We start from the raw sequence: 56,511 nt of genomic DNA, 5'->3' as shown, positions 1-56,511 counted from the left end.
CGCCGCCCGAACTGACCCGCTCCTTCGCGGTCATCAGGGAGAACGCGGTCGCGGCACTGACCGAGCTGCGCCGGGTGCTCGGTGTCGTACGGGCCGAGGACTACGAGGCGCCGGACGCCCCGCAGCCGACCCTCGCCGAACTGGACGGGCTCGTCGCCAATGTGCGGGACGCCGGTCTGGGGGTGGAGAAGGCGGTCACCGGTGCGGTACGTGAACTGCCGCCCGGCGTCGAGCTGTCGGCGTACCGGATCGTCCAGGAAGCCCTGTCGAACGTGCTGCGGCACGCTCCGGGGGCGGCGGCCCGGGTCGAGGTGTCGTACGTGCTCGGAGGCCTCGGCCTGCGGGTGGTGAACGGTCCCGCGCGAGGTCTGGTGAAGCCGTCGCCCGGGGCGGGACACGGGATCACGGGGATGCGGGAGCGGGTGTCGATGCTGAACGGGGAGATGACGGCGGCGACGACGGACGACGGCGGCTACGAGATCGCGGTCTTCCTGCCGGTCGCCAAGGCCGAGGCCCCGGAGGGCCAGGCATGACGATCAGGGTCCTCATCGTCGACGACCAGATGATGGTCCGCGAAGGCTTCTCGGTGCTGCTGAACGCGATGCCGGACATCGAGGTGGTGGGCGAGGCGGTCGACGGACGGGGCGCGGTCGAGCAGGTCGCGGCGCTCAACCCGGATGTCGTCCTGATGGACATCCGGATGCCCGAACTGAACGGCATCGAGGCGACGCGGGAGATCGTGGCGGCCGACGCGGCGGCGAAGGTCCTGGTCCTGACCACCTTCGACCTCGACGAATACGTCTACCAGGCGCTGCGCGCCGGCGCCTCGGGCTTCCTCCTCAAGGACGCGTCGGCGCGCCAACTGGCCGAGGGCGTAAGGGTGGTGGCCTCGGGAGAGGCACTGCTCGCGCCGACGGTGACGCGGCGGCTGATCACGGAGTTCACAAAGCTCGTGGATGTGCCGAGGGCGCCGTCGCTGTCGCAGGTGGGGGACCTGACGGAGCGCGAGACGGAGGTGCTGGTGCTGATCGCGCAGGGCCTGTCGAACGCGGAGATCGCTTCGCGGCTGGTGGTGGCGGAGTCCACGATCAAGACGCATGTCTCGCGGGTGCTGGTGAAGCTGGGGCTCCGTGACCGGACGCAGGCGGCGGTCTTCGCGTACGAGACGGGGCTGGTGCGGCCGGGGTGACCGGGGGCTTGGCCCCCACCCCGCCCCTTCCCGGCTGTGACACTTTGCAGCTCCGCCGCGTGGGGGCTCCGCCCCGGACCCCAGGCTCGGTCTGTACGCGCGGGTGCGCTGTGGCTGGTCGCGCAGTTCCCCGCGCCCCTAGGTCTGCACAGGGAAGCCTCCGCCGGGGAAAATTCAGCCCCTGCGGCGATTGAGCAGCGGGGGTCCGGGGGCGGAGCCCCCGAAAAGCGGGGGCCGGGGTGCAACCCCGGTTCGGGAAGGGGCGGGGTGGGGGAAAGACCCCCTGGTCAGGGTCCGCCCCCGGCGGCTAGCGTCCGTGCATGGATGCCGCCTTCGACCCCTGGTCACCCGCCTTCGTCGCCGACCCGTACCCGGCCTACGACGACCTCCGCCGCCAAGGCACCGCGCACTGGTTCGAGCCCACCGGGCAGTGGCTCATCCCGCACCACGCCGACGTCAGCGCCCTCCTCCGCGACCGGCGCCTGGGCCGCACCTACCTCCACCGGTTCGGCCACGAGGAGTTCGGGCGGACGCCACCGCCCGCCTCCCACGAGCCGTTCCACACCCTCAACGACAACGGGCTCCTCGATCTCGAAGCCCCGCACCACACCCGCATCCGGCGCCTCGTCTCCAAGGCGTTCACCGCCCGTACCGTCGAGAACCTCACCCCCACCGTCCAACGCCTCGCCGCCGGACTCGTCGACGACCTCGTCAAGAACGGCGGCGGCGACCTCCTCACCGCCGTCGCCGAGCCGCTCCCCGTCGCGGTCATCGCCGAGATGCTGGGCATACCGGAAGGCGCGGACCGCGAGCTCCTTCGGCCGTGGTCGGCCGACATCTGCGGGATGTACGAGCTGAACCCGTCCGAGGAGACCGCCGCGCGCGCCGTCCGTGCGTCGCTTGAATTCTCCGCGTATCTGCGGGAGTTGATCGCCGCCCGCCGCGCCGAACCCACCGAGGACCTGATCTCCGCGCTCATCGCCGCCCATGACGAGGGCGACCGGCTCAGCGAGCAGGAGATGATCTCCACCTGTGTGCTGCTCCTCAACGCGGGCCACGAGGCGACCGTGAACACGACGGCCAATGGCTGGTGGACCCTTTTCCGGCATCCTGGGGAGCTCGCCCGGCTCCGTGCCGCACCGCAGGAAATGTTGTCCACAGCTGTGGAAGAACTCATGCGTTACGACACCCCGCTCCAGCTCTTCGAGCGCTGGGTCCTCGAAGACATCGAACTCGACGGCGTCCGCATCCCCCGGGGCTCCGAAGTGGCCCTGCTCTTCGGCTCGGCCAACCACGACCCGGCCGTCTTCGACGCCCCCGCCACCCTCGACCTGGCCCGCTCCGTCAACCCTCATGTCACCTTCGGTGCCGGTATCCACTATTGCCTGGGCGCCCCGCTCGCCCGCATCGAACTCGCCGCCTCCTTCGGTGAGTTGCTGCGCCGTGCGCCGGAACTCCGGCTGGTCTCCGAGCCGGAGTGGAAGCCGGGCTTCGTGATCCGGGGGCTCGAAGAGCTCCAGGTGGAGGTGTAGACGGCAGATCCACAGATCTACGTCGTCAGATCCCGGCGGCGCAGGCCCGCGAGCCCGCCCGCGACCAGCGCCGCCGCAATCGCCGTCAGCAGCAGGACCGGAGGCCAGGCCATTTCGCCGCCCGGCAGCTTCGGCAGATGCCCGAAGGGGGAGAGGTCGAGGACCGACCGGGGGAGGTCCAGTGCCGGGCCGATCCACCCCAGGGCGAGCACCAGACCTGCCACACCCCACCCCGCGACCGCCGCTTTGGGGAAGGCGCCGTAGAGCAGGAACGTCAGCCCGCCCATGACCCAGACCGCCGGGAGCTGGACCAGGGCGGCTCCGAGGATCGGACCGAGGTCGTGGCCGTACCCGACGGCAAGACCGACTCCGCCCAGCGCCATGATCAGCGCCGACCCGGCGAAGGCCACGACCAGATGTCCTGCCGCCCAGCGCAGCCGCCCCACCGCGCCGGCGAGCAGAGGTTCGGCGCGCTGCGAGGTCTCCTCGCCGTGCAGTCGCAGCACCGAGGCGACGATGAACAGTGCGGCGACCAGGCCGAGCATCCCGGCCATCGCGGCCAGGAAGGCGTCAGTGAGACCGGAGTGCCCGCCCATCCGCTCGAAGATCTCCCGGGCCTGTTCGTTGTCCCCGACCAGGTCGGCCGCGCCGCCCGTGATCCCGCCGAAGACGACCCCGGCGGCGAGGAAGCCGGCGGACCAGCCGTACACACTGCCGCGTTGCAGCCGCCAGGCGAGCGAACCGGCCGTTCCCAGCGCCCCCTGGGCGGGCCCCGGCCGGGTCGGCAGGAAGCTCATGCCCACATCGCGCCGTCCGGCCAGCCGGTACGCGAGGACCGCCTGGACGCCGATCGCGCCGGCCAGGATCAGCAGCACCCACCAGCGCTCCCCGCCGAACGCCCTGACGTTCTCGGCCCAGCCGATCGGGGAGAGCCAGGTCAGCACCGACGATCCGTCGTCCGTCGAGGCGTCACCGGCCGACTTCAGTACGAACGCGGCCCCGATGACCGCCGACGTCAGCCCCTTCGCCAGCCGCGCGCTCTCGGTGAGCTGGGCCGCGATGGCCGCCGTGCAGGCGAAGAGCATGCCGACCCCTGCCGTGGCCAGCCCCAGTGCCAGCGAACCGGCCCCGGGCTCACCGGACTTGGCCAGTCCTGTCGTGATCATCAGAGCCAGCGCCGCGTTGGCGATCAGTGCGGTCAGCAGGGCTGCCGTCAGGGGGGCGCGGCGCCCCACCATGGCGGAGGAGATCAGCTCCTGGCGTCCGGTCTCCTCTTCCTCCCGGGTGTGCCGCACCACGATGACCAGGCTCATCACCGCGGCGAGCGCGGCCCCGAAACCGACCATGCGCCAGGCGGTCAGACCGCCGAGCGAATCGCTGAACACCGGGCCGTACAGCGCCCGCATCGAGCCGTTCGTGCTCATCGAGTGCGCCACGTCCGCCCGCTTGGCGGCCGTGTCGTACAGCTTCGCGAAGGAGCCGGTGACCGAGGCGAAGGAACCGCCCACCACCAGCACCCACACCGGAATCATGATCCGGTCCCTGCGCAGGGCCAGCCTCGACAGGGCGCGCGTGCCCGTGAGGTGATCGGACCCGGACCTGGCCGGCGAGCGCACCGCCACCGCAGCCGTCGTCATCGCGCCATCGCCTCTTCGTCCGCAGCGGCGTGCACATCGTCCTGGTAGTGCCGAAGGAAGAGCTCCTCCAGGGTCGGTGGGGTACTCACCAGCGACCGCACGCCGGAAGCGGTCAGCGACCGCAGCACCGCGTCCAGTTGGTCCGTCTCCACCTGGAGCTTGACCCGGTGTCCCTGCACATCGAGGTCGTGCACCCCGGGGAGCTCAGCCAACGGGCCCGGCGCGCCGATCAGTTCGGCGGTCAGGCTCGTCCGGGTCAGATGCCGCAGCTCGGCCAGCGATCCCGTCTCGACGGTCCGGCCCTTTCTGATGATGCTCACCCGGTCGCAGAGCGACTCGACCTCGCTGAGGATGTGCGAGGAGAGCAGCACCGTCCTTCCGCGGTCCCGCGCCTCTTCCACGCAGCTCTGGAAGACCTCCTCCATCAGCGGGTCGAGGCCCGAGGTCGGCTCGTCGAGGATGAGCAGGTCGACGTCGGAGGCGAAGGCGGCGACCAGGGCGACCTTCTGGCGGTTGCCCTTCGAGTACGTCCTGCCCTTCTTCGTCGGGTCGAGCTCGAAGCGCTCCAGGAGATTCGCCCGACGCTTCGGGTCGAGCCCGTTGCCCCTCAACCGCCCGTACAGATCGATGACTTCGCCCCCGCTGAGATTCCGCCACAGCGACACGTCTCCCGGCACATAGGCCAGCCGCCGGTGCAGCTCCACCGCATCGCTCCAGGGGTCCCGTCCCAGCAGCTGTGCCGCGCCCGAGTCGGCGCGCAGCAGTCCGAGCAGCACCCGGATGGTGGTGGACTTCCCGGCGCCGTTCGGACCGAGGAAGCCGTGTACCTCACCGGTCTCGACGCTCAGGTCGAGGCCGTCCAGCGCGTGTGTCCGCCCGAACGACTTGTGCAGTCCGGAGACGGTGATTGCCTTCGTCATGTTTCCGAACGTACAGTACTTTCATGAATTTGTGAAGCATGTAAAGTTGGGAAACATGACGCCAGAGAAGCCCGCAGACAAGAGCGCAGACAAGAGCGCAGACAAAAGTGCAGACAAGAGCACAGCCGGCCCCGACCCGGACGCGGTCGGCCGCTTCGTCGAGCGCTTCGCGTCCGAGCTCACCGAGGCCGGCATGCAGCGCATGGCCTCCCGCGTCTTCGCGGCTCTCCTGGTGTCCAAGGACGGGGCGATGACCTCGGTCGAACTGGCCCTCGCGCTCCAGATCAGCCCGGCCGCGGTCTCCGGTGCCGTGCGCTATCTCTCCCAGGCGTCGATGGTCGCCCGTGAGCGCGAGCCCGGCTCCCGCCGCGACCGGTACGTACTGCACAACCAGCTCTGGTACGAGACCTTCACCAACCGGGACAAGCTCCTGACCCGCTGGGAGAAGCTGCTGACCGAGGGCGCGCAGACCCTCGGCCCGGAGACCGCCGCCGGAGCCCGGGTCGCCGAGACGGCGGCGTTCTTCGAGTTCATGCAGCAGGAGATGCACGCGATGATGGAGCGCTGGCAGACCCACCGCGCCACCCTCGGCCTGTCGTCCCCGGCCTGAGGTGTGAGACCGGGCGTCAGGAGGTCGGCAGCATCAGCCCCCAGGCTCCCGGCCGCACCGTCCAGGTCCGGGTCCTGACGGGCCCGCCCACCACCGTGTCCGCCCGGTAGCGGAAGTCCGCGCCCGAGACGGTCACGGCCACCGCGTCGGCGGTCAGCCGTTCGCCCTCGGCGGTACGGACCACGACCTCGGCCCGCCCGTCGTGCGACCGCACCGAGACCCCGGCCACCGGCCGGTCGAGATCGCTCACGACCACCCCGTCCGCCTCCACCCGCAGCCGCTGCGCGGGCACGTGCGCGGCGCCGGGCGCGGGCCGGACCAGGGTGCGTACGAGCGAACGGCAGGCGCTCCACACGGACGGCGAAGGCGCTTCCAGGGCGCCGCCCACCGTCCCGGGGATCGCCGGGATCCGCAGATCGCCGAGCACCACCCCGCCGCTGTCGTCCACCAGCAGGTCCAGACGGCGTACGGCACCGTCCAGAACGGCCCGCGCCGCAGCCACCGCACCCGTCGGCACCCCCAGAGAGCGCGCGAGCTCCACCGCCTGCACCGTGCCGACCGGCACCAGCGACAGGGCGTTCCCGCAGAGCCCGCGATCGGCCCCTCGCTCGCGGTGCAGCAGCCCGACCGCTCTCCTCAGGGCACGGTCGTCACCGACCACCACCAGCCGCCTACTACCCCTGCGGGCAAGTGCCCGCGCGAACTCCTCATTCCCGGCCGGCAGGCAAATCTTCGCCTCCGCGGCCGCACACAGCACATCCTTCGCGATCCGTACGGACTCGCCGTCCAAACGGCGGGCGACCGGGTCGATGACCACCAGCAGCTGGTCGTGATCCGACACCTCGGTCCTTCCTCGGGTAGCATCTTTGTGCAAGAGCCCCTTGCGCTATTGCGCCAGGGGCTTCGTCTATTCCGGGGCAGCCGGTTCGACGGTTGGGGTATCGGGCACACGGCACACGTGCGCCCCCTGACCTTGGACATGCCCCGCCCGGAAGGGGTGTACGCCTGTGCCCGCACTTGTGCTGCTCGGTGCTCAGTGGGGTGACGAGGGCAAGGGAAAGGCCACCGACTTGCTCGGTGGATCTGTGGATTATGTGGTGCGCTACCAAGGCGGCAACAATGCCGGCCACACGGTTGTCGTAGGCGACCAGAAGTACGCGCTCCACCTCCTCCCTTCCGGAATCCTGACGCCGGAGTGCACTCCGGTCATCGGGAACGGAGTCGTCGTCGACCCGGCGGTCCTGCTCTCCGAGCTGAGCGGACTGAACGCGCGTGGTATCGACACGTCCAAGCTCCTGATCAGCGGTAACGCGCACCTGATCACGCCGTACAACGTCACCATCGACAAGGTGACGGAACGCTTCCTCGGCTCGCGGAAGATCGGCACCACCGGCCGCGGTATCGGCCCGACGTACGCGGACAAGATCAACCGCGTCGGCATCCGCGTCCAGGACCTGTACGACGAGTCGATCCTGACGCAGAAGGTCGAGGCGGCGCTGGAGGCCAAGAACCAGCTCCTCGCCAAGGTCTTCAACCGCAGGGCCATCGAGGCCGAGAAGATCGTCGAGGAGATGCTCCAGTACGCGGAGCAGATCAAGCCGTTCGTCGCGGACACCACGCTGATCCTCAACAACGCCATCGACGCCGGAAAGGTCGTCCTCTTCGAGGGCGGTCAGGGCACGCTCCTCGACGTCGACCACGGCACCTACCCCTTCGTCACCTCGTCGAACCCGACCGCGGGCGGCGCCTGCACGGGTGCGGGCGTCGGTCCGACGAAGATCTCCCGGGTCATCGGCATCCTCAAGGCCTACACAACGCGTGTGGGTGCGGGTCCGTTCCCGACGGAGCTCCTCGACGAGGATGGCGAGGCGCTGCGCCGCATCGGTGGCGAGCGCGGTGTCACCACCGGCCGTGACCGTCGCTGCGGCTGGTTCGACGCTCCGATCGCGCGGTACGCGACGCGCGTCAACGGTCTGACGGACTTCTTCCTCACCAAGCTGGACGTGCTGACCGGCTGGGAGCAGATCCCGGTCTGCGTGGCGTACGAGATCGACGGCAAGCGCGTCGAGGAACTCCCGTACAACCAGACCGACTTCCACCACGCGAAGCCGATCTACGAATACCTGCCCGGCTGGTCGGAGGACATCACGAAGGCCAAGACCTTCGCCGACCTCCCGAAGAACGCGCAGGCGTACGTGAAGGCGCTCGAGGAGATGTCGGGCGCTCCGATCTCCGCGATCGGCGTGGGCCCCGGCCGCACCGAGACGATCGAGATCAACTCGTTCATCTAGGACGGCGGTTGTCGTGTGCGCGTCCCCCGTCGGCTCCGGCCGGCGGGGGACGCGTCGCGTTCAGCCCGATTTGGTGTACGTGAGCTGCTCGCCGCCCGCGGTGCTCTGGCGGCGCAGTGTGCCGTCGGGGAGCAGGGTCAGTTCGGTGGGGGCGCCCGGGTGGCAGGAGGAGATCGGATCGCCGCTGATCACCTTGGAGGGGCCGATCTGTACGGGGCCTTCGGGGGACGGCGGCGATGCGAGCTCCGCGCGGAAGACGCAGTGGTAGGTGTAGCTGCCGCCCGGTCCGTCCGCGGTGAGCGCGAGCACCGTGTCGCCGACCTTGCCCTGCCTGATGGTGAGTTCGCGGGGGTTGTGGCCCGTGTCGTTGTCGATGGCGCCCGACCAGGTGCCGATGAAGGCGGCGGGGATCTCGCCGCTCGCCGCGTCGACGGTGGGCGTCGGTGTCGGCGTGGGTGTCGGCGACGCGAGGGCGGACGTCGGTGTGGCGGCCGGGCCCGTGCTCCCCTGGGGCTCGGCGTCCGTGGTCGCGGACGAGGAGGCCGTGGGGTTCTGCGCCGCCGGGGTGCCGTCGTCGCCGGTGTTCATGATCGCGTACACCGAGCCGCCCGCGCCGAGCGCGACGACCAGGGCGACGGCGACCAGCACGGCGGTGGAGCGGCCGCTGCGGGGCGGGGGCTGGGGTGTGGGCGGCGGCGTGTAGTAGGCGTAACCCGGCTGCGGATAGCCGTACCCGGGCTGCGGATGGCCGTACGCCGGGGGAGGGGTGAGCGGTGGGGTCGGCGGCCCGGACGGAGGTCCGGCCGGCGGGGGCGTGGGGGCCACGATCGCCGTCGGGAGATGGTGCACGTCATGGGGCGCGGGCGGGATGCGGATCTCGCCGGTGGGGCCCCGGGGGTTCTCGATCTCCAGTAACTGCACCGCGTGGCTGCCCAGTCGGGCGATGAGCGCGCCCGGCAGCCATGGTTCGGTGGTGGCCGAGTCGACCTGCCGCAGGATCGCCGCGAGCGAGGGGCGGGCCGCCGGTTCCTTGCGCAAGCAGTCGGTGACCAGGTCGCGCAGCGACTCCGGGAGGCCTTCGAGGTCGGGCGGCTCCTGGGCGATACGGAACATCAGCGCGTGCACCCCGCTCTCGGAGGTGCCGAACGGCAGCTTCCCGGTGGCCGCGTACGCCAGGACCGTGCCGAGGCAGAAGATGTCGCAGGCGGGCGTCACCGGATCGCCGCGCACCTGCTCGGGGGCCATGAAGCCGGGCGAACCGACCAGGGCGCCCGTGCGCGTCAGTCCGGCGTCCGTCGCCGATTCGAGGGCGCGCGCTATGCCGAAGTCGATGACGCGCGGGCCGTCGATGGTGACCAGGACGTTGGACGGCTTGAGGTCGCGGTGGATGATGCCGGCCGCGTGGATGTCCTGCAGGGCGTGGGCCAGGCCGGCGGCGAGGGTGCGGACCGAGCGCTCGGGGAGGGGGCCGTGGTCGCCGGAGATCACGGACTGCAGGCTGGGGCCCGCGATGTAGCCCGTGGCGACCCAGGGGACGGGGGCTTCCGTGTCCGCGTCCAGGACCGGGGCCGTCCAGTGGCCGCCGACCTGGCGGGCGGCGTGCACCTCGCGGCGGAACCGGGTGCGGAACTCCTCCTGCTCGGCGAGCTCTTGGCGGACCAGCTTCACCGCCACGGTGCGGCCGCGCTCGGAGCGGGCCAGATAGACCTGGCCCATACCGCCTGCTCCCAGGCGGGCCAGGAGGCGGTAGGCGCCGATGCGTTGTGGGTCTTGCGGGCTCAACTTGTCCATGGCCGGACCGGCCTCCCCCGTACGAGTCCGTACATGCCTGATGTATAGGGAGGATAGTGGGCGGGTGCGACAGTGGGGTCCTGGTCTGTTCGCTGTTCCGTAACTGGGTGGTCGGCGTCGGCTGGTGTGCGGGCAGCTGGATTTGCCTGGCGTGCGTGGGGTCGTGCGGGCCGAACGCGACCTTCGGTCACGTGTCCTCAAGCGCCGGACGGGCTGGTTTTTGCTCGGCGTGGGCTGGATTGTGCGCGAGGGGCCGACACCTTGCCGATCCAATCCCCGTTCCCCATACAACCTGGCCATGTGCGGCCCCACCTGCGTCGATCTAACCTGGCGCGCATGACCCCTCAGATCGACCCGCAGGCCGGCGCGGCCGTGAAGGCCGCCGACCGCGCGCATGTTTTCCACTCCTGGTCCGCCCAGGGGCTGATCGACCCGCTCGCCATCGCCGGCGCCGAGGGGTCGTACTTCTGGGACTACGACGGCAACCGCTACCTCGACTTCACCAGCGGCCTCGTCTACACCAACATCGGCTACCAGCACCCCAAGGTCGTCGCCGCGATCCAGGAGCAGGCGGCGAAGATGACCACCTTCGCGCCCGCCTTCGCCATCGAGTCGCGCTCCGAGGCCGCACGCCTCATCGCCGAGCGGACCCCGGGCGACCTCGACAAGATCTTCTTCACCAATGCGGGCGCCGACGCCGTCGAGCACGCCGTCCGTATGGCCCGGCTGCACACGGGCCGGACCAAGGTCATGTCGGCCTACCGCTCGTACCACGGCGGCACCCAGCAGGCCGTCAATCTCACCGGCGACCCGCGCCGCTGGGCCTCCGACACCGGCTCGGCGGGCGTCGTGCGCTTCTGGGCGCCGTTCCTCTACCGCACTCCCTTCCACTCGGAGACCGAGCAGCAGGAGTGCGAGCGCGCGCTGCAGCACCTGGAGGACACCATCGTCTTCGAGGGGCCCGCCACCCTCGCCGCGATCATCCTGGAGACCATCCCGGGCACCGCCGGCATCATGACGCCGCCGCCCGGCTACCTCGCGGGCGTGCGGGCGCTCTGCGACCGGTACGGCATCGTCTTCATCCTCGATGAGGTCATGGCCGGGTTCGGGCGTACGGGGAAGTGGTTCGCCGCCGAGCACTTCGATGTCGTTCCCGATCTGATCACCTTCGCCAAGGGCGTCAACTCGGGGTACGTGCCCCTCGGCGGCGTCGCCATCTCGGCCGCCATCGCAGACACCTTCGCCACCCGCCCCTACCCGGGCGGGCTGACCTACTCGGGACACCCGCTCGCCTGCGCCGCCGCCGTCGCGACCATCACCGCGATGGAGGACGAGGACATCGTCGGGCAGGCCGCGCGGCTCGGTTCCGACATCCTTGCCCCCGCCCTCGCGGAGCTCGCCGCCCGGCACCCCTCGATCGGCGAGGTGCGCGGCACCGGTGCCTTCTGGGCGCTGGAGCTCGTACGGAACAAGGAGACGCGCGAGCCGCTCGTCCCGTACAACGCATCCGGCGAGGCCAACGCCCCGATGGCCGCCTTCGGGGCCGCGGCGAAGAAGAACGGCCTCTGGCCCTTCATCAATATGAACCGCACCCATGTCGTCCCGCCGTGCAACATCACGGAGGCCGAGGCCAAGGAGGGACTGGCCGCCCTCGACGAGGCACTCTCCGTCGCGGACGAACACACCGTGTAACGGCGGGTAATGGTTCTTCGTGCGGCTGCGGACACCGCCGTAAGGTGTCCGCAGCCATACGGAGGGGAAACAACCATGCCCGCGAGCGGAGCGGTGACCCGCAGCACCCTGCGGCAGCAGATCGCGGATGCGCTGCGTGACGAAGTGCTTGCGGGCCGTTTGCAGCCGGGCGAGGAATTCACCGTCAAACAGATCGCCGAGCAGTACGGGGTCTCCGCGACGCCCGTCCGCGAGGCGCTGGTCGACCTCTCCGCGCAGGGGCTGCTCGACTCGGACCAGCACAAGGGCTTCCGGGTCCACGAGTTCTCGGTCGACGACTACCGCGCGATGGTCGAGGCGCGCTCGCTCGTCGTCGACGGCATCTTCCGCAAGCTGGTCCTGCGGGTCGAGGGTGGCGAGGCCCTGGTGTCGGTACGCCGCAGGGCCGAGGAGGCCGCACGGGCGGCCCGCAGTGGTGACCTGGCCATACTCATCGGGTACGACCTGCGGTACTGGCGGGAGCTGGGCGCCCTCACCGGCAACACGTACATCGCGGAGTTCCTGAACCGGCTGCGCGTACAGGGCTGGGTGTTCTCCGTGCCCCATCTGCGCGACCTGCGCGAGGCCGACATCTGCGCGGCGCTCTGGAACGGGCACGAGGAGCTCGCGGACGCGCTGATCCGCGGCGACCGCGAAGCGGCGTACGCCGTCATCGAGGCATACAACGCGCACGGGCTGCGCTGGGCGGATGGGCTGAAGCCGTGACCGTGGAACTTTCGGTGGTCGTCCCCGCGTTCAACGAGGAGGAGCGACTCGGGCCGACCCTGGATGCGATCACCTCGTATCTGCAGGGGAGTTGGGAGCTGATCGTCGTCGACGACGGCTCCACGGACGGCACGGCGCGTGTCGCCCGCGAGGCCTCGGTGCGTGATCCGCGCATCCGCCTCGTCGGCGGCGAGGCCAACCGCGGCAAGGGGCATGCGCTGCGGCTCGGGGTGGCGGCCTCGCGCGGCGAGCGGGTGCTGATAACCGACGCCGATCTGGCCACGCCCATCGAGGAGCTCGAAGGACTCGTCAAGGAGCTCGAGGCGGGCGGGTACGCGGCGGCGATCGGTTCGCGCGCGCACCCCGACGCGCACGTCGAGGTGCACCAGATACGGCTCAGGGAGTGGCTGGGGCGGCTCGGGAACGGGCTGATAAGAGCCGTCGCCGTGCCCGGCATCCACGACACCCAGTGCGGATTCAAGCTTTTCGAGGGAGAGAAGGCCCGCGAGGCCTTCGCGGACGCGCGGCTCGACGGCTGGGCGATCGACGTCGAGATCCTGCAGTTCTTCCGGCGGCAGGGCTGGCCGGTCGCCGAGGTCCCGGTGCGCTGGTCGCACCAGGAGGGCTCCAAGGTCGGGCCCTCCGCCTATCTGGGGGTGCTCGCCGAGCTGGTGAAGCTCAAGGCGCGGTCCCTGCGGCGTACGGACCTGGTGGTCTGCGGTCTCTTCCTGCTCGGGTCGGTGCTGCTCTACAAGAACCTGTGGACGGACCTGGACCACGCGTATCTGCGCGACTCGCTCCAGGACCAGAACCAGTGGGAGTGGTTCTTCGGGGTCACCGCGCACAACGTGTCCCATCTGCAGAATCCGTTGTTCACGACCTTCCAGGGCTTCCCCGACGGCGTGAACCTGATGGGCAACACCCCGATGCTCGGGCTCTCCGTGCCGCTGACTCCGGTCACGCTGCTCTTCGGGCCCACGGTCACCTGGGCGCTGGTACTGACCGGCGGGCTGACCGCGACGGCGGTGAGCTGGTACTGGCTCTTCGCGCGCCGTCTCGTGACCAACCGATGGGCGGCCGCGGTCGGGGCCGGTGTGGCCGCCTTCGCGCCGCCGATGATCTCGCACGGCAACGCGCACCCCAACTTCATGGTGCTGTTCATGATCCCGGTGATCATCGACCGGGCGCTGCGGCTCTGCGAGGGCACGAGGGTGGTGCGGGACGGGGTGCTGCTCGGCCTCTTCACCACGTACCAGCTCTTCCTCGGCGAAGAGCCGTTCCTGCTGGCCGCGATGGGGATGCTGTTCTTCGCGGTGGCGTACGCGCTCGCCGACCGGGAGGCCGCGCGGGCGGCGGTGCGGCCGCTGCTCAAGGGACTCGGGATTGCCGCGGTGACGGCGATCCCGCTCCTCGCGTACCCCCTGTACTGGCAGTTCTTCGGGGCGCAGAGCTACCACAGCGTGCTGCACGGGGACGGGGCCGGCAACAGCCCGCTGTCGCTGCTCCAGTTCTCCGGGCGGTCCTTCGCCGGTACGGACAAGACGGCCGACACGCTCGCCCTCAACCGCACCGAGCAGAACGCCTTCTACGGCTGGCCGCTGGTGGCCCTCGCCTTCGCGATCACCGTGCGGATGTGGCGGCACGCGGTGGTCAGGGCCTTCGCCTTCACGGCCTTCGCGGCCGCGGTTCTCTCGCTCGGCATCAAGATCCGTATCCCGTATACGGACTTCACCTTCACCGGCCCGTGGCGGGCCCTCGCCCACCAGCCGCTCTTCGAGTCGGTGATCGAGGGGCGGGTCGCGATGATCTGCGCCCCTGCGCTCGGCGCGCTGCTCGCGCTGGCCGTGGACCGCCTCACGGTCACGAAGGTCTTGGCGTACAAGGTCGTAGGGCTCGCGGCGGTGGCGGCGGTGCTGCTGCCGGTGCTGCCGACGTCGTATCCGGTGCGGGACCGCGATCCTGTGCCGTACTTCTACGCCCACAGCCTGTGGAAGAAGTACGTCACCCACGGCGAATCGGTGGTCCCGGTGCCGCTGTCCGACCCCGGCAGCGCGGAGTCGCTGCACTGGCAGGCGGAAACGGGCTTCGGCTTCTCGCAGCCCGGCGGGTACTTCAACGGGCCGTGGGGCAAGGAGCGCAAGGGCATCTACGGCGCATCGCCCCGCTTCACCTCGAACCTGCTGAGCGACGTGCGGTACGGCGGTGAGGCCAAGATCCCCACCATCGGGCCCAACTGGCAGGCCCAGGCGCGCTTCGATCTGGCCTACTGGAAGGCGGGCGTCGTCGTGCTGACGCCGCAGGCCAATGAGGCGGCGCTCTACACGACTCTGTCGAAGCTGCTCGGGAAGCCGGGGGAGCGGGTGGGGGGCGCGTGGGTATGGGATGTGCGCGGACTGCACTGACTGTGCCGGCTCTTCTGACCGGCGGTCTTCGCGGAACGTGCCCGTAGCACTACGCTGTCCCGACCATCGCACGAACCCGTTCGAGAGCGAGCCTGTCTTGGCCTGTGACCTGTGGCTGGTCCCCCTCGTCGATGTGCTGTGCCACAGCCCCGACAACCCCTTCGCCGAAGAAATCGCCGTATACGACAAGGCACTTGGCGAGGCCGGACTGCCGTCCGTCCCCGTCTTCGCCTATATGCCGGGCCTGTCCGGGGACGTCGCCCCGGTGGCGGGCTTCGACTACGACGCGCTGCACTTCCTGCGGCGGGCCTACCTGCTGAAGCTCTGTGGCCTGGAGGTCACCCCCGTCGACGATCTCGGCGGCGACTACGAACAGCTCCTGGAGATGTTCGAGGCGACGGCGCAGCAGTCCCATCTGGTCTGGCACTACGACCACGCGGGCGCGTATGTCCCCGTGGACTTCGCCTCTCCCCTGTCCAATGACGAACTCCTGGCCGGCGGGGGGCCGCTGGGCTCCGCGCAAGGCCTGCTGCGTGAGCTGGAGTTCGTGGCGGAGTCGATCGGCATCGACTCCGCCAACCCTCCCGCGCCCCCGACGCCTCCGTCCCGGCCGACATCCCTGGAGGAGCCGGCGGGCCCGATCCCGTACGACGACAGTCCCTTCGCGAGGGAACGGCATGTGTGGCTGGGTCTGCACGCGGCGGCGACCCGGAGCCTGGGCCAGGGCTCGATGATCGTCTTCAGCTGATCCCCGGGGCGGGGGCCTAGCGGGGGGACTCCGGGGGGCGCTGTCTGGGCATGTTGGGGCGGGTGCCCGGCGGGAGCGGGTGGCGGCCGGGGGGCGCCGCGCCCTCCGCGCGGAAGCCGCCCGCCCCGAGCGACTGCGTCACCAAGGGGGCCGGACCCGCCCGGAAGGCCACCATCCAGTCCGTCGTCTCCGACCGCACCAGATCCGTCACGTCCTCGGAGAACCTCCGCAGCACGCCGAGGCACCGCTCGGCCGCCTCGCTCGCCGTCCCCTCCGTGGGTCCGAGCACTTCCCGTACGCTCTCCGTCGCCCAGTCGAACTGCAGCGCCTGCAGCCGCCGTTGGACGGCCTGGGCCGTCGCCACGTCCCTTATCCAGCCGGCCGTGAGCCCGAACCAGCGGTCGCACGCCAGGCAGGCCGCCCCGGCGAGCAGCGCCAGGTATCCCCAGCCGGCCGCCCCGTCCATCGCCCCGGCCACATCGAGCAGCGGCAGCGCGGCGCCCGCGAAGGCGGCCGCCGCGGCCCCCACCCGCAGCGCCCTCGCCCCGCGCCGCTTCCAGGTGCGGTCGGCGAGGTACCACGCGGAGGTCCGCAGCGCTCCCGCCTCGACCCAGCGGTACAGCTCGTCGAGCCGCTCGGCCGGCTCCCCCCAGTCGCCCAGCGGAAACGGCCGCCCGGCCAGATCCTCCTGGCCCGCAGTCCCCGCTCCCGCACCCGCCCCCGTCCCCTCCTCGTGCTCGGGCTGCTGCATCTCCGGCTGGCTCACCCGGCCGCTCCCTCCGTGACGTACGGTGCGCGCGTGCTTGCTGTCGCGTAATGACGCGCATGCCCTTCCTACCGCCGAATGGTGGGCCATGGCGCCAATATGCTGCTATGTCCACCCGCAAGTGCTCTGTGGTCAGGTATAAGAGCCCGCGGCCCCCCGCCCGCCCTCACCCGAAAGAGTTGGTCCCTACGGTGGAGGGCGAGCCCCTCGCCGACCACGTAGGCTCGTCGCACCGTAAAAACGTCGTCGAAATGGATCGGAGTCACCTGTGATTCCCGGTGGTGGCCAGCCCAACATGCAGCAGCTCCTGCAGCAGGCCCAGAAGATGCAGCAGGACCTCGCGGCGGCGCAGGAAGAGCTTGCGCACACCGAGGTCGACGGCCAGGCGGGAGGCGGTCTGGTCAAGGCGACGGTGACCGGTTCCGGTGAGCTGCGCGCGCTCGTGATCGACCCCAAGGCGGTCGACCCCGAAACTGCATCCATTGAAGAGACGTGCGAGACGCTCGCGGACCTGATCGTCGCGGCCGTCCACGCGGCCAACGAGAACGCCCAGCAACTCCAGCAGCAGAAGCTCGGCCCGCTCGCCCAGGGGCTCGGCGGCATGCCGGGGCTTCCCTTCTAAGGGACGCTCACACCAACTACCGTACGAATACGCACACTTCGCGAAAGGCGATCCGTTGTACGAAGGCGTGGTCCAGGACCTCATCGACGAGTTGGGCAGGCTGCCCGGCGTCGGTCCCAAGAGCGCGCAGCGGATCGCCTTCCACATCCTGCAGGCCGAGCCCACCGACGTCCGCCGCCTCGCGCACGCGCTGCTCGAAGTGAAGGACAAGGTCCGCTTCTGCGCGATCTGCGGGAACGTGGCGCAGCAGGAGCACTGCAACATCTGCCGCGACACCCGCCGCGACCTCACGGTCATCTGCGTGGTCGAGGAGTCCAAGGACGTCGTGGCGATCGAGCGGACCCGTGAGTTCCGCGGCCGCTACCACGTACTGGGCGGGGCGATCAGCCCGATCGAGGGCGTGGGACCCGACGACCTGAGCATCCGCGAGCTGCTCGCGCGTCTCGCGGACGGCGCGGTCACGGAGCTGATCCTGGCCACCGACCCGAACCTGGAGGGCGAGGCCACGGCGACGTACCTCGCGCGCATGATCAAGCCGATGGGGCTGCGGGTGACCCGGCTGGCCAGTGGGCTCCCGGTCGGTGGCGACCTGGAGTACGCGGACGAGGTGACGCTGGGGCGTGCCTTCGAGGGCCGAAGGCTGTTGGATGTCTGATGGACGACACCAGGACGCATGACGACGGAGGACGACCTCACCATGTCTGACGCAACGCTCAACGCCGTCAAGGAAGACCCGGACGACTTCTCGGTGCAGATCGCCGACCAGATCGAGTCGTTCATCCTCGCCGTCACGGCCGTCTCCAAGGGCGACGACCCGGACAGCGCGGTGCCCTACCTCCTCCTGGAGATCTCCCAACTCTGCCTGGCCGGCGGCCGTCTCGGCGCGCACGAGGACATCCTTCCGGCCGACCGCTACGAGCCCGACCTCGGCCCGGAGCCCGATGTGGACGACCTGCGGGAGCGCTTCGCGCAGCTCCTGGAGCCGATCGACGTCTACTCCGAGGTCTTCGACCCGTACGAGCCGCGCAAGGCCCCCGTCGCCTGCCGTATCTCCGACGACCTCGCCGACCTCGTCACGGACCTGCGCCACGGCCTGGCCCACTACACCGCGGGCCGCACCACCGAGGCCATGTGGTGGTGGCAGTTCTCCTACTTCTCCAACTGGGGCTCCACCGCCTCGGCTTGCCTCCGCGCCCTGCAGTCGCTGGTGGCGCACGTCCGCCTGGACCAGCCGCTCGCGGAGCTGGACGGCCTGGACACGGACGAGGACCTGAGCGAGGACGCCCTCGCGGAGCAGGCCGGGCAGGTCATGGCCGAGGAGATCGCGGGCCCGCTGGGACTCCGTACCGTCTGACGCATGGGACCTGCCCGGTCCGGTGGAGCAGTGGCGCCGGGGATCAGGCTCTAGGCGACGGCGTACTCGGTGTGGCAGTCGTACTCCGCGGCGCCGTCCGTCTGGCAGGACTTGAGCGTGACCTTGGTGCCCTCGGCGATGGACAGGTTCCACACGTAGCCGGTCTGGTTGCCCTTGGTCCAGTAGTACGGGGTGCCGTTGACGTAGGCCACGACGCCCTCGCCGTTCGCCTCGTAGTCGGACACGTGCAGGTACTCGCCGTACGCGTCGAACCACACCATGTCCACGTGCGAGCCGGCCGAGTTCTCGTGGTAGATCCAGCACGACTTGCCGCCGGCGTCGCCGTCGTTGGTGGTGCAGTAGGACTCAAGCGCGAATGCGCTGCCCTGGTTCAGACCGAACAGGGCAGCCATCGCCGCGACGACGATGAAAAACCGTCGAAATTTACGCACAACACACCTCGAAAAATCGTCAAGTTCCGTTGGACCGAGCGATCTTGACATCCGGGTCCGGGCCTCGGCGGATGCGCGGAGGATTCGTGACGTGTTCGAGATACGTGCCCCCTGCCAGTACTAGCCGCGGTGGGCGAGCCACCACTGGCCGATGGTGTGGAACTTCTCCTCGAAGCGGCGGTCCGGGGCGAGGCCGCCGGCGACGGGCGCCTGCAGGCGGGTGCGGCGCCCGCTCACCTCGGTGATCATGACCGTCCTGGTCCCCAGGGTGGTCTTGATGTCGATGCCCCGGATGTCGGAGAGCGGAATGACGCGGCGGCGGAAGCTGTGGACGAGGATCGCCGACGGTGTGAGCGTGACCCCGACCCAGAGGTTGAGGGCGACCGTGAGCACGAGCACGGCGGCCAGGACCGGGATCAGGATCTGGCGCAGCGTCGTGAGGAGCCCCGTTCCGTGCGGCGCCAGGAGCAGCAGGGACTGGGACGCGAGGATGGCCGCGAGGATCAGTGCGGGCAGCAGGATCTGCTGATTGGTCGGTCTGAAGCGGATGCTGTCCGTATCGCCTTGCGTATCGCCGCCGGTGAATTGTCCGTAACCTGCCATGCCCCACCCCTGAGTTTTCCCGTACGGAGCTCTGAGTATCGGGCCTCGCGGTCCGCACCGGACGTGTGACCCGTCCCACTTTCCGCGTGCATCGCGCCGGGGCGGGCAAGTGAAGCTCTGGAGCGGGCAAGGGATTCGCACCACCACCTGTTGATCACGTCGTGAGCGGGACATCTCACGATGTGATATCGGCAGGGCGGAACCTGCCCGCTCGTTAGACTGAGCCGACCGCAGTGGAAACAAGCGAGGAGCGCACGTGGGCCTTGTCGTGCAGAAGTACGGAGGCTCCTCCGTAGCCGATGCCGAGGGCATCAAGCGGGTTGCCAAGAGGATTGTCGACGCCAAGAAGAACGGCCATCAGGTCGTTGTCGTGGTGTCGGCGATGGGTGACACGACGGATGAGTTGATCGATCTCGCCGAGCAGGTATCGCCGATTCCTGCCGGGCGTGAGTTCGACATGCTGCTGACCGCCGGAGAGCGGATCTCCATGGCCCTGCTGGCCATGGCGATCAAAAACCTGGGGCACGAAGCCCAGTCGTTCACGGGCAGTCAGGCCGGTGTCATCACCGACTCGGTCCACAACAAAGCGCGCATCATCGATGTGACGCCCGGACGCATTCGCACCGCGCTCGACGAGGGCAACATCGCCATCGTCGCCGGATTCCAGGGCGTCAGCCAGGACAAGAAGGACATCACCACGCTCGGCCGCGGTGGTTCCGACACCACGGCCGTGGCGCTGGCCGCCGCGCTCGACGCCGAGGTCTGCGAGATCTACACCGACGTGGACGGGGTCTTCACCGCCGATCCGCGCGTGGTGAAGAAGGCGCGGAAGATCGACTGGATCGGCTTCGAGGACATGCTGGAGCTGGCCGCGTCCGGCTCCAAGGTGCTGCTCCACCGCTGTGTGGAGTACGCCCGCCGCTACAACATTCCGATCCACGTCCGCTCCTCCTTCTCGGGGCTGCAGGGCACGTGGGTCAGCAACGAACCGCGAGGGGATCAGCAGGTGGAGCACGCCATCATTTCCGGAGTCGCCCACGACGTCTCCGAGGCGAAGGTCACGGTCGTCGGCGTGCCCGACAAGCCGGGCGAGGCCGCGGCCATCTTCCGCACCATCGCGGACGCGCAGATCAACCTCGACATGGTCGTGCAGAACGTGTCCGCCGCCTCCACCGGGCTGACGGACATCTCCTTCACGCTCCCCAAGTCCGAGGGCCGCAAGGCGATCGACGCGCTGGAGAAGTCCAAGCCCGTCATCGGCTTCGACTCGCTCCGTTACGACGACCAGATCGCGAAGATCTCGCTCGTCGGCGCGGGCATGAAGACCAACCCCGGCGTCACCGCGACCTTCTTCGAGGCGCTCTCCGACGCGGGCGTCAACATCGAGCTGATCTCGACGTCCGAGATCCGTATCTCGGTCGTGACGCGCGCCGACGACGTCAACGAGGCTGTACGCGTGGTGCATTCGGCCTTCGGTCTCGACAGCGACTCCGACGAGGCCGTGGTCTATGGAGGCACCGGGCGATGACCCGCAAACCGACGCTCGCGGTCGTCGGATCGACCGGGGCCGTCGGTGAGGTGCTGCTCCAGATGCTGTCGCTGCGCGCGGACGTCTGGGGCGAGATCAGGCTGATCGCCTCCCCGCGCACGGTCGGGCGCAAGCTCACCGTGCGCGGCGAGGAGGTCGAAGTCCTCCCGCTCGGCGAGGAGGCACTGGACGGCGCCGACGTGGCCCTTTTCGCGGTGCCCGACGCCGTGGCCGCGCAGTGGGCGCCGATCGCCGCCGCCAAGGGCATCGTGGTGGTGGACAGTTCGGGCGTGTTCCGGATGGATGCGGATGTTCCGCTCGTCGTCCCCGAGGTCAATCCCCATGCCGTACGGCTGAGGCCGCGCGGCATCGTGGCGTCCCCGCAGTGCACGACCCTGGCCATGATCGTGGCCGTGGGCGCGCTGCACGCCGAGTTCGGGCTGCACGAGCTGGTGATCTCCACGTACCAGGCCGTGAGCGGCGAAGGCCGGGACGGCATCGAGGCGCTGCGCCGTCAGACAGCGCTCGTCGCGGGTACGCAGCTGGGCACGAAGCCCGGTGACGTACGGCGGGCCGTGGGCGACGACACGGGGCCCTTCCCCGCGCCCGTCGCGCTCAATGTGGTGCCGTGGGTCGGCGAGGCGCGCGAGGACGGCTGGTCGAGCGAGGAGCTGAGTCTCCGCGCTGAGGTGCGGAAAGTCCTGGGTCTCGCGGACGTACGGATCACGGCGACCTGTGTACGGGTGCCCGTGGTGACGACCCACTCCCTGTCGGTCCACGCCCGTTTCGAGAACGAGGTCGCCGTCGCGCGCGCCAACGAGATCCTGGCGACCGCGCCCGGAGTCGTGCTCTTCGACAATCCGGCGGCCGGCGACTTCCCGACGCCTGCCGACGCCGTGGGCACCGATCCGGCGTGGGTGGGGCGGGTGCGGAGGTCGCTGGACGACCCGTACGCACTCGACCTTTTCCTCTGCGCGGACAACCTCCGCAAGGGCGCCGCGCTCAACGCCGCACAGATCGCCGAGGCCGTGGCCGCGGAATTGACCGCGCCCTGACATCGCTTTTTTGTACGATCTGTGAACGACCTGTGAGCAAGATGCTGGTCTGAACCACTTGATCTGGGCCGCGTGCCTGTTACACGATTCACTTCCCGCTTATCTGCAACCGACAGACGGACGGGAAGCGTCTTTGCGGTCGCCCCTGCTGCGCAAGATGCCGTGAAAATCGGGGCATTGGGGAAGTGCAGGTACGTATGTGGGCATGTGGCGCACGGGCGGAATCGATGCCACACGCGTACAACCCTGACGGGGGGAAGCGTGTCCAACTGGCGTGGCAGAGGTTCTCGAATTTCCAGCGGTGGCGACTGCGCCCCTTCGTGGCGCGGTGGTACGCCCGCTTCGGCGACCCCGCCCCTGCGGCGGTATGCCGGTGATCGCGCCCATGCCGGCCGCGCGGCCCACTCCGTCCAGCTCCTCCGTGCAGGGCATCCCGATGCCGCGCGAGGGCGCTGACGACACCATGGCCATGGGCACCACCGTCGATCACCTCACCGAGACCTACCGCGCCCATTACCGGTCGCTGCTGGGTCTCGCCGCGCTGCTCCTGGACGACACCGCCTCCTGCGAGGACGTCGTACAGGAGGCGTTCATCCGGGTGCACTCCGCGCGCAAGCGCGTCAGGGAACCCGAGAAGACGCTCGCCTACCTCCGCCAGACCGTGGTCAACCTCTCCCGGTCCGCGCTCCGCCGCCGCATCCTCGGGCTGAAGCTGCTCTCCAAGCCGATGCCCGACATGGCATCGGCCGAGGAGGGCGCCTACGACCTGCTGGAGCGCGACGCGCTGAAGCAGGCCATGCGCGGACTCCAGCGCCGCCAGCGCGAGGTCCTCGTGCTGCGGTACTTCGCCGACATGACCGAGGCGCAGGTCGCCGAGACGCTGGGGATTTCCCTGGGCTCGGTGAAGGCGTACGGCTCACGTGGCATCGCCGCGCTGCGGATTGCCATGGAGGCAACGGCATGAGCAGGTGGAACGCGGGTAGACGGGGTCCGGGACATGGGCACGAGCACCGTGACGTGAAGAACAATCAGGCTGGGAATGGAATGTCGAACGACGGGCCGGACAAGGTGGTCAACGGCCTCGATACGGACGAGCTCGCGCTCCGCCGGATGATGCGCAGCGCCGTACAGGAACTGGAGCCGTCCGAGGACGCCCTCGACCATCTGCGCCGGGCGGTTCCGGCGCGCAGGGCGCGCAAGCGCCAGGCGGTCGTCGGGGCGTGCGCGGCGGTCCTGCTGGCCGGTACGGCCGTCCCCGCCTTCATCCACGTCGCCAACTCCGGCAGCTCCTCGCAGAACAAGCCCGCCACGGCGGGACACCAGCACGCGCAGGGTGGCGCCGGCGAGCAGACCGGGTCGCAGAGCAGCGACCCGGGAGCGGACAGCGAGGCGGGCTCGGCCACCGACGACGGCACCGCCGACGGCGCCAAGGGCACGGCATCGGACGCCGCCAAGGACCCGCACGGCGCGGCCGCGGGCGGTACCGGCGCAGGATCGACCACCAGCGAGGTCGCCGGTCTGCCCGCCTGCGACCCGGGCCAGCTCCGCGTCGTCGAGCAGCACGCCGGCACCCCGGACGCCAGCGGCAAGGTCTACGGCACCTTCCGGATCTCCAACGACTCCGGCACCCAGTGCGCGGTCAGCGACGCGGGCACCGTCGGCTTCCATGTGGAGGGCGCGGCGGACGCGGCCAAGATCAAGGTGGTCGACCACACGGCGGGCGACGCGGCGACCGGTCTGCCCGACCCCTCCCAGGAGACGGACGCCGTGGCGCTGGCACCCTCCGCGACGTACGCGGTGAAGTTCGCCTGGGTCCCGACCGACACCTGCCCGTCCACCGACCCTTCGGGCAACCCCTCGCCCACGCCGACCACGTCGGCGGCACCGGATGCGGGCACGGTCGGCGGGGACTCCCTGCCGTCGGGCACGGACACCCAGCTGTCGCGCTCGGGCGACCCCGGCGCGGCCGACGGTAGCGTCGCGGTGGTGCACACGGCGGAGCCCGGCGCACCGACCGCGCAGGCCACCATCCCCAACGCGTGCGCGGGGACGATCTACCGCACCGGGGTGCTGGACTCCTCGGCCTCGTAGATCCCCAGCCGCATGTCCCTGGCGGTCTCGGCCTCGCGCCGCACCAGCCGGAACCACATGAAGACGACGAAGCCGGCGAAGACGAACCACTCGCCGGTGTAGCCGAGGTTCTGGAACGCCTTCAGGTCGAGGCCCGTGTTCGGGGGCGCGGTCGCGGGGACGGCGGTGAGGCCCGTGGTCGCCGCCGCGGTGGGGAGGGTGATCCAGGCGTCGTACACCTGGTACGGAACCAGGTTCACCAGGGATGCGGCGCTGATGATGCCGACCTGGCCGGAGGGGAGTCCGCCGTCGGTGTGCGCGCCGTCGGTCTGGTCGTTCTCCGATGCCTGCAGCGAGCCGGTCACCGTGACGTCGCCGGTGGGTGCGGCCGGGGCCTTCCTGCCCGTGGGCAGCCAGCCGCGTACGACGGGGAGGGCCTTGCCGCCCTCGGTGTGCAGCAGGGTCAGTACGTAGGCGCCGCTCTTGCCGTCCAACAGCCGCCCGGGGACGAGGAACTGCTCCCCGTACGTCCCGCTCGCGGTCGCCTGCCGGCCCGAGGTCTTCGTGTCGACGGGCAGGAGCGAGTCGAGGGGGGCCGAGGCCTGGCGGGCCGGGTCCGGTGCTTTTTCGGCGGCGGTGTGGGTGGCGACGCGGTCTTCGAAACGGCTCAGCTGCCAGGACCCCATGAAGATGCAGAAGGGGATGGCGAGGAGGACGAAGACGTTGATCCCCCACCAGCGGGGGGTCAGCAGGAACCGGTACACGGCTTCTACGGTACGGGGGCGCCTGCGGCGGGCTTCGCGGGGGTCGGCGGGGCCTGATTTTGCGCAGAATGGGGGCATGACCGCACAGACCCCTGACATGCCCGACTGGGAGAAGCGCTTTCGCGCCCCCCGTGTCGACCTTCCCGACTGGGCCGAGGACGCCCCGGACCGCGCGCTGTTCGTGTCCAATGCCACCGGGACCTATGAGCTGTACGCCTGGGACCGCGCGAGCGGCGGGCAGCGGCAGGCCACCGACCGGCCCAACGGGACCACCGACGGGATCCTCTCCCCTGACGGCGAGTGGATCTGGTGGTTCAGCGACACCGACGGCGACGAGTTCGGCGTCTGGATGCGGCAGCCCTTCGCGGGCGGCGCGGACGAGACAGCGGTCCCTGGCCTGGAGGCCTCGTACCCCGGGGGCCTCGCGCTCGGCCGGGACGGCACCGCGGTCGTCGGGCGGTCGACGGACGACGAAGGGTCCACGATCCACGTCGCACGCCCCGGAGCCCCGCGGCCCGTCGAGATCTACCGGCACCCCGAGTCCGCGGGCGTCGGCGACCTCAGCCACGACGGCACCCTCATCGCCGTCGAGCACACCGAGCACGGCGACGCCATGCACTCCGCCCTGCGCATCGTGACGCTCGACGGCGCGACGGTCACCGAGCTCGACGACACCAAGGGCGGCACCGAGGAACTGGGCCTCGCCGTCCTCGGGTTCGCCCCTGTCGCGGGCGACGCACGGCTCCTCGTCGGGCACCAGCGGCGCGGGCGCTGGGAGCCGATGATCTGGGACACGGCTTCCGGCACGCAGACCGATCTGGCGATCGACCTGCCGGGGGACGTGGGCGCCGAGTGGTATCCGGACGGCTCCGCGCTCCTCGTCTCGCACAGCTTCGAGGCACGCAGCGAGCTGTTCAGGTACGACCTCGCCACGGGCGCGCTGGAGCGGGTCGAGACCCCGCCGGGGTCGGTGTCCGGCGCCACCGCCCGACCCGACGGCACCGTCGAGTACCTCTGGTCGTCGGCCGCGCTGCCGCCCGTCGTACGGTCCACGACCGGCGCGGTCGTGCTCGACCCGCCCGGCATGAAGCCCCCGGCCTCGGTGGCGGTGGAGGACGCCTGGGTCGAGGGGCCCGGCGGCCGGATCCACGCACTCGTACAGCGCCCTGCGGGCGAAGGCCCCTACCCCACGATCTTCGAGATCCACGGCGGCCCGACCTGGCACGACAGCGACGAGTTCGCGTCAGGACCGGCGGCCTGGGTCGACCACGGCTATGCGGTGGTGCGGGTCAACTACCGCGGCTCCACGGGATACGGCCGCGACTGGACGGACGCGCTCAAGCACCGCGTCGGGCTGATCGAGCTGGAGGACATCGAGGCGGTACGGCAGTGGGCGGTCGCCTCCGGCCTCGCCGACCCCGCCCGGCTCGTCCTGGCGGGCGGCTCCTGGGGCGGCTATCTGACCCTGCTCGGCCTCGGCACCCAGCCGGACGCGTGGGCGCTCGGGCTCGCGGCGGTTCCGGTGGCGGACTACGTCACGGCGTACCACGACGAGATGGAGGCCCTGAAGTCGATGGACCGCACGCTGCTCGGCGGAACGCCGGAGGAGGTCCCGGAGCGGTTCGAGGCCTCGTCACCGCTGACGTACGTGGACGCGGTGCGGGCTCCGGTCTACATCTCGGCGGGGGTCAACGACCCGCGCTGCCCGATCCGGCAGGTCGAGAACTATGTGGAGCGGCTGGCTGCGCGGGGGGCGGTGCACGAGGTGTACCGCTACGACGCGGGGCACGGGTCGCTGGTCGTGGAGGAGCGGATCAAGCAGGTGCGGCTGGAACTGGACTTCGCGGCGAGGCACCTGCGGTAGCAGGCGGGGTGGGGTGCGCGGGCTCACCCCACCCCGCCCCTTCCCGAAACCGGGGCTCCGCCCCGGCCCCCGTACGCGGCCTCCGGCCACGTGTCCTCAATCGCCGGACGGGCTTGATTTTGCTGAACTGGGCTTGCATGGGGCAAAACAAGCCCCTCCGGCGATTGAGGAGCGGGGGTCCGGGGGCGGAGCCCCCGGGGTGGGGGCGCGGCTAGCTCGGGTCCGGCATGCGTACGGTCACCGTGCCGCCGTCGAGGTCCACGGATGTGTGCCTCGGCGGCGCCCCGTCCTCCTCGTCGTCCCGCATCAGCAGCGAGCTCTGGCGCTCCTTGAGCTCCGCCACCTTGCCCGGCGAGAACGCGGCGTGCAGCTGCTCGAAGCCCGTGGCCGACACCGTCGAGTGGCGCAGGCCGCGGCCCCGGCCCGCCATGCGCGCGAACTGGTCGGCGAAGGCGATGCCGGTCAGCAGGATGACCAGTCCGGGAAGAGTCATGAGTACGACGAGGCCCATGTGGTGAGTCTCGCACTGTTCATTGTGCACTTTGTTGCATAACCTTGAATCCATGAGCCCGTACCCGCACCTCCTGCGCCCCCTCGACCTCGGCTTCACCACGCTCCCCAACCGCGTGCTGATGGGCTCGATGCACATCGGTCTGGAGGAGGCGGAGAACGGTTTCGCGCGCATGGCCGCCTTCTACGCCGAGCGCGCCCGCGGCGGCGCCGGCCTCATCGTCACCGGTGGCATCGCGCCCAACGACGCGGGCCGGCCCTACGACGGCGGCGCCAAGCTCACCACCGAGGACGAGGCCGCCGAGCACCGCGCCGTGACCGACGCCGTCCACGCCGAGGGCGGGCGGATCGCGATGCAGATCCTGCACTTCGGGCGGTACGCGTACCACGAGGACCTCGTCGCACCGAGCGCGATCCAGGCCCCCATCAGCCCCTTCGTACCGAACGAGTTGAGCGACGCCGACGTCGAGCAGACCATCGAGGACTTCGTACGGGCCGCCGGCCTCGCGCAGTCCGCCGGGTACGACGGCGTCGAGATCATGGGCTCCGAGGGCTACTTGCTCAACGAGTTCATCGCGTCGGGCACCAACCACCGCACCGACCGTTGGGGCGGCGCTTACGAGAACCGCATCCGCTTCCCCGTCGAGATCGTCCGCCGCACCCGCGAGCGCGTGGGCCCCGACTTCATCCTCATCTACCGCCTCTCCATGCTCGACCTGGTCCCCGGTGGCTCCACCCTCGACGAGGTCACCGCCCTCGCCCGCGAGATCGAGGCGGCCGGTGCGACGATCATCAACACCGGCGTCGGCTGGCACGAGGCGCGCATCCCCACCATCGCGACCTCCGTGCCGCGCGGCGCGTACACCTGGGTGACGAAGAAGCTGATGGGGGCCGTCTCCATCCCGCTCATCATGAGCAACCGCATCAACACCCCTGAGGTGGCAGAGCAGTTGCTCGCCGAGGGGCGTGCGGACATGGTCTCCATGGCCCGTCCCTTCCTCGCCGACCCGGAGTTCGTCGCCAAGGCGGCGGCCGGCCGCCCCGAGACGATCAACACCTGCATCGGCTGCAACCAGGCCTGCCTCGACCACACCTTCAGCGGCAAGATCACCTCCTGCCTGGTCAACCCGCGCGCCTGCCACGAGACCGAGCTCGTCCTGTCGCCCACCCGCCGCGCCAAGCGTCTGGCCGTCGTCGGCGCCGGACCCGCCGGGCTCGCCTTCGCCGTCTCCGCCGCCGAGCGCGGGCACGCGGTCACCCTCTTCGACGCGGCCGACGAGATCGGCGGCCAGCTCAACGTCGCCAAGCGCATCCCCGGCAAGGAGGAGTTCGAGGAGACGCTCCGCTACTTCCGTACGCAGCTCGAACTGCGCGGTGTCGAGGTCAGGTTGAACACCACCGTCACCGCCCCGGACCTCGCGTCCGCCGCGTACGACGAGGTCGTCGTCGCCACCGGTGTCTCCCCCCGCACCCCGGAGATCCCCGGCATCGACCACCCCTCCGTGCTGACCTACCTCGACGTGCTGCGCGACGGCGCACCCGTCGGGGACCGTGTCGCGGTCATCGGGGCGGGCGGCATCGGCTTCGACGTCGCGGAGTTCCTCACGGACGCGGGCGACGCGGCGAGCCTGGACCCCGAGACGTACTTCCGCCAGTGGGGCGTCGACACGGCGTACGAGAGCCGGGGCGGCCTGCGCGCACCCGAGCGGCCCAAGCCGCCGCGCACCGTCCACCTGCTCCAGCGCAAGACGTCCAAGGTCGGCGCGGGCCTGGGCAAGACGACGGGGTGGATCCACCGCACCGAGCTCAAGCACCGGGGCGTCACGACGGTCGCGGGCGCGACGTACGACCGCATCGACGACGAGGGCCTGCACATCACGGTCGGCGGCGAAGCGACCGTCGTCCCCGTGGACACGGTCGTGCTGTGCGCGGGGCAGGACCCCCGGCGCGCGCTGTACGAGGAGCTGACGGCGGCCGGCGCCACCGTCCACCTCATCGGCGGTGCGGACGTCGCCGCCGAACTCGACGCCAAGCGCGCCATCGACCAGGGCACGCGCCTGGCCGCGACGGTCTGACGGCCTGACGGCCTGACGGGATACGTTTCCGCCCATGTCCCTCCCGCACGCGATCCTCACCGCCCTGCTCGAAAAGCCCTCCTCGGGGCTTGAGCTGACGCGCCGCTTCGACAAGTCGATCGGCTACTTCTGGTCGGCGACGCATCAGCAGATCTACCGCGAGCTGGGGAAGCTGGAGGCGGCCGGGCAGATCCGTACGCTGCCCTCGGCGGGACCGACGCGCGGGCAGAAGAAGGAGTACGAGGTCCTGCCGGAGGGGCGGGCCGAACTGGCGCAGTGGGTGGCGCTCCCGGAGGACCCCCGCCCACTGCGCGACCCGCTGCTGCTGCGGCTGCGGGCCGCGGCGGTGGTGGGCGCGAAGGGGCTCGACGCGGAGATCCGCCGCCATCTGGCGCTGCACGAGAGGCAGTTGGCCCAGTACCGGAAGATCGAGGCCCGCGACTTCCCCGACCCGTCGGCGCTGGGTGATGCGGAACGGCTGCAGTACCTGGTGCTGCGGGCGGGGGTCGAGCTGGAGACGTTCTGGACGGCCTGGCTCGCGGAGGCGGAGGCGGGGGCGTAGCCGACGCCCCCGCCCTTCTCGGATCAGAGCCGGTCGAGGATCTTCCGCAGCTGCGCGATCTCGGCGGACTGGGCCTTCACCACCTCACCGGCCAGCGCGACCGACTTCGCGTCGCGCCCGCTCTTCTGCTCGGTCCGCGCCATCTCGACCGCCCCCTGGTGGTGGCCGATCATCAGCTGCGCGAACCTGCGGTCGAAGGCCGTGCCCTGGGCGGCCTTGAGCTGCGCCATGTCCGCGTCGGACATCATGCCGCTCATGCCGTTCATGCCGCTCGCGCCGTGGTGCATCCCGGTCGCCGTGACCGGCTTGCCCCAGCCCTTCAGCCAGGACGTCATCGTCCTGATCTCCGGGTCCTGGGCCCGTTCGATCGCCCCGGCCAGGGAGGTGATCTCCGCGTCGGAGGCCCGGCCGCCGGCGAGCTTTGCCATCTCCAGGGCCTGCTCGTGGTGGGGGATCATCATCTGCGCGAACATCACGTCCGCGTCGTTGAAGGCGGCGGAAGCGGAAGCGGAGGCCGCGGCCTTGGGCTTGTCGTCGCCGGAGCCGCAGCCCGCGAGGAGCAGAGCTCCGGCCGCGACGGTCGCCGCGTAGGCGATGCGCTTGCTGTACTTGGTCATGCCGAACACACCTCGTGTCGTCGTACGTGCAGAAATGGACTGACGGGGAGAGAGCTCGCCCGTCGGTCTAGATCCGCAGTACTGACAGTTCAGTGAGATCAGGTGTGCGCGGCGGCGGATTGCCCCGTACGACAGCGAGCACGCCCGACGGCACCCGCACCGCCCACTCCGGCCGCCGCGCGAGTGCCGCGTACAGCAGCGCCGCGAACGCCCAGAAGCCGAGCACCGCGACGCACAGCGAGGCCATGTCCATGGCGTGCGGAGGCATCTGCAGGGAGTCGTGCGCCGGAGCCCCAGGGGAGGCGGTCATGGCGGCGGCGGACATGTGCGAGGTGTCCGCGTGGGCGCTGCTCTCCGCCGGGTGTCCGACCGTGTGCATCACGAAGACGCCGAGCGCGAGCACCACGACCACCAGCAGCCGCACCCACCGCCTGACGCTCACCGTTCGACCTCCGCACCGGGGACCCTCGTACCCCGTCAGGGTATGTCACACCGTGTGCGGCGCCGTCAGCGCGGCCAGGTCCGCAGGGGCGAGGGTCAGGGCGCCCGCCGCCATGTTCTCCTCCAGGTGGGCGGGCGACGACGTGCCGGGGATGATCAGTACGGAGGGGGAGAGGGCCAGCAGCCAGGCCAGTTTCACCTGGGCCGTGCTCGCTCCGTACCGGGCCGCGATCGCCTCCAGCTGCGCCGTATCGGACACCGCCTGGTCGCCGCCCTTGCCGACCAGCGGGTAGTAGGGGACGAAGGCGATGGACTGCTCGGTGCAGGCGTCCAGAACCGCGGAGTCGGTACGGCTCCCCACGCTGAACCGGTTCTGCACCGAGGCCACCGGCGCGATCCGCTGCGCCTCCGCGAGCTGCTCCACCGTGGCGTTGCTGATGCCGAGGTGCCGGATCAGGCCCTCCTGCTGCAGCTCGGCCAGCGCGCCGAAGCGCTCCGCGAGGGCTCCGTCGTTCGGCGGCTGGAGGCGGAGGTAGACCAGGTCGAGGCGGTCCAGGCCGAGCTCGCGGAGGTTGTCGTGGACGGCGGCCTTCAGCTCCTCGGGGCCGGCGGGCGAGAGCCACTCGCCGTCGGGGCGCCTGCGGCCGGGGCCGACCTTGGTGGCGATGACCAGGTCGTCGCGGTACGGGTGCAGGGCCTCGCGGATCAGGGCGTTGGCCGTGACGTCCTGGTGGAAGTAGAAGGCCGCCGTGTCGATGTGGTCCACGCCGAGCTCCACGGCCCGCCGCAGCACGGCGACCGCCTGCCGCGGGTCGACCCCCGGGATCCCGAAGTCGCGCATCGGCAGTCGCATCGCCCCGAATCCCGTCCTGGACACGGACAGGTCGCCGCCCAGTGCCCAGCGTCCTGCGGTCGTGACGGTCGTGGTGCTCTCTTCGGTCTTCGTCATGGGGAGATTCTGCGACGCCCCCGCCCCGCCCCCGCCGAACTGGCATCTTGCTGCCACGCGGCAGCGGACGGCAAGATGTCAGGACCATGCGAACCGACCAGATCGTCACCCTGCGGGGCGACCACGAGCTCGTGGCCCGGGCAGGGGATCTGATCGCCGGAGTACGGCAGGAGTTCCTGGTCGCGGCCACGGACCCGTGGACCTTCTCGCCCGGCGTGAACGCCGCCTTCGCGCGCGGCAAGCGCCCGCACCTGCTGCCCGGCATGGTGATGCGCAAGCTGTACACCCCGCGCGCGGTGGCCGACGCCGAGTCCGTGCGGCGGGTCCTGCGGATCGCGGCCACGGGTGCGGAGGTACGGATCGCGGCCGCGCCCCTCACCCACGAGGCGATCGTCCTCGACCGGCGGACCGCGATCCTGGCCGGGGCGCCGGAGAGCGGCGTCCGTACGTACACCGTGGTCACGACCCCCGAGGTCGTGGACAGCATCCGCTCGCTGATCGACGCCACCTGGGAGACCGCCGACTCCATCGCCGCCTTCTCCGGTCTGCCCCGCCCCGACCTCTCGGAGGAGTCGCGCCGCATCCTGCGCACGCTCGGCGCGGGCCACACCGACGAGACGGCGGCCCGCCACCTCGGCATGTCGCTGCGCACCTACCGCCGCAGGGTGGCCGAGCTGATGGAGACGCTGGAGGCGACGTCGCGTTTCCAGGCGGGGGTACGGGCGCGGGACCTCGGCGTCGGCAGCTGACGGGCTCGAACTCGGGTTCCAGCAGCGTGCGAGTTCAAGTCTCCTTTCGGGTGAACATCGCCATTATTAAAGGAAGTTGAATATCCCTGGGTCATAGGTTCCGGCCTGGAGGTGATGCTCGATGGACGAGCAGAAACAGCAGGAACAGAACACGTCGAAGGACGCGATCGAGATCGGCGACTTCGTCTACGCGGCTACGGGCGCGCGGGTGAGGCGGCTGACCATGCCGGACGGGACGTACTGGTTTCCCATGGCGGATGTCGCAAAGCATCTGGGGTACAGCAACTCTCGGAAGGCGCTCTCCGACCATGTTCCGGAGCAGCGCCGAGACATGCTCGAGACTGTCACTGGAGGTTACGGTCTCAGCATTCCCGCAGGTCGGGACTGGCGTCGAGACTTGCAGATGATCGACCTCCAAGGTCTGATCCTGCTTGTCAACGGCTGCACCAAGCCGGAGTGCGAGCCCTTCAAGCTCTGGGTCGCCGAGGTCGTCGAGACCATCCAGCGCACTGGTTCCTACGAACTCGAACCGGCCCCGCTGCAATCCGCCGCTGCTCCCGAGACCGGCGCGACGTATGTCATGCCGCAACAGATCGTCGACGCCCTCGTGCGGTTGGAGGAGCGGAACATCCACGCGGACGAACTGCTGGCTGCTCGGTCGGCGGAACGCAACCAGATGGCCATGGAGCGCAACAGGCTGGAGGAGGAGCGCAACAAGCTCCTGGCCGAGCAGAACAGGCTCCTTGAGCAGAAGCTGGATCTCCTCGTCGCACGCCTCGGGGTTCCGGCGGATTCCGCGCTGGTGCCCGGCCCGCGTACGACGCCCCAGGAACTCCTCGACAACTGGCTGTCCAGGAACCTCGTGGTCACCGAGGACATCCACGCCGTAGCGGCATACCTCGCACCGTCCCTCGTCCAGGGGGCCGCCGAGTACCGCTTCGAGGAGATCGCCGCGAGCACAGGGCTCACGCTCGGACGGGTCCGCGACTGTGTGAACCTGATGCTGGATCTGGGCTGCATGAGGCAGTCCGGCGAGACGGCGGACGGCGCCCCGAGGTACGTGCCGCTGCCGTAGCTGCGGTATCACGCGAAGGGCCCGAAGTCGCAAAACGAAGTTGCGGCTTCGGGCCTCTCGTACGGTAGCGCGCTACGCGCCCGGCAGGGCGCCGAGTCCCCGAACGAAGGCCGAGAAAGCTGCCGTAGTGACGGTGAAGGCACCGCCGCCGAGGTTCTTGGAGTCGCGGACGGCGACATGGTCTGTGCCGGTCCCGGCGGTGAGCTCGGCGACCTCGACGCACTGGCCGCCGGTGTCGCCGCTGTAGCTCGACTTACGCCATGTCGCGGCGGTCAGGCTCTGGTTCGTCTCCATGCTGTTCCTCCATCACGCGCGCGATCAGTGCGGCCGATTCCACCAGGGAGAGGGCGGCGGCCTGCAAGTGAGCGTAACGAAGCTGGCTCTCCTTGACCTTTTCGGGGTGAGCGGTCATATGGCCCTGGACGAAGTCCTCGGTGTAGATGAGGTCGGGGTCGCCCTCAAAGCGCAGGGCATTGAACGAGCCCATCAGGCCCGGGTGTTGGCCCGCCGCGTAAGGCAGCACCTGGACATTCACCCACCGGCTCTCCTGGAAGCTGAGCAGATGCGCGAGCTGATCCCGCATCACCTCGCGCCCGCCGATCTGCTGGTGCAGCACCGCCTCGCTGAGCACGACCCACATCAGTGGCGGGTCCTCCCGCAACAGGATGCGCTGGCGCTCCATCCGGGCCTCGACACGCGCGTCGATGTTGTCCTCCGTCAGTACACCGAGCACCGCCCGTGCGTACGCCTCCGTCTGGAGCAGCCCATCCACGAGCTGGGCCTGGAAGGTGGAGATGTACGCCGCCTTCGCCTCCATCTCCGCGTATTGCTGGAACCAGGAAGGCAGTTGGGACCGCAGGACCAGGCCCGCGAGCCGCGCCAGCTGCCCCTCCGTACCCAGCGCCGCGTCCACCCGCTCGGAGAAATCGCGGGTCGGGACCCTCCTGGCCGTCTCGACCTGGCCCACCAGGGAGCCGGTGCAGAACACGCAGCCGCCGAGCTGCTCCTGGCTGAGGCCGGCCTCCTCGCGCAGGCGGCGCAGTTCCGTGCCGTGACCGAGAGTAGTCTTCTCGTCGCAAACCGGTGACATGAACCACGAGAATGGCGTTCGTTACGCTTGCGTCATGGAGACCAATTCCGTCCAACTCTCAGCAGGAACAGTCGAGTTCATCGATACGGGCGGTTCCGGCGAGGTGATCGTCCTCGTTCCGGGGCTCGGCTTCGACGAGACGGTCTGGGCGGCGGTCACGGAGCAACTGGCTCCGGATTTCCGGGTGGTCGTGCCCGTACTGCCGATCGGCGGCCACCGCATCCCGATGAACGCGGACGCCGATCTGTCGGCCGAGGGGGTCGCCGTGCTCCTGGGGGAGTTCCTGGAGCGTCTTGACCTGAACGCCGTCACGCTCGTCCAGAACGATGCGGGCACCGCCCAACTCCTGGTCGGTGTCGACGACAAGCGCGTCGCCCGGCTGGTCCTCACCTCCTGCGAGGCGCTCGACAACTATCCGCCCGGTCTCCAGGGCAAGGCCCTATACGCGGCGAGCGGCATCCCCGGCGGGCTCTTTCTCCTGCTGCAGATCTTCAAGGTGCCCTTCCTGGTGCGGATGAAGACCTCGCTCGGCGGGATGGCCGTCCGCCCGATCCCGCAGGAACTGATCCGCCGCTGGTACCGGCCGCTGCACACCAGCGCCGAAATCCGCCGCGACCTGCGCAAGTTCGTGCGCGACGGATCGAAGGACGTCTACCTCAAGGCCGCCGAGCGGCTCAGGACCTTCGACCGTCCTGCGCTCGTCGCCTGGGGTGCCGAGGACCGGATGATGCCGCCCGCGACGGGCCGGCGGCTCGCCGAACTGCTGCCGCAGGGGCGGTACGTGGAGATTCCCGGGGCCGCGACGCTCGTGCAGCTGGACAATCCGGACGCATTGACGGCGGAGCTGCGGCGCTTCATCGAGGAGAGCCCGGTGCCGGGCCACTGAATCTCCATTTCTGTAGCGGTCGCTATGGATCGTGCTACGGTCCTTCCATAGCGACCGCTACAGATTGAAGGAGTGTCCCGCCATGCCCGAACTCACCCTCCCCGCACCGACGTTCGCCCGCACCGTGCGCGGCTCGGGACCCGGTCTGCTCCTCGCACACGGCGCGGGCGGCGGCGTCGAGGCGAACTACGGGCTGCTGCTCGACGGCCTCGCCGCCCACCGCACGGTCGTCGGCGCCGACTTCCCCGGCGCCGGTACGACCCCGGCCTCGGCCGCCCCGCTCGACGCGGACGAACTGGCCGACGAGCTGGTCGCCGCCGCGATCGCCGAGGGCTTGGAGACCTTCGCTATCGCCGGTTTCTCGCTCGGCGGCCCGGTGGCCGTTCGTGCTGCGGCCCGCCACCCCGAGCGCGTCACCGCACTGGTGCTGACCGCGACCTTCGCCCACGCTGACGCCAAGTTGCGTCTGGCCGCGTCGATTTGGCGCAGGCTGTACGAGGCGGGCGACCATGCGCTGCTCGCGGAGTTCCTCGCGTACGTCGCCTTCGGTCACGAGACCCTGCAGGCGATCCCGGCCGACGATCTGCGCGCGGGGATCGAGCTGACCGCGGGCTCCATCACGCCGGGCACGCCCGCGCAGACCGAGCTGGTCGGGCGGATCGACGTACGGGACGACCTGGCGCACCTCTCCATACCCACCCTGGTGATCACCACGACGGACGATCCGCTGGTCCCGCCTGCGCTGCAGCGGCAGCTCGCGCAGGGGATTCCCGGCGCGCGCACCGCCGAGATCGCCACCGGGCACCTGCCGTTCGCGGAGCGCCCCGAGGAGTGGCAGAAGCTGATCACCGACTTTCTGGGAGAGCACACCGCCGCCGCGTGACCTCGGGGATCAGGTGACCGGCCACATCCGCACGGTGTCCTTGCTCGAAACGTCGGTGCCGCTCGCGAGGCCGGCCGCCAGCCTCTTCCCGTCCGGGCTGAAGGCCACCGCCGCAAAGGAGTTGGGACCCTTGTAGGCCGCGGTCGTCTTGCCCGTGACCGTGTCCCACACGCGGGCGCTGCCGTCCTGGTCGACGCTGGCCAGCCTCCGGCCGTCGGGGTGGAATGCCACCTGGTGAATCATGTTCTTGTGGCCCTTGAGCGCGACGATCTCCTGGTGGGAGCTGGTGTTCCACAGGCGCACCGCGTTGCCGTTCTCCGCGATGGCCAGTATCTGGCTGTCCGGGCTGAATGCCACGTCCTGGGCGGTGTTGAAGTCCAGAGTGGTCAGGATGCGACCCGACGGCATCTCCCGTAGCTGCATGGGATAACTGCAGACCAGCAGCTTGCCGTCCGGGCTGAACCGCACGGGCCCGGGGCTCACGTCCTTGTGGATGGTCTTGAGCCCGCCGGAGGCGACGTCCCATACGTACAGGCCCTTTGCCGTGCTCGCGGCGAGGGTCGAGCCGTCCGGACTGAGGCTCGCCCCGTTGACGAAGCCGTCCTGGCCCTTCGCCGACGTGATGCCGGTGAAGGTCTTGACGGTGCGGCCGGTGGCCACGTCCCACAGCCGGACCTTGTTCTCCTCCACGCGCATGAGCAGTTTGGCGTCCGCGGTGAAGGTGTTCTGCTGCATGTACGCGGCGGTGGCCATGTGCGTCGCCGTGCCGCGTCGGGTGGCCACGTCCCAGCGCCAGATCGTGCCGTCTCCGCTGGAGGCGAGCACCGACTTGCTGTCCGGGCCGAAGATGATCCCCGAGACGGCCGGGGGGCCGATGAGGGAGACCGCGCCCGCCGTGGACTTGTCCGATGCGGAGGAAGGCGACTTCGATGAACCGCTCCTGGGCGTCGCGGAGTTGTCGTCCTTGTCGCCCTGGTTGCGCAGGAGCAGCGGGACCCCGACGGCCGTGGCGGCGACCGCCGCTGCCGCCCCGCCGATGAGGAGCGTGCGCCGGGAGACGCCGGTGCCGGCGGCGGCTGTTGCGGGCGGTGGTGTGTGCGGAGGCCGGGGTGGCGGCGGGCTGGGCTGCCGGTACGCGGGATGCGCGTACGGCGTGCCCACGGGCGCGGCGTCGGGTGCCGTCGGCGTCCGGTCCGCCGGAGACCTGTCCGTCGGCGTTCTGTCCGCCGGGCCCAGGTGCAGCGTCCCCTCCAGCGCGGGCAGGCGCGGATCGGGTGGGCGGACCGCGGCCCCGGCCGCCGCCGCCCCGCCAGCCGGTGTCCCACTGAACGCGGCTGCCAGGCCTGCGACTTCGGGCCGCCCGGCGGGGTCCTTGGCCAGGCAGGCGAGCAGCAGCCGGTGGAGCTCGCCGTACAGGCCGTTCAGCATGGGCCCCTGGTCCAGGATCCGCTGGACGACCTCCAGAAGAGTGGGCGCGTCGAACGGGCTGCGTCCGGTCGCGGCGAAAGCCAGCACGGATCCGAGCGAGAAGACGTCGGATGCGGGTCCCGCCCGGTCGGCCCGGATCTGCTCCGGCGACATGAACGCGTACGTGCCGATGATCGTGCCGGTCGCGGTCAGTGAACTGGCGTCCACAGCACGGGCGATACCGAAGTCGATGATGCGCGGCCCGTCCTCGGCGATGATGACGTTGCCCGGCTTCAGGTCGCGGTGGACCAGTCCGCACCGGTGGATCGCGTCGAGCCCCTCGGCGAGCCCCGCACCGAGCCGCAGGACGGCGTCGGGGTCGAGGGGGCCGCCGTCGGCGACGACCTGGTGGAGCGTGGGTCCCGGGATGTACGCGGTGACCAGCCACGGCTCCGCCGCCTCGGGGTCGGCGTCGACGACCTGCGCCGTATGGAAGCCGCCGACCTTCCTGGCAGCCTCCACCTCCCGGGTGAACCGGGCCCGGAACTGCGGGGAGTCCGCGAGTTCGGCGTGGATCAGCTTCACGGCGACCTTGCGGCCGCCGGGTGACGTACCGAGATAGACGGTGCCCATGCCGCCCGCGCCCAGCCGGCCGTCCAGCCGGTAGGGGCCGACCCACTGGGGGTCGTCGGGTGTCAACTCATCCATGGGTACCGTCCGTCGGGGGTGCGGTGGGCAGGCGCCCGGGAAGCTTCCAGAGCTGGATCGAGGTGTCGGTCTCCTGGGTCACTGCGGCCAGGTTCACGGCGGCGGCCAGGGTGGTGCCGTCCGGGCTGAACACCAGCGAATCCAGCGAGGCGGTGAGCTTCGACGTCGGCATGACGGCGTTCAGGGTGGCGGTGGAGAGGCGGCCCGTGGAAGCGTCCCAGAGACTGATCGTCCTGCCGGTGGTGTCCTCGGGCTTGAGGGTGCGATTGCCGCCGGCCCCGGCGATCAGCGCGCCGACCGGGCCGTAGGCGCCGGTGGAGAGATAGTCGTGACGGCCGTCGGTGAGGGACGACTTGAGATGCCCGGAGGCCAGGTCCCACATCCGCACACCGGGCCCGAAGCCGGCAAGGGTCTTGCCGTCGGGGCTGAACGCCACCGTGGAGTAGTTCTTGCTCCCGCCGGCCGTGAAGGTCCTGATGAGACGGCCGGTCCCGGCGTCCCAGTACCGCACGATGCCTTCCTCGGTGTCGGCGGCCACACTGGCGAGCGTCCGGCCGTCCGGACTGAACGCGACCCCCCTCATGCTCCCGGTGTGCCCGTTGAGGGTGGCCCTGGTGCGCCCGGTGGACGGATCGAGCAGCCGCACCGTGCTGCCGACGCCCGCGGCGAGCGACTTGCCGTCGGGGCTGGACGCCAGGCAGTTGACGCTGTCGAACTCCCCCGCGTACGAGGCGAGGACGCCCTTCGGCACCCCGGTCCGCACGTCCCAGCGCCGCAGCGTCTTGTCGAAGCTCCCGCTGTAGAGCGTCGCGCCGTCCGGGCTGAACGCGACGGCCATGGCCCACTCCTTGTGGCCCTTGAACGTGGTGATCGCACGCCCGCCGACGGCGTCCCACAACCGCACGGACCCGTCGAAGGCGCCGCTGGCGAGTGTCTTTCCGTCCGGGCCGAAGGCGAGGCACCCCACGTTGCTGGTGTGGCCGCTGAGGCGTACGACCGGCTTGCTGAAGTCCCTGGCGGGCGGGGACTTGGGCGATCCCGTACCGCCCTTGGAGCCGGAGCCGGAGCCAGAGCCGGATTTCGACTCCGGCCAAAGGACATACGCGGGGACCCCGACGGCGGCCGCGGCGACAGCGGCTCCTCCGAAGATCAGCGCACGCCGGGGCAGTGCCTTCGGGGCGGGGGAGGGGGGAGAGGGGACGCCGGGAGCGGTCACCGAAAGGCGCGCGAGGATGTCGTCCGCGGACGGGCGGGCGTACGGATTCTTGTCCAGGCATGCGACCGTCAGCTCGTACAACGCACCGCTCATCCCGGGGAGTTGAGGCGCTTCCTGGGTGACCCGGTGGACGATCGCAGGCACGACCGACGCCTCGAAGGGGCTGCGCCCGGTCGCGGCGAAGGCGAGGACCGAGCCGAGCGAGAAGATGTCACTGGCGGGTGCGACGGGCTCGGCGCGGATCTGCTCCGGTGACATGTAGGCGTACGTACCGATCACCGCGCCCGCACGGGTCATCGGCTCGGCGGCGCCCACGGCATGGGCCACACCGAAGTCGATGATGCGGGGCCCGTCGGCGGCCATGATGACGTTGCCCGGCTTCAGGTCGCGGTGGACCAGACCGCACCGGTGGATGGCGGCAAGCCCCTCGGCCAGGCCCGCCCCGAGCCGCAGCACGGCGTCGGGTGCCAACGGGCCCTGCCCGGTGATTACTTGCTGCAGAGTCGGCCCCGGGACGTAGGCGGTGACCAGCCACGGAGCCTCTGCGGCGGGGTCGGCGTCGACAACCTGCGCGGTATGGAAACCGCCCACGCTGCGGGCCGCTTCGACCTCCTGCGCGAAGCGCGCCCGGAACTGTGCCGAGGAGGCCAGCTCCCGCCGGATCAGCTTCACCGCGACTTGCCGCCCGGACGGCGAAGTCCCCAGGTACACCTGCCCCATCCCGCCCGCCCCCAGCCGGCCGTCGAGGCGGTACGGGCCTATGTGCGCCGGGTCTCCGGGGCGCAGGGAATCCACCATGCGCTAGTCGGTCGCGTCGTGGGTCACGGGTCTGGTCACGGACGAAATTGAATCAGATCCAAAGTCAGGCCGGTGGAGTTTGTGATCTACGCAGCGCACTCCGTACGGCCTGCTCCGGATCCAGCTCCGCGCCCCGCCGGAACGCGGCGCCGAACGCGTCCGTGCCCAGCGCGACTTCGGCGCGCCCCGTGATCCGGTCGACGTCACCGCGCTCGGCGGGCGGCAGCGGAGCGTGCACGCTCCGGCGGGCCGCGTCCGCCGCGCCCAGCAACTGGGCGGCGTGGGCGGCGTCCCCGGCGAGCGACGCGGCTCCCGCCAGGCCCTCCAGGGAGTGGGCGACGGCGCGTGGCTCCCCGATGGAGCGGGCGGCCGCCAGCGCGGTGCGGTGCAGAGCCGCCGACTGCTGTGCGTCCCCGCGTAGTTCGGCGATGAAACCGAGCTCGGTGTCGAGGAGATGGTCGCCCACGGGCGTGGAGGCGTAGATGGCACGGATGTGCAGGAGGTGCTTCCGGGCCTCGTCGAGGCTGCCGGAGCGGCGGGCGCCGAGGGCCAGTCCCATCAGGGAGTGCACCTGGTCGTAGATGTGACCCTGCTCGATGGCCCGGCGGTACGACTCCTCGTGCAGCGCGCGGGCGCGGTCCCAGTCGTGCGCGAGCAGCGCGAGGCGGCCCAGGCCGGAGAGGCGTGCGGAGATCTCCCGCTGGAGGCCCAGCGCGCGGGCGATGCGCAGGCCCTCGTGCTGGCGGCGGTCGGCCTCCGCGTAGTCACCCTTGACCTCGGCGAGGAAGGCGAGGGGATACACGGTCTGCAACTCGCCCCACCGGTCGCCCAGTTCGCGGAAGAGCGCGGCGCTGCGCAGCCCGTCGTCCTCGACGGTGGCGAGAGCGTCGCGGGCCAGCGCGAGCTGCGCGCGCAGGCCGAGGGCCGCGGCGGTGCCCCAGGGGTCGCCGGTGGCGGTGAAGAGGGCGAGGGTGCGGGCGTTGACGTCTTCGGCGGCGTCGAGGTCGCCGGCGCTGAAGAGGGCGTACGCGTGCAGCCAGGTGGCGCGGACGTCGTCGGTCCGTACCTCCTGCGTCTCGGGGCGGTCGCCGCTCATCAGCACGAACGCAGCGTGCAGGACGTGGGGTGCGCTGCCGGCCGGGGCGACGGCGAGCGTCGCCGACAGGGCGCGGCGGGCCTCGTTGAGCCGGCCGCGCAGAAGCCACCACCAGGAGAGCGCGGTGGTGAGGCGCACGGCTTCGTCGGGGGAGGCCCTTCGCACCGCCTCGTCCAGGGCGGCCCGCAGGTTGGCGGCCTCGGCGTCGAGGCCCGCGAGTGCCGATTCCTGCTGTTGTCCGTGGAGTTGAGAGCCGAGGTTCTCGGCGTGACGCAGATAGTGGCTCAGGTGGCGTGCGCGTACGCCGTCGAGGTCCTCCATCTCATCGAGGCGCTCGGTCGCGTACGCGGCCACGGATTCGAGGAGTCGGTAACGGGGGCCGTCCGGGCCCTCCGCCATGACGACGAGCGAGCGTTCGACGAGCCGTCCCACCAGGTCGAGCACCGCGTGGCGCTCCACGCCGTCGCCCGCGCACACCTCTTCGGCGGCGTACAGGGTGCAGCCGTCGCGGTGGACGGCGAGGCGGCGCAGCACGATGCGCTCGGGGGCGCTGAGGAGCTCCCAGCTCCAGTCGATCACCGCGCGCAGGGTCTGCTGGCGGGCGGGCGCACCGCGCTGCCCGGAGGTCAGGACGCGGAACCGGTCGCGGAGCCTGGCGGCCAACTCCTTTGCACCCAGGGCGCGTACGCGGGTGGCCGCGAGCTCCAGGGCGAGCGGTATGCCGTCGAGGCGGCGCACGATCTCGCCGACGGCGAGGTCGTTCCCGCCGCCGAGGGAGAAGCCGGGCGCGGCGGCGGAGGCGCGCTCGGTGAACAGCCGTACGGCGTCGTCCACGGGAAGCGGCTCGACGAGAAAGACGGTCTCGCCCGCGATGCCCAGCGGCTCCTGACCGGTGGCGAGGATCCGGACGCCGGGCGCGGCGCGGAGGAGGTGGGCGGCGAGGGCGGCGGCGGCCTCGACGACGTGCTCGCAGTTGTCCAGGACGAGCAGCGCCCGGCGCTCGCGGAGGGCATCGCCGAGGGCACGCTCGGGCGAGGCGACGGGCCCGGACCCGGCGGCGGCATCGTCGCGGAGGCCGAGGGTCCGGGCGACGAGCTGGGCGAGATCGGCGACGTCACCGCGCTCCCCGGCGAACTCGACGAGATGGACGCCGTCGGGAAAGGCGGTGCGGCTCGGCCTCCCGGCCAGGGCAAGAGCAAGCCGGGTCTTCCCGACCCCGCCGGGCCCGGTGAGGGTCACGAGGCGCTGCTTCAGGAGGAGTTGTTCGAGCTCGGCGATGGCGCGATCGCGCCCGATGAGGGGAGTGAGGGCGGCTGCACTGGCAGATTCCCAGCCGGGCTCGGGCACAATCATGCCCGCAGATTCCGAGCCGGGATCCGGCAAATTCAAGCCCGTCCGGCGATTGAGGACCGGGGCCTGGGGCGAAGCCCCAGGAGGAGGCTGGCAGGTCAAGTCCCGCTCGGCAAAGCCCGGTTCCATGGCTGTGCCCGCAGAATCCGGGCCGGGATCCGGCAAATTCAAGCCCGTCCGGCGATTGAGGACCCGGGTCTGGGGCGGAGCCCCAGGAGGAGGCCCACTGGGCGGGCCAGGAGCCAGCCCCGGGTCCTGGCGCAGAATCCCCTCGTACAGAGCGACAAGCTCCGCCCCCGGATCAACCCCCAGCTCCTCCGCCAGCCACCCCCGCACCTCCCCGTACGAAGCCAGCGCCTCCCCCTGCCGCCCCGCAAGGTAAAGCGCCCGCATCTGCACCGCCCGCAACCGCTCCCGCAGCGGATGCAGCGCCACCAACTCGGCCAAGTCCCCGGCCACGACGGCGAATTCACCCGCCTCGACCCGCGCCTCGGCCCGCTCCTCCTCCGCCGCGAGCCGCTCCTCCGCCAGCCGGCGCGCGGCAGCCCGTACGAAGTCCTCGTCCGCGAAGTCCGCGTACGCGGGCCCCCGCCACAGCCCCAGCGCCTCGCCGAACAGCCCCGCCCGTACGACGGGATCGCCCGCCCGCCGGGCGCGCCCGACCAGCGCCCGGAAGAGTTCCGTGTCGACCTCGTCCCCGGAAGCCGGGTCCACGCGCAGCCGGTAGCCGGGCGCCTGGTGGACCACCCGGTCGCGTCCGAGGGCCCGCCGCAGCTGGGAGACCTTGGCCTGCAGTGCGTTGGCGGGGCGGCCGGGCGGTTCCTCGCCCCACAGGTCGTCGATGAGCCGGTCGGCGGACACGGGCTGCGCCTCGTGCACCAGCAGATCGGCCAGCAGTGCCCTGACCTTCACTTCCGGCACCCGGACCGGCTTCCCCTCGCCGTCCCACACCGCCACCGCACCCAGCACCCCGAACCGCATGGCGCCACGGTACACACCACCCACAACCCCCTTGATCACGACCATCAGCGAACCGTCAGCGAATGGTCAGCCCACCCGAAGCGCCCCCGGGCACTGTCGTCCGCATGACCAAGTACCGGGGCAGAACAGCCCTTGTCGTCGACGGGACGAGCGGCATCGGCCTGGCCGTCGCCAAGCGCCTCGCCGAGGGCGGCGCGAAGATCCTCCTCACCGGCCGCACCCCGGCGCACCTCGCCCACGCCTCCGCCGAACTGGGCATCTGCGCCCAGGTGTTCACCTTGGCCGATACGGACCTCGCCGCCGCGGTGGAGGCGCGTCTCGGCCGTATCGACTACCTCTTCCTCGCCGCGGGCCGCGCCACGGTCCTCGCGCTGCGCCCGGTCCTGAAGGACGGCGGCGCGGTCGTGTTCACCACGGCGGGCCCGCACTCGCGCCGGCAGGCCCTGCGCGCCCTCGCGGCGGAGCTCGGCGACCGCGGCATCCGGGTCAACGCGGTCGCGCCGGACTGTGCCTACGCGGCCGGGACCGACGCGGCGGCACGCGCCGCGCTCTTCCTGGCCGCGGACGCCCCGTACACCACCTGCGCTCAACTCCCCGTCGAGACAACCCAGTTCTGACCCCTGCCGATCTCACCAGGAGCCCCCAGTCATGACCGCCACCACCCCCACCGCCCCTCCCCGAACCCCCGCCCCCAAACTCCCGCTGCCCGCCCTCCTCGCCCTGGCGACGGCCGTCTTCATCACCAGCCTCACCGAGACGCTTCCCGCGGGCCTGCTCCCCGCGATGAGCGCCGACCTGCATGTCGGCGAGTCCGCGACCGGCCAGACGGTGACGGTCTACGCGATCGGCACGGCCCTCACCGCCATCCCGCTCTCCGCCCTCACCGCGGGCTGGCGCCGCAAGCGCCTGCTCCTCACGGCGATGGCGGGATTCGCCGCCGCCAACACGGTCACCGCGCTCTCCTCCGACTACACGCTCACCATGGCCGCCCGCTTCGTCGCCGGAGTGGCCGCGGGCGTCGCCTGGGCGCTGCTCGCCGGTTACGCCCGGCGGCTGGCCCCCGCCCACCTCCAGGGCCGGGCGATCGCGATCGCCATGTCCGGCATCCCCCTCGCGCTCTCCCTGGGCGTGCCCGCGGGCACCTTCCTCGGCAAGGCGGTCAGCTGGCAGACCGCCTTCCTCCTCATGACCGGCCTGACCCTCGCCCTGCTCGCCTGGATCACCGCAGTGATCCCCGACTTCCCAGGTCAGCGCCACCAGAGCACGGGCCCGCTCCTGGCGACCCTGCGCATCCCGGGCGTCACCCCGGTCCTCTTCGTCACGCTGGTCTTCGTCCTGGCGCACACGATCCTGTACGCGTACGTCGCCGCCTTCCTCGACCACCTCGGCATGGGCGACTCGACGGACCTGGTCCTCCTCACCTTCGGCGGGGCCTCCCTCCTCTCCATCGGGATCGTGGGCGCGACGATCAGCCGCCACCTCCGGGCGCTGACCGCCGCGGGCACGATCCTGGTCGCCGCCGCGGCCGCCCTGCTGGCCGTACTGTCCGACAGCCCCGCCCTGGTCTACGTCGCGGCAGCCCTCTGGGGCCTGGGCTGGGGCGGCATCCCCACCCTGCTGCAGACCGCGGCGGGCGACGCGGGCGGTGAGTCGGCGGACGCGGTGCAGGCGATGCTCGTCACCCTCTGGAACGCGGCGATGGCCGCCGGGGGAGTGGCGGGCGGCATCCTCCTGGACGCCGCCGGCGCGGAGTCGCTGCCCTGGAGCGTTCTCGTACTCCTGGCTCCGGTGCTCCTGGTGGTGGTGTGGTCAGGCCGTCGCCCAACTGGCAGGGTGGCAGGCGCTGTTGACCAGAGCTCTCGCTAGAGGGAAGTGACGCGTGACCAGCACCACGGGGAAGCAGAACCCACACCAGAACCCGCACCGGAACCAGAACATCCTCATCTCGGGCGCGAGCATCGCAGGCCCGGTCCTCGCCTACTGGCTGCACCACCACGGCTTCACCGTCACCGTGGTGGAGGTGGCCCCGGCCCCGCGCTCCGGCGGATACGCCGTGGACCTGCGCGGCCCCGCGATGACGGTGGCCGACCGGATGGGACTCCTGCCCGCGCTCCGAGAACACTCCACCGAGATGCGGGACATGCAGGTCGTGAACGCCGCGGGCGCCCCCGTGGTGGCGCTGCCCGCCGCGGTCTTCGCGGGTGAGCTGGAGATCCTCAAGAGCGACCTCACCCGGCTCCTGTACGAGGCGACCCGCGACGACGTCGAGTACCTCTTCTCGGACTCGGTCAAGGAGCTGTCCGAGGACGACGACGGCGTCGACGTCACCTTCGAGAACGCCGCCTCCCGCCGTTTCGACCTGGTGATAGGCGCGGACGGACTGCACTCGAAGGTACGGCGCCTCGGCTTCGGACCGACCGCCGACTACCTGCGCCCCCTCGACATCTACGCGGCGGTCTGGTCGGTGGACAACTACCTGGACCTCGACCACACCGGCATGTCCCACACCGACGGCAGCGGCCGGGTGGCGAACATCCTCAGCGCCCACCACAACGCCGAGGCCCGCGCCAACTTCTACTTCACACACACCCCGGTCGACATCGACCGCCGGGACACCGAGGCCCAGAAGCGCCTGGTCACCGGGGTCTTCGCCAACCTCGGCTGGGAGGTCCCGCGCCTCCTGGAGTTCCTCCGCGACGCCGACGACCTCTACTTCACCGAGGCCGCCCAGATCCACATGCCCTCCTGGTCGAAGGGGCGCCTGGCCCTGGTCGGCGACGCGGGCTTCAGCGCGGCCCCGACCTCGGGCCGCGGCACGGCGCAGGCGGTCACCGCCGCGTATGTGCTGGCGGGAGAGCTGGCGGCGGCCGGGGGCGACCATGTGGCGGGCTTCGCCGCGTACGAGAAGGAAGTCCGTCCGTACGTGGAGGACACCCAGCGGGTGGGCCGGGAGCAGGCCCCGATGATGTTCATGGAGCCCACCCAGGAGCTGATCGACGCCCTGGTCGCGGAGACCCCGGACGAGGCCCCCGAGGTCCTGGCCCTCAAGGAGTACTGAGCTCCTGCGCAGCGCCCTTGCGCCCGGTGAGATGGGCGAAGACGACGACGTTGCCGAGGTACTCCTGCCGGGCCTTGTTGAAGCCTCCGCCGCAGGTGATCAGGCGCAGCTCGGGCCGGGAGGCGTGGCCGTAGACCTTCTTGTCGGGGAAGTCGTCCGCGGCGTAGACCTCGATGGCGTCGATGGTGAAGACGGCCGTGGTGGCGTCCTCGCGGTCGACCTCGACGGTGTTGCCCTTCTTGAGCGCGCCGAGCCCGTAGAAGACGGCGGGCCCCTGCCGGGTGTCGACATGACCGGCCACGATCGCCGTGCCGGTGGCGCCGGGGGTCGTGCCGGCGTCGTACCAGCCCGCGAGATCGCGGTCGTCCTCGGGCGGTGCGACGAGCCGGCCGTCCTCGTCGAGGCCGAGACCGGTGAGCGGGGCGTCGACATGGAGCGCGGGGATGCGGACGCGCTGCGGCGGGGAGGGCGCCATCGGCCCGACCTTCGCGGCGGCGTGGGCGTCTCCGCGACCGGGGGCGGCGAATGCCTGGGCGGCGCCCGGCTGGGGCGGCGGACCGTCGGCGGGGACACCGTTGCTGATCAGCGCGACGCCCAGGCACAGGGCCATGGTCGCCGCCGCAGCGGTCAGGCCGCGGCGCACGATCCCTTCGCCGGAATCGGTGTGATCCACCAGCAGCCTCTCAGGTGACGGTCGGGGCGGGCTCGCTCCCCGAGCACACCCCGCGCTGCGGCACACCGCCTGCTGACTGTGTGTCACATTCGGCGGGGATCCGGTGCGGCCGGTACCCCATATGCGCGGTATCACCAGGTCAATGGGGTAATAAGGCGCCGCACGGCGGGTGGCCGGACGGCTCGCCGAACGAGTGAGGGGGTGCGTGGAGAGCGGCGCAGGGCACCGGCCTTTACCGCGCGCGGCCCGTGAAGGATGCTGTCCCGGTCATCGGTCGATCATGGGGGAAGCGCCGTGCGCATAGTTTTGCTGGGCCCGGTTCAGGTGCAGGGCGACGACGGTGCCGCGCCGGCCGCCGTCACAGGGGCCCGGCTGCGGATGCTGTTCGCCCGGCTCGCGCTGGAGTCGGGGCGGCCGGTGTCCGTGGACGCGCTGGTCGACGGGCTGTGGGGCGAGGAGCCGCCCGCCGAGGCCGGCAACGCCCTGCAGTCCCTGGTGTCGCGGCTGCGCCGGGCGCTGGGCGGTGCGGCGCGCGTGGAGTCCGGCGCCGGGGGGTACCGGCTCGCCGGGGACGGGGCGTTCGAGGTCGATGCCGACCGGTTCGAGGTGCTGGCTGCCGAGGGGCGCAAGCAGGGTGCGGGGGGGCGGTACGACGAGTCGGCGGCCGTGCTGCGCGAGGCGCTCGCGCTGTGGCAGGGCGAGGCGCTCGCCGACGTACGGGAAGCGCCCTTCGCCGCCGCGGTCGTCACACGCCTCGACGATCTGCGGGCCGAGGCTGCCCAGGGTCTCTTCGAGGCCGAACTGCAGCTGGGCCGGCACGCGGAGATCCTCGCCGACCTGGGCGCGGCGGCGGCCGCGGACCCGCTGAGCGAGCGCCTGGCCGAGCTGCGGATGAGGGCGCTGTGGGCGGCGGGCCGTCAGTCGGACGCGCTCGCCGCGTACGAGGAGATCCGCGAGCGCCTCGCCGACGAGCTCGGTGTCGACCCGTCGGCCGGACTCCGCGAGGTCCATCTCGCGCTGCTACGGGGGGAGTTGGAGCGTCCGGCGGCTGCCAGGACGCAGGTCGCGGTCAACCGGCTGCCCGCCCGGCTGACCAGTTTCGTCGGCCGCGAGCGCGAACTCTCCCAGCTGGCCGCGCTGATGGCCGCCTCCCGGCTGGTCACCGTCGTCGGACCGGGCGGCGCGGGCAAGACCCGGCTCTCCCTCGAAGCCGTCGGGCGCGACAAGGCGCAGGAGCGCGGCCGCGTCTGGTTCGTACCGCTCGCCGGGGTCGGTGCGCCGGGGCAGCTCGCCGACGCCGTACTGGGCGCGGTCGGCTCCACGGACGGCGGGCTCTACGACGCCGGGCGCACCCAGGACGCCGCACCGGTCGAGCGGGTGGCGGAGCTGCTCGACATCGGGGACGCCGTCCTCGTGCTCGACAACTGCGAACACCTTGTGGATGCCGTCGCCGAACTGGCCGCCGAACTGCTCCAGAAACTCCCGCAGTTGAGGATTCTCGCCAGCAGCAGAGAGCCCCTCGCCATCGACGGCGAAGCGCTCTGCCATCTCGGCCCGCTCGATGTGCCCTCGGGCGAGCCGGAGCCCGACGAGGCCGTACGGTCTGCCGCGGTACGGCTGTTCGCCGACCGGGCCGCGAGCGTCAGGCCGGGCTTCACGCTCGACCGTGCCACGGTCGGCGCCGTCGTCGAGATCTGCCGGCGGCTCGACGGGCTGCCGCTCGCGCTGGAGCTGGCCGCCGTCAAACTGCGCTCGATGGGCGTGGAGCAGATCGCCCGCCGCCTCGACGACCGCTTCCGGCTGCTGACCTCGGGCAGCCGTACCGCCCTGCCGCGCCAGCGCACCCTCCTGGCTGTCGTCGAGTGGAGCTGGGACCTGCTCGACGAGCCCGAACAGACCCTGGCCCGGCGCCTGTCCGCGTTCCCCGGCGGGGCGACGCTCGCCGCGCTCGAAGCGGTCTGCGCGGACGAAGCGCTCCCCGCCGACGACGTCCTCTACCTCCTCGACGCACTCATCGAGAAGTCGCTGGTCGATTCGTCGGACGCCTCGGACCCGGCCGGAGGCGAGCCGCGCTACCGGATGCTGGAGACCGTACGGGCCTACGCCGCCACCCGCCTCACCGCCTCAGGCGACGACATCTCAGGGCCCTTCGCCGCGTACTTCCTCGCCCTGGCCGAGCAGCACGAACCCCGCCTGCGCACCGGCCGCCAGCTCGAAGCGATCGCGGTGTTCGACGCCGAGCACCCCAATCTGGTGCACGCGCTGCGGTCGGCCTCGGAAGGCGGGGACGCGGAACTGGCCGCCCGGTTCGTCGGTGCGCTGTCCTGGTACTGGGGCGTGCGCGGCATGAGCTCCCAGCTGGATGCGACGCTCACCGGGGACGTGGACTCGGCGAACGCCCGCGAGTTCCTCACGGCCGGCCTCTTCCTGCGTATCTCCCAACTCACCCTCGCCGACGACCCGTCGGAGTCCCCGGCGGACCGTCTCGCACGCTCGCTCGGCTCGCCCGACCCCTGGGTGCGGGCCGGCGCGCACCTCGCGTACGACTTCGTCCTCACCGAGCAGGGCGATCTGCACACCGGCGAGGCCTCCCGGCTCGCGGCGCTGCACGGCTTCGAGGAGGTGGGCGACCGGTGGGGCCTGATCATGAGCCTGCTGGCCGTCGGCCGCGACCACTCCCTGCGCGGGGCGTACGGACAGGCCATCGCCACCCTGGAGCGGGTGGTCGCGCTCAGCGCCGAGCTCGGCACCGACGACTACCTGGACCTGGGGCGGGTCCGCCTCGCCCGCGAGCGGCGCCGCAGCGGCGACCTGGCCGGTGCGCGCCGCGACCTGGAGTGGGCGCACGGCCAGGCGAGGGAGCGGGGCCACCGCCGTCTGGAGGCCAACATCGTGGCGGGCATGGCCAATCTGCACCGCAGGGAGGGCGACCTGGCGGGGGCCGACCGGGTGCTCGACGAACTGGAGGAGTTCGTCCAACACCGTTCCATCCCCGCCGAGTTGGCGCACGACCTGATCGTCAGTACCCGCATGGAGAACCGTCTCGCGGCAGGCGACGCCACCGGCGCGCGGGCCCTGCTCCCCGAGGCGGCCGGCGGGCTCCTCGCCCAGGGCGCGGGGGCGGGTCTGGCCTGGGTCGCGGAGCTGCTCGGCGGGCTGCTCGCCCTGGAAGACGACCCGGCCGGTGCGGCGCGCTCGCTGGGCATGAGCCAGGTGATGCGGGGCGCGTTCGACGCGGGGGAGCCGGAGATGCGCGAACTCGCCGGGCGGCTGACGGGCCGGCTCGGCGAGGGGGAGTACGCGGCCGCGTTCGCGGAGGGCGCGGCGCTGGACCGGCAGGACGCACTGCACCGGCTGGCCGACGGGGTCGGCGAGCCGGTGCGGTCGTAGTGGTCGTAGTAGTCGTGGAGCAGGTTCAGCCCGCGTTCTTGAGGTAGGAGCGCATCGCCAGCGGGAAGAAGACCGCGATCACGCCGGCCATCCAGAGGAGGCTGCCGAACAGCGGGTGGGCGATCGCGCCGCCGTTGAGCAGACCGCGCACGGTGTCGGCGACGAGGCTGACCGGGTTGATGTCCGACCAGGCCTTCAGCCAGCCCGGCATGGTCTGGTCCGGCACGAACACATTGCTGGCGAAGGTCAGCGGCAGCACCACGATGGTCATCAGGCCCTGCACGGAACCGGGGGTCTTGGCCAGCATGCCGATGTACACCGACACCCAGGAGAAGCTGAGCGCGAAGCCGATGAGCAGCCCCAGTGCGGCGAGTGCCGCCAGCGGGTTCGTGTCGATCCGGTAGCCCATGACCAGGCCGAGGACCAGCAGGGTGCCGAGGCAGACGACGTAGCGTACGAAGTCGGCGAGGACGGCACCGATCAGCGGACCCGAGCGGGCGATCGGCATGGACCTGAACCGGTCGAACACCCCGGTGCTCGCATCGGCGTTGAGGGAGACGCCGATGCCGATGCTGGCCTGGAAGACGGTCATCACCATGACCCCTGGGGTGACCATCTGCAGGTACGCGTGGTCGTCACCGCCCGCGATCGCGCCGCCGAAGAGATAGACGAACATCAGCAGCGTGATGATCGGTGTCAGGACCACATCGGTGAGCTGCAGCGGGGACTTGAGGAACTTGGTGACGTTGCGGCCGGCGAGGGCGAAGCTGTGCCGTACGGTCCTGGCCGCACCGACGCGCAGCGGAGCGGCGGCCTGGTGGGTGACGCGGGCGGGGGAGATGGTCTGGGCGCTCATGCTGCATTCCTCTCAAGGGAGTTGGTGTCGTTGTCGGAGTTGTCGGTGTCGCCGTCGTTGTTGTTCGCACTGCGCCCGGTCAGGGCCAGGAAGACCTCGTCGAGGCTGGGCAGACGCAGCCCCATCTCGTCGGTCCCGATCCCGTCGGCGGCCAGCCGCCGGGCGAGGGCGGAGACGAGCAGCGGGTCGTCGGCGGGCACGGTGAGCAGCCCGTTCGTACCGTCCTGGGCGGGTGCGGTGCCGGTCAGCTCGGTGAGCATCGCGGCGACGGTGGCCACGTCCTGCGGCAGCGAAGGCCGTACGTGAAGGATCTGCCCGCCCACCCGGCGCTTCAGCTCACCCGGCCGCCCCTCGGCGACGACCCGGCCGCGGTCGAACACCGTGATGCTGTCCGCGAGTTGGTCCGCCTCCTCCAGATACTGCGTGGTGAGCAGCACCGTCGAGCCGTCGGCGACCAGGCTCCTGACCACGTCCCACACCTCGCCGCGGGCGTGCGGGTCGAGGCCGGTGGTCGGCTCGTCCAGGAAGAGGACCTGCGGCCGGCCGACCAGGCTGGCCGCCAGGTCCAGGCGGCGGCGCATCCCGCCGGAGAAGGTGCTGATCGGCCGGGTGGCCGCCTCGGTCAGCGAGAACTGTTCGAGAAGCTCGGTGGCCCGCGCCTTCGCGTCCCGCTTCGACAGGTCGAGCAGCCGCCCGACCAGCACCAGGTTCTCCATTCCGGAGAGACCTTCGTCGACCGAGGCGAACTGCCCGGTGAGGCCGATGAGTTGGCGTACCCGCACCGGGTCCCGCACCACATCGTGGCCGCCGACCGTGGCCCGCCCTGCGTCCGGCCGCAGCAGCGTCGACAGGATCCGTACGGCGGTGGTCTTGCCCGCCCCGTTCGGCCCGAGGACACCGATCACCTTCCCGGCCGGCACGTCGAGGTCGACGCCGTCCAGCGCGGTCATGTCCCCGTAGCGTTTGACCAGACCCTCGGCCTGGATGGCGTACGACATCTGTGTTCTCCCCAGCTCTTCGGCTTGCCCGTTCTCGATGAGGAGGACAATGCCGGGGCGCGCTGGCAGACCGCTGACAGGCCGCTGTCAGCGGCCGCCGGCCCAGGTCAGGGCAGGTCAGGACGGGCCAGGGGTGTCCTGGGAGGCGCGGGTAAAGTGGAAGGTCCGCCCGCCGTGCCGCATCACCTCTGAGCTCTGCGCGGGCCTTCTGCACCGTCCCGTACGCCCGCTGCCGACATCGGGTGTGCCCGAGTACGACAGGGTCCGCATCTCTTGTCCTCCCCCGCGCCCTCCCCGGCCGTACGACTGCGCGCGCTGCGCCCCGACTGGCTGTCCGACCCGAAGGTCTGGCGCACCGAGATCCTGGCCGGACTCGTGGTGGGTCTTGCGCTGATCCCCGAGGCGATCTCGTTCTCGATCATCGCCGGGGTCGACCCGCGGATCGGCCTGTTCGCCGCCTTCACGATGGCAGTGACCATCTCCGTCGTCGGCGGCCGCCGCGCCATGATCTCGGCCGCCACCGGTGCGGTCGCCCTGGTGATCGCCCCGCTGAACAGGGAGCACGGCTTCGGCTATCTCCTCGCCGCCGTGATCCTGGCCGGCGTCTTCCAGATCGTCCTGGGCGCGCTCGGCGTCGCGAAGCTGATGCGGTTCGTGCCGCGCAGCGTCATGGTCGGCTTCGTCAACGCGCTCGCCATCCTGATCTTCCTGGCGCAGGTGCCGGAGATGCGCGACGTGCCGTGGGCGGTCTATCCACTGATCGTCGGCGGCCTCGTACTCCTGGTGTTCTTCCCGAGGATCACCAAGGTGGTCCCGGCCCCGCTCGTCTCCATCGTGGTCCTCACGGTGATCACGATCGCCGCCGGAATCGCCGTGCCGACGGTGGGCGACAAGGGCGCGCTGCCGTCCTCCCTGCCCGTCCCCGGGCTGCCGGACGTGCCGTTCACCCTGGACACCCTCACCCTTGTCGCGCCGTACGCGCTCGCGATGGCGCTGGTCGGCCTGATGGAGTCGCTGATGACGGCCAAGCTGGTCGACGAGATCACCGACACCCACTCCTCCAAGACCCGCGAGTCCATCGGCCAGGGCATCGCCAACATCGTGACGGGGTTCTTCGGCGGCATGGGCGGCTGCGCGATGATCGGCCAGACGATGATCAACGTGAAGGTGTCGGGCGCCCGCACCCGCCTGTCCACCTTCCTGGCGGGCGCGTTCCTGATGGTGCTGTGCGTGGTCTTCGGCCCGGTCGTCTCCGACATCCCGATGGCCGCGCTGGTCGCCGTGATGGTGATGGTCTGCTTCGCGACGTTCGACTGGCACTCCATCGCCCCGAAGACCCTGCGGCGGATGCCGGCCGGCGAGATCGCCGTCATGGTGATCACGGTCGCGGTCGTGGTCGCCACCAGCAATCTCGCGATCGGCGTCGTGGTCGGATCGGTCACCGCGATGGTCATCTTCGCCAAGCGCGTGGCCCACGTCGTGAACGTCTCGGCGGTCCATGCCCCCGACGGCACCCAGGTCGTCTACGAGGTCACCGGCGAGCTCTTCTTCGCCTCGTCCAACGACCTGGTGATGCAGTTCGGTTACGCCACCGACCCCGGCAAGGTCGTCATCGACCTCTCCGGAGCCCACATCTGGGACGCCTCCTCCGTCGCCGCGCTGGACGCGATCGAGACCAAGTACGCCCAGCGCGGCAAACAGGTGGAGATCATCGGCCTGAACCGCCCCAGCGCCCACCTCCACGAAAAGCTCAGCGGCGAACTCACGGGCGGGAGCTGACCGGAGGGAACCGGCGGGTCAGCTCGTACGGCCGAAGCAGCTCTCCAGCTCGTCGAGGTCGTAGAAGGTGCTCCCCTTGGCGACCGGAGTGCAGCCCGCGCGGAAGGCGGTCTCCTTCTCGTTGTAGAGCATGCGCACCAGGTAGGTGCCGCCCTTGCGGAAGACGTCCCACTGGATGTTCGCGCCGAGCGACGACACCTCGGCGCCGCGCCACGGGTTGTTCTTGTACGTGTACGGCCGGTCGGGCGCGGCGGCCACGGTGCTGCCGGGCAGCCGCATCAGCGCGGCCAGCGGGATGATCTCCTCGGCATGGGTGAAGCGGAGTACGGCGCCCCGGTCGCTGGTGCCGGCGCGCACGGCCTCGACCTGGGTGAACAGGTCGTCCAGGAGCGGCTCGGCCATCTTGTAGGTGATGTCGCTGCCGGTGAAGCCGGGGCCCTTCTCGTAGAAGTCCTCGGCGTCGCCCAGGTATCCGAACCACGCGGCCGCGCTGTGCGGCACGTAGCGCTCCAGGTGCCAGCTGTGGCCGTCGGGGCTCTCCTGGCTCATCGCGGGCGCGATGGCGTAGAGGTTGTAGACGGCCTGGGCCGCCGCGACGTCGCTGCCGTCCGCGTCGCCGAGAGAGTCGACGAACGCGTCGGTGAACAGCCCGCGCAGGATCGCGCGCGCGGCGCGGTGGGTGGCGGGCTGTTCGCGCACGGCGGCCAGGGTGGCGGCGAGGCGCTGGTCGGTGTCGATGTAGTCGCGGTACGCGGCCCCGCCTGCCGCCTTGTGGAAGTACAGCAGGTCCTTGTCGGTCCGCGATGGCCCGATCAGCGGTTTCAACTCGGGGTTCAGAGCGGCGAGTTCGGAGGTGAATTCCGTACCGCTGTCGATGGCTCGGGTCTGGCCCGACGTCACGACGTCGATCTTCTCGCCGTCTTTCGCGATCCGGCCGAAGAGCGCGGGCAGCCGTGCGCTCATCCGGTCGGCGTCGCCGCTCAGCTCGCTCTTGCCGCGCGCGCTGAGATTTCCGTACCCCACCTTCTCCATGGCCGCGAGCAACTGCTCCACGAGCGGGCCGAACGCCCGCCCCTTGGCGGTGAGTTGCCCCTGCGCATCTGCCTTCTTCCACAGGTCGATGACCAGGGCGCCGTCCTCCCCGTCGGTGGCGGCCCGTGAGCCGTGCCGAGAGACGAGCTGGGTGAACACCGGGGTGAATCCCTTGGGCGCGTGGGCGTACGTCCGCGGGTTCTGCTGCGGGGCGTAGACGGCCTTGGTGCCGTAGGTTCCGGTGTCCGCGCGGGGCTGCGCGTGGGCGGGGAGGGCGGTCGCCAGGAGAGCGCAGACTCCGAGGGCGAGGGCAGGTGTGAGGCGTCGTCGCATGAGCGCATCGTCCGGGGCGGAGGTGAACTCGGGGTGGCACGGGGATGGCGGGACGGCCCCGGATGGTGGCTCAGCCGGTGACTCGGCCGGTGCCGAGTGCCGTGCCGAGGAGGGGGAGCAGGCGGTCCCAGTGGCGCCGGAGTCCGGCGGGGTCGAAGGAGTCGGTGTCGGACATGGTGAAGCCGTGGACCGTGCCGGGGTAGATCTCGGAGGTGTGGTCGAGCTTCGCCGCGTCCAGGGTGCGGTTGAGTGCGTCCAGGGCCTCGGGCGTCAGGTCGCTCGCCGCGTGGCCGAAGTGCACTTGGGCGGTGATCGCGGCGAGGACGCCGGGGCCGTCCGCGGCCACGGGAGCGTGGAACGCGGCG

50 protein-coding genes (2 of these 50 only partly in view) are annotated in these 56,511 nt (G+C 70.9%); 28 read left to right on the top strand and 22 right to left on the bottom strand.

Annotated elements, in window-relative coordinates:
- From AB0H78_RS01280 to AB0H78_RS01270, 3 genes are all read left to right on the top strand, one after another.
- Window positions 1-533: the final stretch of a histidine kinase gene (locus AB0H78_RS01280; protein ID WP_363232687.1), read on the top strand. The gene continues 742 nt to the left of window position 1, outside the view; 533 of the gene's 1,275 nt are visible here — the last part of the coding sequence; the start codon falls outside the window, past its left edge; the stop codon is at window positions 531-533.
- A complete protein-coding gene (locus AB0H78_RS01275; protein ID WP_363232105.1) occupies window positions 530-1,189 on the top strand; it encodes a response regulator transcription factor in 660 nt (219 codons plus the stop codon). Before AB0H78_RS01280 ends, AB0H78_RS01275 begins: the two co-directional genes overlap by 4 nt.
- Window positions 1,190-1,509: 320 nt before the next feature.
- On the top strand, window positions 1,510-2,721 hold the full coding sequence (locus AB0H78_RS01270; RefSeq protein ID WP_363232104.1) for a cytochrome P450: 1,212 nt from the start codon (window positions 1,510-1,512) through the stop codon (window positions 2,719-2,721).
- A gap of 17 nt (window positions 2,722-2,738) precedes the next feature.
- Here the strand turns inward: AB0H78_RS01270 and AB0H78_RS01265 are convergent, their stop codons facing one another.
- The gene (locus AB0H78_RS01265) at window positions 2,739-4,358 is read right to left on the bottom strand and encodes an ABC transporter permease (protein ID WP_363232103.1); all 1,620 of its coding nucleotides are present in this window, start codon (window positions 4,356-4,358) and stop codon (window positions 2,739-2,741) included.
- A complete protein-coding gene (locus AB0H78_RS01260) occupies window positions 4,355-5,278 on the bottom strand; it encodes an ABC transporter ATP-binding protein (protein WP_363232102.1) in 924 nt (307 codons plus the stop codon). Before AB0H78_RS01260 ends, AB0H78_RS01265 begins: the two co-directional genes overlap by 4 nt.
- Before the next feature lie 55 nt (window positions 5,279-5,333).
- Here AB0H78_RS01260 and AB0H78_RS01255 point away from each other — a divergent pair, with 55 nt between their 5' ends.
- A complete protein-coding gene (locus AB0H78_RS01255; RefSeq protein ID WP_363232101.1) occupies window positions 5,334-5,888 on the top strand; it encodes a MarR family transcriptional regulator in 555 nt (184 codons plus the stop codon).
- A gap of 16 nt (window positions 5,889-5,904) precedes the next feature.
- Here AB0H78_RS01255 and AB0H78_RS01250 read toward each other — a convergent pair whose 3' ends face one another.
- Complete coding sequence (locus tag AB0H78_RS01250; RefSeq protein ID WP_363232100.1) at window positions 5,905-6,729, bottom strand: diacylglycerol kinase family protein; 825 nt, start codon at window positions 6,727-6,729, stop codon at window positions 5,905-5,907.
- A 166-nt stretch (window positions 6,730-6,895) separates the two neighbouring features.
- Here AB0H78_RS01250 and AB0H78_RS01245 point away from each other — a divergent pair, with 166 nt between their 5' ends.
- Window positions 6,896-8,179 carry an adenylosuccinate synthase gene (locus AB0H78_RS01245; protein WP_363232099.1) on the top strand — a complete coding sequence of 428 codons (1,284 nt, stop codon included), beginning with the start codon at window positions 6,896-6,898 and terminating at the stop codon, window positions 8,177-8,179.
- Between the two features lie 60 nt (window positions 8,180-8,239).
- On the opposite strand, the gene AB0H78_RS01240 is transcribed toward AB0H78_RS01245, so the two are convergent.
- On the bottom strand, window positions 8,240-9,970 hold the full coding sequence (locus tag AB0H78_RS01240) for a serine/threonine-protein kinase (protein WP_363232098.1): 1,731 nt from the start codon (window positions 9,968-9,970) through the stop codon (window positions 8,240-8,242).
- Between the two features lie 336 nt (window positions 9,971-10,306).
- Here AB0H78_RS01240 and AB0H78_RS01235 point away from each other — a divergent pair, with 336 nt between their 5' ends.
- From AB0H78_RS01235 to AB0H78_RS01220, 4 genes are all read left to right on the top strand, one after another.
- Window positions 10,307-11,662, top strand: coding sequence for an aspartate aminotransferase family protein (locus AB0H78_RS01235; protein ID WP_363232097.1), 1,356 nt, complete (start codon window positions 10,307-10,309; stop codon window positions 11,660-11,662).
- Between the two features lie 75 nt (window positions 11,663-11,737).
- Window positions 11,738-12,406 carry a GntR family transcriptional regulator gene (locus AB0H78_RS01230; RefSeq protein WP_363232096.1) on the top strand — a complete coding sequence of 223 codons (669 nt, stop codon included), beginning with the start codon at window positions 11,738-11,740 and terminating at the stop codon, window positions 12,404-12,406.
- Complete coding sequence (locus AB0H78_RS01225; RefSeq protein ID WP_363232095.1) at window positions 12,403-14,808, top strand: dolichyl-phosphate beta-glucosyltransferase; 2,406 nt, start codon at window positions 12,403-12,405, stop codon at window positions 14,806-14,808. Before AB0H78_RS01230 ends, AB0H78_RS01225 begins: the two co-directional genes overlap by 4 nt.
- Window positions 14,809-14,905: 97 nt before the next feature.
- Complete coding sequence (locus AB0H78_RS01220; RefSeq protein WP_363232094.1) at window positions 14,906-15,556, top strand: hypothetical protein; 651 nt, start codon at window positions 14,906-14,908, stop codon at window positions 15,554-15,556.
- 16 nt (window positions 15,557-15,572) lie between these two features.
- Here the strand turns inward: AB0H78_RS01220 and AB0H78_RS01215 are convergent, their stop codons facing one another.
- Entirely contained in the window at window positions 15,573-16,322 is a 750-nt protein-coding gene (locus AB0H78_RS01215) for an SLATT domain-containing protein (protein WP_363232093.1), read from the bottom strand.
- Window positions 16,323-16,590: 268 nt separating this feature from the next.
- On the opposite strand from AB0H78_RS01215, the gene AB0H78_RS01210 reads away from it, so the two are divergent.
- Genes AB0H78_RS01210 through AB0H78_RS01200 form a run of 3 tightly spaced genes read left to right on the top strand, consistent with a single transcriptional unit; the run spans window position 16,591 to window position 18,298 of the window.
- Window positions 16,591-16,944 (top strand): YbaB/EbfC family nucleoid-associated protein, encoded by a 354-nt coding sequence (locus AB0H78_RS01210; protein WP_363232092.1) that lies wholly within the window; start codon window positions 16,591-16,593, stop codon window positions 16,942-16,944.
- A 55-nt stretch (window positions 16,945-16,999) separates the two neighbouring features.
- Complete coding sequence (gene recR / locus AB0H78_RS01205) at window positions 17,000-17,599, top strand: recombination mediator RecR (RefSeq protein WP_363232091.1); 600 nt, start codon at window positions 17,000-17,002, stop codon at window positions 17,597-17,599.
- A gap of 42 nt (window positions 17,600-17,641) precedes the next feature.
- Window positions 17,642-18,298, top strand: a complete 657-nt coding sequence (locus AB0H78_RS01200) for a DUF5063 domain-containing protein (RefSeq protein ID WP_363232090.1) — start codon at window positions 17,642-17,644, stop codon at window positions 18,296-18,298.
- 50 nt (window positions 18,299-18,348) lie between these two features.
- On the opposite strand, the gene AB0H78_RS01195 is transcribed toward AB0H78_RS01200, so the two are convergent.
- Together AB0H78_RS01195 and AB0H78_RS01190 are read right to left on the bottom strand one after the other, a co-directional pair.
- Entirely contained in the window at window positions 18,349-18,711 is a 363-nt protein-coding gene (locus tag AB0H78_RS01195) for a hypothetical protein (protein ID WP_363232089.1), read from the bottom strand.
- Between the two features lie 159 nt (window positions 18,712-18,870).
- Window positions 18,871-19,353, bottom strand: coding sequence for a hypothetical protein (locus AB0H78_RS01190; protein ID WP_363232088.1), 483 nt, complete (start codon window positions 19,351-19,353; stop codon window positions 18,871-18,873).
- A 256-nt stretch (window positions 19,354-19,609) separates the two neighbouring features.
- Between AB0H78_RS01190 and AB0H78_RS01185 the strand changes: the two genes are divergently transcribed.
- The 4 genes from AB0H78_RS01185 to AB0H78_RS01170 all read left to right on the top strand — a co-directional run bounded on the left by AB0H78_RS01185 (window position 19,610) and on the right by AB0H78_RS01170 (window position 24,027).
- Entirely contained in the window at window positions 19,610-20,881 is a 1,272-nt protein-coding gene (locus tag AB0H78_RS01185; protein ID WP_363232087.1) for an aspartate kinase, read from the top strand.
- On the top strand, window positions 20,878-21,936 hold the full coding sequence (locus AB0H78_RS01180) for an aspartate-semialdehyde dehydrogenase (RefSeq protein WP_363232086.1): 1,059 nt from the start codon (window positions 20,878-20,880) through the stop codon (window positions 21,934-21,936). Before AB0H78_RS01185 ends, AB0H78_RS01180 begins: the two co-directional genes overlap by 4 nt.
- Window positions 21,937-22,210: 274 nt before the next feature.
- Entirely contained in the window at window positions 22,211-22,900 is a 690-nt protein-coding gene (locus AB0H78_RS01175) for a SigE family RNA polymerase sigma factor (RefSeq protein WP_363232085.1), read from the top strand.
- Between the two features lie 80 nt (window positions 22,901-22,980).
- On the top strand, window positions 22,981-24,027 hold the full coding sequence (locus AB0H78_RS01170) for a hypothetical protein (RefSeq protein WP_363232084.1): 1,047 nt from the start codon (window positions 22,981-22,983) through the stop codon (window positions 24,025-24,027).
- Here the strand turns inward: AB0H78_RS01170 and AB0H78_RS01165 are convergent.
- On the bottom strand, window positions 23,991-24,770 hold the full coding sequence (locus AB0H78_RS01165) for an SURF1 family protein (protein WP_363232083.1): 780 nt from the start codon (window positions 24,768-24,770) through the stop codon (window positions 23,991-23,993). The two genes, AB0H78_RS01170 and AB0H78_RS01165, sit on opposite strands and share 37 nt — an antisense overlap.
- A gap of 76 nt (window positions 24,771-24,846) precedes the next feature.
- Here AB0H78_RS01165 and AB0H78_RS01160 point away from each other — a divergent pair, with 76 nt between their 5' ends.
- Window positions 24,847-26,634 (top strand): prolyl oligopeptidase family serine peptidase, encoded by a 1,788-nt coding sequence (locus tag AB0H78_RS01160; RefSeq protein WP_363232082.1) that lies wholly within the window; start codon window positions 24,847-24,849, stop codon window positions 26,632-26,634.
- A 211-nt stretch (window positions 26,635-26,845) separates the two neighbouring features.
- On the opposite strand, the gene AB0H78_RS01155 is transcribed toward AB0H78_RS01160, so the two are convergent.
- Window positions 26,846-27,145, bottom strand: a complete 300-nt coding sequence (locus AB0H78_RS01155) for a DUF6191 domain-containing protein (protein ID WP_363232081.1) — start codon at window positions 27,143-27,145, stop codon at window positions 26,846-26,848.
- A 52-nt stretch (window positions 27,146-27,197) separates the two neighbouring features.
- Between AB0H78_RS01155 and AB0H78_RS01150 the strand changes: the two genes are divergently transcribed.
- Together AB0H78_RS01150 and AB0H78_RS01145 are read left to right on the top strand one after the other, a co-directional pair.
- Complete coding sequence (locus AB0H78_RS01150; protein WP_363232080.1) at window positions 27,198-29,219, top strand: NADPH-dependent 2,4-dienoyl-CoA reductase; 2,022 nt, start codon at window positions 27,198-27,200, stop codon at window positions 29,217-29,219.
- Between the two features lie 34 nt (window positions 29,220-29,253).
- Window positions 29,254-29,781, top strand: coding sequence for a PadR family transcriptional regulator (locus AB0H78_RS01145; RefSeq protein WP_363232079.1), 528 nt, complete (start codon window positions 29,254-29,256; stop codon window positions 29,779-29,781).
- A gap of 23 nt (window positions 29,782-29,804) precedes the next feature.
- Here the strand turns inward: AB0H78_RS01145 and AB0H78_RS01140 are convergent, their stop codons facing one another.
- From AB0H78_RS01140 to AB0H78_RS01130, 3 genes are all read right to left on the bottom strand, one after another.
- Window positions 29,805-30,398 carry a DUF305 domain-containing protein gene (locus AB0H78_RS01140; RefSeq protein ID WP_363232078.1) on the bottom strand — a complete coding sequence of 198 codons (594 nt, stop codon included), beginning with the start codon at window positions 30,396-30,398 and terminating at the stop codon, window positions 29,805-29,807.
- A gap of 67 nt (window positions 30,399-30,465) precedes the next feature.
- On the bottom strand, window positions 30,466-30,840 hold the full coding sequence (locus AB0H78_RS01135) for a DUF6153 family protein (RefSeq protein ID WP_363232077.1): 375 nt from the start codon (window positions 30,838-30,840) through the stop codon (window positions 30,466-30,468).
- Window positions 30,841-30,885: 45 nt separating this feature from the next.
- On the bottom strand, window positions 30,886-31,788 hold the full coding sequence (locus AB0H78_RS01130) for an oxidoreductase (protein WP_363232076.1): 903 nt from the start codon (window positions 31,786-31,788) through the stop codon (window positions 30,886-30,888).
- 86 nt (window positions 31,789-31,874) lie between these two features.
- On the opposite strand from AB0H78_RS01130, the gene AB0H78_RS01125 reads away from it, so the two are divergent.
- On the top strand, window positions 31,875-32,537 hold the full coding sequence (locus AB0H78_RS01125) for a DNA-binding response regulator (RefSeq protein ID WP_363232075.1): 663 nt from the start codon (window positions 31,875-31,877) through the stop codon (window positions 32,535-32,537).
- 121 nt (window positions 32,538-32,658) lie between these two features.
- A complete protein-coding gene (locus AB0H78_RS01120) occupies window positions 32,659-33,612 on the top strand; it encodes a Bro-N domain-containing protein (protein WP_363232074.1) in 954 nt (317 codons plus the stop codon).
- A gap of 72 nt (window positions 33,613-33,684) precedes the next feature.
- On the opposite strand, the gene AB0H78_RS01115 is transcribed toward AB0H78_RS01120, so the two are convergent.
- On the bottom strand, window positions 33,685-33,906 hold the full coding sequence (locus tag AB0H78_RS01115; RefSeq protein WP_363232073.1) for a DUF397 domain-containing protein: 222 nt from the start codon (window positions 33,904-33,906) through the stop codon (window positions 33,685-33,687).
- The gene (locus tag AB0H78_RS01110) at window positions 33,866-34,702 is read right to left on the bottom strand and encodes a helix-turn-helix transcriptional regulator (RefSeq protein ID WP_363232072.1); all 837 of its coding nucleotides are present in this window, start codon (window positions 34,700-34,702) and stop codon (window positions 33,866-33,868) included. Before AB0H78_RS01110 ends, AB0H78_RS01115 begins: the two co-directional genes overlap by 41 nt.
- Before the next feature lie 34 nt (window positions 34,703-34,736).
- Between AB0H78_RS01110 and AB0H78_RS01105 the strand changes: the two genes are divergently transcribed.
- Window positions 34,737-35,588, top strand: a complete 852-nt coding sequence (locus AB0H78_RS01105) for an alpha/beta hydrolase (protein ID WP_363232071.1) — start codon at window positions 34,737-34,739, stop codon at window positions 35,586-35,588.
- 82 nt (window positions 35,589-35,670) lie between these two features.
- Window positions 35,671-36,471 carry an alpha/beta fold hydrolase gene (locus tag AB0H78_RS01100; RefSeq protein ID WP_363232070.1) on the top strand — a complete coding sequence of 267 codons (801 nt, stop codon included), beginning with the start codon at window positions 35,671-35,673 and terminating at the stop codon, window positions 36,469-36,471.
- Window positions 36,472-36,480: 9 nt separating this feature from the next.
- Here AB0H78_RS01100 and AB0H78_RS01095 read toward each other — a convergent pair whose 3' ends face one another.
- The 3 genes from AB0H78_RS01095 to AB0H78_RS01085 form a co-directional block, all read right to left on the bottom strand.
- A complete protein-coding gene (locus AB0H78_RS01095) occupies window positions 36,481-38,586 on the bottom strand; it encodes a serine/threonine-protein kinase (protein WP_363232069.1) in 2,106 nt (701 codons plus the stop codon).
- Complete coding sequence (locus tag AB0H78_RS01090) at window positions 38,579-40,600, bottom strand: serine/threonine-protein kinase (protein ID WP_363232068.1); 2,022 nt, start codon at window positions 40,598-40,600, stop codon at window positions 38,579-38,581. The genes AB0H78_RS01095 and AB0H78_RS01090 overlap by 8 nt, the downstream gene beginning before the upstream one ends.
- A gap of 64 nt (window positions 40,601-40,664) precedes the next feature.
- Entirely contained in the window at window positions 40,665-44,027 is a 3,363-nt protein-coding gene (locus AB0H78_RS01085; protein WP_363232067.1) for a BTAD domain-containing putative transcriptional regulator, read from the bottom strand.
- 104 nt (window positions 44,028-44,131) lie between these two features.
- Here AB0H78_RS01085 and AB0H78_RS01080 point away from each other — a divergent pair, with 104 nt between their 5' ends.
- The 3 genes from AB0H78_RS01080 to AB0H78_RS01070 are packed head-to-tail and all read left to right on the top strand — an operon-like array spanning window position 44,132 to window position 47,085.
- Window positions 44,132-44,644, top strand: a complete 513-nt coding sequence (locus AB0H78_RS01080) for an SDR family NAD(P)-dependent oxidoreductase (protein WP_363232065.1) — start codon at window positions 44,132-44,134, stop codon at window positions 44,642-44,644.
- Between the two features lie 31 nt (window positions 44,645-44,675).
- Entirely contained in the window at window positions 44,676-45,893 is a 1,218-nt protein-coding gene (locus AB0H78_RS01075) for an MFS transporter (protein ID WP_363232064.1), read from the top strand.
- Between the two features lie 13 nt (window positions 45,894-45,906).
- Window positions 45,907-47,085 (top strand): FAD-dependent monooxygenase, encoded by a 1,179-nt coding sequence (locus AB0H78_RS01070; RefSeq protein ID WP_363232063.1) that lies wholly within the window; start codon window positions 45,907-45,909, stop codon window positions 47,083-47,085.
- On the opposite strand, the gene AB0H78_RS01065 is transcribed toward AB0H78_RS01070, so the two are convergent.
- Window positions 47,072-47,695: a class F sortase gene (locus AB0H78_RS01065; RefSeq protein WP_363232686.1), complete on the bottom strand. Its 624-nt coding sequence runs from the start codon at window positions 47,693-47,695 to the stop codon at window positions 47,072-47,074. The genes AB0H78_RS01070 and AB0H78_RS01065 overlap by 14 nt on opposite strands.
- 357 nt (window positions 47,696-48,052) lie before the next feature.
- On the opposite strand from AB0H78_RS01065, the gene AB0H78_RS01060 reads away from it, so the two are divergent.
- On the top strand, window positions 48,053-51,148 hold the full coding sequence (locus AB0H78_RS01060; RefSeq protein WP_363232062.1) for a BTAD domain-containing putative transcriptional regulator: 3,096 nt from the start codon (window positions 48,053-48,055) through the stop codon (window positions 51,146-51,148).
- A gap of 25 nt (window positions 51,149-51,173) precedes the next feature.
- Here AB0H78_RS01060 and AB0H78_RS01055 read toward each other — a convergent pair whose 3' ends face one another.
- Together AB0H78_RS01055 and AB0H78_RS01050 are read right to left on the bottom strand one after the other, a co-directional pair.
- Window positions 51,174-52,004 carry an ABC transporter permease gene (locus tag AB0H78_RS01055; RefSeq protein ID WP_363232061.1) on the bottom strand — a complete coding sequence of 277 codons (831 nt, stop codon included), beginning with the start codon at window positions 52,002-52,004 and terminating at the stop codon, window positions 51,174-51,176.
- Window positions 52,001-53,002, bottom strand: coding sequence for an ATP-binding cassette domain-containing protein (locus tag AB0H78_RS01050; protein WP_363232060.1), 1,002 nt, complete (start codon window positions 53,000-53,002; stop codon window positions 52,001-52,003). Before AB0H78_RS01050 ends, AB0H78_RS01055 begins: the two co-directional genes overlap by 4 nt.
- Before the next feature lie 273 nt (window positions 53,003-53,275).
- Here AB0H78_RS01050 and AB0H78_RS01045 point away from each other — a divergent pair, with 273 nt between their 5' ends.
- Window positions 53,276-54,781, top strand: coding sequence for a SulP family inorganic anion transporter (locus tag AB0H78_RS01045; protein WP_363232059.1), 1,506 nt, complete (start codon window positions 53,276-53,278; stop codon window positions 54,779-54,781).
- A gap of 18 nt (window positions 54,782-54,799) precedes the next feature.
- Here the strand turns inward: AB0H78_RS01045 and AB0H78_RS01040 are convergent, their stop codons facing one another.
- Together AB0H78_RS01040 and AB0H78_RS01035 are read right to left on the bottom strand one after the other, a co-directional pair.
- Window positions 54,800-56,146, bottom strand: a complete 1,347-nt coding sequence (locus tag AB0H78_RS01040; RefSeq protein ID WP_363232058.1) for a histidine-type phosphatase — start codon at window positions 56,144-56,146, stop codon at window positions 54,800-54,802.
- 70 nt (window positions 56,147-56,216) lie between these two features.
- Window positions 56,217-56,511 carry the final stretch of a dienelactone hydrolase family protein gene (locus AB0H78_RS01035; RefSeq protein WP_363232057.1) on the bottom strand. The gene runs 452 nt beyond the window's last position, so only the last 295 of its 747 coding nucleotides appear in the window; its start codon lies off the right edge, out of view; the stop codon is at window positions 56,217-56,219.

This window comes from Streptomyces sp. NPDC050738, from assembly GCF_040654175.1.
Taxonomy (GTDB): domain Bacteria; phylum Actinomycetota; class Actinomycetes; order Streptomycetales; family Streptomycetaceae; genus Streptomyces.
This window is presented reverse-complemented; position numbering and strand designations above follow the sequence as displayed.

Excerpts from the sequence above, each read along its gene's own strand:
- AB0H78_RS01275 (WP_363232105.1), top strand. The coding sequence starts at position 530 with ATGACGATCAGGGTCCTCATCGTCGACGACCAGATGATGGTCCGCGAA.
- AB0H78_RS01270 (WP_363232104.1), top strand. The coding sequence starts at position 1,510 with ATGGATGCCGCCTTCGACCCCTGGTCACCCGCCTTCGTCGCCGACCCG.
- AB0H78_RS01265 (WP_363232103.1), bottom strand. The coding sequence starts at position 4,358 with ATGACGACGGCTGCGGTGGCGGTGCGCTCGCCGGCCAGGTCCGGGTCC.
- AB0H78_RS01260 (WP_363232102.1), bottom strand. The coding sequence starts at position 5,278 with ATGACGAAGGCAATCACCGTCTCCGGACTGCACAAGTCGTTCGGGCGG.
- AB0H78_RS01255 (WP_363232101.1), top strand. The coding sequence starts at position 5,334 with ATGACGCCAGAGAAGCCCGCAGACAAGAGCGCAGACAAGAGCGCAGAC.
- AB0H78_RS01240 (WP_363232098.1), bottom strand. The coding sequence starts at position 9,970 with ATGGACAAGTTGAGCCCGCAAGACCCACAACGCATCGGCGCCTACCGC.
- AB0H78_RS01235 (WP_363232097.1), top strand. The coding sequence starts at position 10,307 with ATGACCCCTCAGATCGACCCGCAGGCCGGCGCGGCCGTGAAGGCCGCC.
- AB0H78_RS01230 (WP_363232096.1), top strand. The coding sequence starts at position 11,738 with ATGCCCGCGAGCGGAGCGGTGACCCGCAGCACCCTGCGGCAGCAGATC.
- AB0H78_RS01200 (WP_363232090.1), top strand. The coding sequence starts at position 17,642 with ATGTCTGACGCAACGCTCAACGCCGTCAAGGAAGACCCGGACGACTTC.
- AB0H78_RS01195 (WP_363232089.1), bottom strand. The coding sequence starts at position 18,711 with ATGGCTGCCCTGTTCGGTCTGAACCAGGGCAGCGCATTCGCGCTTGAG.
- AB0H78_RS01190 (WP_363232088.1), bottom strand. The coding sequence starts at position 19,353 with ATGGCAGGTTACGGACAATTCACCGGCGGCGATACGCAAGGCGATACG.
- AB0H78_RS01180 (WP_363232086.1), top strand. The coding sequence starts at position 20,878 with ATGACCCGCAAACCGACGCTCGCGGTCGTCGGATCGACCGGGGCCGTC.
- AB0H78_RS01170 (WP_363232084.1), top strand. The coding sequence starts at position 22,981 with ATGTCGAACGACGGGCCGGACAAGGTGGTCAACGGCCTCGATACGGAC.
- AB0H78_RS01160 (WP_363232082.1), top strand. The coding sequence starts at position 24,847 with ATGACCGCACAGACCCCTGACATGCCCGACTGGGAGAAGCGCTTTCGC.
- AB0H78_RS01155 (WP_363232081.1), bottom strand. The coding sequence starts at position 27,145 with ATGGGCCTCGTCGTACTCATGACTCTTCCCGGACTGGTCATCCTGCTG.
- AB0H78_RS01150 (WP_363232080.1), top strand. The coding sequence starts at position 27,198 with ATGAGCCCGTACCCGCACCTCCTGCGCCCCCTCGACCTCGGCTTCACC.
- AB0H78_RS01145 (WP_363232079.1), top strand. The coding sequence starts at position 29,254 with ATGTCCCTCCCGCACGCGATCCTCACCGCCCTGCTCGAAAAGCCCTCC.
- AB0H78_RS01140 (WP_363232078.1), bottom strand. The coding sequence starts at position 30,398 with ATGACCAAGTACAGCAAGCGCATCGCCTACGCGGCGACCGTCGCGGCC.
- AB0H78_RS01130 (WP_363232076.1), bottom strand. The coding sequence starts at position 31,788 with ATGACGAAGACCGAAGAGAGCACCACGACCGTCACGACCGCAGGACGC.
- AB0H78_RS01125 (WP_363232075.1), top strand. The coding sequence starts at position 31,875 with ATGCGAACCGACCAGATCGTCACCCTGCGGGGCGACCACGAGCTCGTG.
- AB0H78_RS01120 (WP_363232074.1), top strand. The coding sequence starts at position 32,659 with ATGGACGAGCAGAAACAGCAGGAACAGAACACGTCGAAGGACGCGATC.
- AB0H78_RS01115 (WP_363232073.1), bottom strand. The coding sequence starts at position 33,906 with ATGGAGACGAACCAGAGCCTGACCGCCGCGACATGGCGTAAGTCGAGC.
- AB0H78_RS01110 (WP_363232072.1), bottom strand. The coding sequence starts at position 34,702 with ATGTCACCGGTTTGCGACGAGAAGACTACTCTCGGTCACGGCACGGAA.
- AB0H78_RS01105 (WP_363232071.1), top strand. The coding sequence starts at position 34,737 with ATGGAGACCAATTCCGTCCAACTCTCAGCAGGAACAGTCGAGTTCATC.
- AB0H78_RS01100 (WP_363232070.1), top strand. The coding sequence starts at position 35,671 with ATGCCCGAACTCACCCTCCCCGCACCGACGTTCGCCCGCACCGTGCGC.
- AB0H78_RS01095 (WP_363232069.1), bottom strand. The coding sequence starts at position 38,586 with ATGGATGAGTTGACACCCGACGACCCCCAGTGGGTCGGCCCCTACCGG.
- AB0H78_RS01090 (WP_363232068.1), bottom strand. The coding sequence starts at position 40,600 with ATGGTGGATTCCCTGCGCCCCGGAGACCCGGCGCACATAGGCCCGTAC.
- AB0H78_RS01085 (WP_363232067.1), bottom strand. The coding sequence starts at position 44,027 with ATGCGGTTCGGGGTGCTGGGTGCGGTGGCGGTGTGGGACGGCGAGGGG.
- AB0H78_RS01080 (WP_363232065.1), top strand. The coding sequence starts at position 44,132 with ATGACCAAGTACCGGGGCAGAACAGCCCTTGTCGTCGACGGGACGAGC.
- AB0H78_RS01075 (WP_363232064.1), top strand. The coding sequence starts at position 44,676 with ATGACCGCCACCACCCCCACCGCCCCTCCCCGAACCCCCGCCCCCAAA.
- AB0H78_RS01065 (WP_363232686.1), bottom strand. The coding sequence starts at position 47,695 with ATGGCCCTGTGCCTGGGCGTCGCGCTGATCAGCAACGGTGTCCCCGCC.
- AB0H78_RS01055 (WP_363232061.1), bottom strand. The coding sequence starts at position 52,004 with ATGAGCGCCCAGACCATCTCCCCCGCCCGCGTCACCCACCAGGCCGCC.
- AB0H78_RS01050 (WP_363232060.1), bottom strand. The coding sequence starts at position 53,002 with ATGTCGTACGCCATCCAGGCCGAGGGTCTGGTCAAACGCTACGGGGAC.
- AB0H78_RS01040 (WP_363232058.1), bottom strand. The coding sequence starts at position 56,146 with ATGCGACGACGCCTCACACCTGCCCTCGCCCTCGGAGTCTGCGCTCTC.